The organism is Cupriavidus sp. YAF13, assembly GCF_052113425.1.
In the GTDB taxonomy this organism is placed as follows: Bacteria; Pseudomonadota; Gammaproteobacteria; order Burkholderiales; family Burkholderiaceae; genus Cupriavidus.
Window position 1 is genome coordinate 55740 of sequence record NZ_JBFRDD010000022.1, and the last position, 55543, is coordinate 111282.

Annotated in this window: 56 protein-coding genes (2 of these 56 only partly in view); 34 read left to right on the top strand and 22 right to left on the bottom strand. The window is 66.0% G+C overall.

Annotated elements, in window-relative coordinates:
- Positions 1–863, top strand: partial view of an MFS transporter gene (locus AB4061_RS18755; protein ID WP_441636362.1) — the 3' portion only. Its footprint begins 481 nt before the window's first position; 863 of the gene's 1344 nt are visible here — the last part of the coding sequence; its start codon lies off the left edge, out of view; it ends in the stop codon at positions 861–863.
- Here AB4061_RS18755 and AB4061_RS18760 read toward each other — a convergent pair.
- On the bottom strand, positions 860–1312 hold the full coding sequence (locus tag AB4061_RS18760; RefSeq protein ID WP_441636364.1) for a DoxX family protein: 453 nt from the start codon (positions 1310–1312) through the stop codon (positions 860–862). The genes AB4061_RS18755 and AB4061_RS18760 overlap by 4 nt on opposite strands.
- 177 nt (positions 1313–1489) lie before the next feature.
- Between AB4061_RS18760 and AB4061_RS18765 the strand changes: the two genes are divergently transcribed.
- The gene (locus tag AB4061_RS18765; protein WP_441636365.1) at positions 1490–2389 is read left to right on the top strand and encodes a LysR family transcriptional regulator; all 900 of its coding nucleotides are present in this window, start codon (positions 1490–1492) and stop codon (positions 2387–2389) included.
- A gap of 12 nt (positions 2390–2401) precedes the next feature.
- Here AB4061_RS18765 and AB4061_RS18770 read toward each other — a convergent pair whose 3' ends face one another.
- Positions 2402–3919, bottom strand: coding sequence for a HAMP domain-containing sensor histidine kinase (locus AB4061_RS18770; protein ID WP_441636367.1), 1518 nt, complete (start codon positions 3917–3919; stop codon positions 2402–2404).
- Positions 3916–4638 (bottom strand): response regulator transcription factor, encoded by a 723-nt coding sequence (locus AB4061_RS18775; protein ID WP_441636369.1) that lies wholly within the window; start codon positions 4636–4638, stop codon positions 3916–3918. Before AB4061_RS18775 ends, AB4061_RS18770 begins: the two co-directional genes overlap by 4 nt.
- A 226-nt stretch (positions 4639–4864) precedes the next feature.
- Here AB4061_RS18775 and msrB point away from each other — a divergent pair, with 226 nt between their 5' ends.
- The 4 genes from msrB (at position 4865) to AB4061_RS18795 (ending at position 8629) form a co-directional block, all read left to right on the top strand.
- Positions 4865–5386, top strand: coding sequence for a peptide-methionine (R)-S-oxide reductase MsrB (gene msrB, locus AB4061_RS18780; RefSeq protein WP_441636371.1), 522 nt, complete (start codon positions 4865–4867; stop codon positions 5384–5386).
- A gap of 69 nt (positions 5387–5455) precedes the next feature.
- Positions 5456–7240: a cytochrome c biogenesis protein DipZ gene (locus AB4061_RS18785; protein ID WP_441636373.1), complete on the top strand. Its 1785-nt coding sequence runs from the start codon at positions 5456–5458 to the stop codon at positions 7238–7240.
- A 66-nt stretch (positions 7241–7306) separates the two neighbouring features.
- Entirely contained in the window at positions 7307–8047 is a 741-nt protein-coding gene (gene msrA / locus AB4061_RS18790) for a peptide-methionine (S)-S-oxide reductase MsrA (protein WP_441636374.1), read from the top strand.
- Positions 8048–8128: 81 nt separating this feature from the next.
- The gene (locus AB4061_RS18795) at positions 8129–8629 is read left to right on the top strand and encodes a GAF domain-containing protein (RefSeq protein ID WP_441636376.1); all 501 of its coding nucleotides are present in this window, start codon (positions 8129–8131) and stop codon (positions 8627–8629) included.
- 14 nt (positions 8630–8643) lie between these two features.
- Here AB4061_RS18795 and AB4061_RS18800 read toward each other — a convergent pair whose 3' ends face one another.
- Positions 8644–9111 carry a cupin domain-containing protein gene (locus AB4061_RS18800; RefSeq protein ID WP_441636378.1) on the bottom strand — a complete coding sequence of 156 codons (468 nt, stop codon included), beginning with the start codon at positions 9109–9111 and terminating at the stop codon, positions 8644–8646.
- A gap of 207 nt (positions 9112–9318) precedes the next feature.
- Here AB4061_RS18800 and AB4061_RS18805 point away from each other — a divergent pair, with 207 nt between their 5' ends.
- On the top strand, positions 9319–10497 hold the full coding sequence (locus tag AB4061_RS18805; protein WP_441636380.1) for an MFS transporter: 1179 nt from the start codon (positions 9319–9321) through the stop codon (positions 10495–10497).
- 57 nt (positions 10498–10554) lie between these two features.
- Here AB4061_RS18805 and AB4061_RS18810 read toward each other — a convergent pair whose 3' ends face one another.
- Positions 10555–11109, bottom strand: a complete 555-nt coding sequence (locus AB4061_RS18810; RefSeq protein ID WP_441636382.1) for a MarR family winged helix-turn-helix transcriptional regulator — start codon at positions 11107–11109, stop codon at positions 10555–10557.
- A gap of 96 nt (positions 11110–11205) precedes the next feature.
- Complete coding sequence (locus tag AB4061_RS18815) at positions 11206–11685, bottom strand: VOC family protein (protein WP_441636384.1); 480 nt, start codon at positions 11683–11685, stop codon at positions 11206–11208.
- A 257-nt stretch (positions 11686–11942) separates the two neighbouring features.
- On the opposite strand from AB4061_RS18815, the gene AB4061_RS18820 reads away from it, so the two are divergent.
- Positions 11943–12194 (top strand): hypothetical protein, encoded by a 252-nt coding sequence (locus AB4061_RS18820; protein ID WP_441636386.1) that lies wholly within the window; start codon positions 11943–11945, stop codon positions 12192–12194.
- A gap of 45 nt (positions 12195–12239) precedes the next feature.
- Here the strand turns inward: AB4061_RS18820 and AB4061_RS18825 are convergent, their stop codons facing one another.
- The 3 genes from AB4061_RS18825 to AB4061_RS18835 all read right to left on the bottom strand — a co-directional run bounded on the left by AB4061_RS18825 (position 12240) and on the right by AB4061_RS18835 (position 14666).
- Entirely contained in the window at positions 12240–13232 is a 993-nt protein-coding gene (locus AB4061_RS18825) for a Bug family tripartite tricarboxylate transporter substrate binding protein (protein ID WP_441636388.1), read from the bottom strand.
- Positions 13233–13396: 164 nt separating this feature from the next.
- Positions 13397–13714, bottom strand: a complete 318-nt coding sequence (locus tag AB4061_RS18830) for a chaperone modulator CbpM (RefSeq protein ID WP_441636390.1) — start codon at positions 13712–13714, stop codon at positions 13397–13399.
- A 4-nt stretch (positions 13715–13718) separates the two neighbouring features.
- Positions 13719–14666 carry a DnaJ C-terminal domain-containing protein gene (locus AB4061_RS18835; protein ID WP_441636392.1) on the bottom strand — a complete coding sequence of 316 codons (948 nt, stop codon included), beginning with the start codon at positions 14664–14666 and terminating at the stop codon, positions 13719–13721.
- A gap of 174 nt (positions 14667–14840) precedes the next feature.
- Between AB4061_RS18835 and AB4061_RS18840 the strand changes: the two genes are divergently transcribed.
- From AB4061_RS18840 to AB4061_RS18855, 4 genes are all read left to right on the top strand, one after another.
- Positions 14841–16157, top strand: coding sequence for an NRAMP family divalent metal transporter (locus tag AB4061_RS18840; RefSeq protein WP_441636394.1), 1317 nt, complete (start codon positions 14841–14843; stop codon positions 16155–16157).
- Between the two features lie 262 nt (positions 16158–16419).
- Positions 16420–16803 carry a BON domain-containing protein gene (locus AB4061_RS18845; RefSeq protein ID WP_441636396.1) on the top strand — a complete coding sequence of 128 codons (384 nt, stop codon included), beginning with the start codon at positions 16420–16422 and terminating at the stop codon, positions 16801–16803.
- A 107-nt stretch (positions 16804–16910) separates the two neighbouring features.
- Positions 16911–17372, top strand: a complete 462-nt coding sequence (locus AB4061_RS18850; protein ID WP_441636398.1) for a PRC-barrel domain-containing protein — start codon at positions 16911–16913, stop codon at positions 17370–17372.
- 406 nt (positions 17373–17778) lie between these two features.
- Entirely contained in the window at positions 17779–18096 is a 318-nt protein-coding gene (locus tag AB4061_RS18855) for a collagen-like protein (protein WP_441636400.1), read from the top strand.
- 101 nt (positions 18097–18197) lie between these two features.
- Here AB4061_RS18855 and AB4061_RS18860 read toward each other — a convergent pair whose 3' ends face one another.
- The gene (locus tag AB4061_RS18860) at positions 18198–18578 is read right to left on the bottom strand and encodes a hypothetical protein (RefSeq protein WP_441636402.1); all 381 of its coding nucleotides are present in this window, start codon (positions 18576–18578) and stop codon (positions 18198–18200) included.
- A 509-nt stretch (positions 18579–19087) separates the two neighbouring features.
- On the opposite strand from AB4061_RS18860, the gene AB4061_RS18865 reads away from it, so the two are divergent.
- From AB4061_RS18865 to AB4061_RS18880, 4 genes are all read left to right on the top strand, one after another.
- A complete protein-coding gene (locus AB4061_RS18865; RefSeq protein WP_441636404.1) occupies positions 19088–20776 on the top strand; it encodes an ABC transporter ATP-binding protein/permease in 1689 nt (562 codons plus the stop codon).
- 159 nt (positions 20777–20935) lie between these two features.
- The gene (locus AB4061_RS18870; RefSeq protein WP_441636406.1) at positions 20936–21418 is read left to right on the top strand and encodes a Spy/CpxP family protein refolding chaperone; all 483 of its coding nucleotides are present in this window, start codon (positions 20936–20938) and stop codon (positions 21416–21418) included.
- A 79-nt stretch (positions 21419–21497) separates the two neighbouring features.
- Entirely contained in the window at positions 21498–21899 is a 402-nt protein-coding gene (locus tag AB4061_RS18875) for a hypothetical protein (protein WP_441636408.1), read from the top strand.
- Between the two features lie 238 nt (positions 21900–22137).
- Positions 22138–22857 carry a Crp/Fnr family transcriptional regulator gene (locus AB4061_RS18880; RefSeq protein ID WP_441636477.1) on the top strand — a complete coding sequence of 240 codons (720 nt, stop codon included), beginning with the start codon at positions 22138–22140 and terminating at the stop codon, positions 22855–22857.
- A gap of 28 nt (positions 22858–22885) precedes the next feature.
- Here AB4061_RS18880 and AB4061_RS18885 read toward each other — a convergent pair whose 3' ends face one another.
- Positions 22886–24187 carry a UDP-N-acetylglucosamine 1-carboxyvinyltransferase gene (locus AB4061_RS18885; RefSeq protein ID WP_441636410.1) on the bottom strand — a complete coding sequence of 434 codons (1302 nt, stop codon included), beginning with the start codon at positions 24185–24187 and terminating at the stop codon, positions 22886–22888.
- A 184-nt stretch (positions 24188–24371) separates the two neighbouring features.
- Here AB4061_RS18885 and AB4061_RS18890 point away from each other — a divergent pair, with 184 nt between their 5' ends.
- The 6 genes from AB4061_RS18890 (at position 24372) to AB4061_RS18915 (ending at position 32717) form a co-directional block, all read left to right on the top strand.
- A complete protein-coding gene (locus tag AB4061_RS18890; RefSeq protein ID WP_441636412.1) occupies positions 24372–24872 on the top strand; it encodes a copper resistance protein in 501 nt (166 codons plus the stop codon).
- A gap of 71 nt (positions 24873–24943) precedes the next feature.
- Positions 24944–26245 (top strand): TolC family protein, encoded by a 1302-nt coding sequence (locus AB4061_RS18895; protein ID WP_441636413.1) that lies wholly within the window; start codon positions 24944–24946, stop codon positions 26243–26245.
- Complete coding sequence (locus AB4061_RS18900) at positions 26242–27810, top strand: efflux RND transporter periplasmic adaptor subunit (protein ID WP_441636415.1); 1569 nt, start codon at positions 26242–26244, stop codon at positions 27808–27810. Before AB4061_RS18895 ends, AB4061_RS18900 begins: the two co-directional genes overlap by 4 nt.
- Positions 27807–30950, top strand: a complete 3144-nt coding sequence (locus tag AB4061_RS18905; protein WP_441636417.1) for an efflux RND transporter permease subunit — start codon at positions 27807–27809, stop codon at positions 30948–30950. Before AB4061_RS18900 ends, AB4061_RS18905 begins: the two co-directional genes overlap by 4 nt.
- Before the next feature lie 28 nt (positions 30951–30978).
- Entirely contained in the window at positions 30979–31332 is a 354-nt protein-coding gene (locus AB4061_RS18910; protein ID WP_441636419.1) for a copper-binding protein, read from the top strand.
- 173 nt (positions 31333–31505) lie between these two features.
- Entirely contained in the window at positions 31506–32717 is a 1212-nt protein-coding gene (locus tag AB4061_RS18915; RefSeq protein ID WP_441636421.1) for a dipeptidase, read from the top strand.
- Positions 32718–32737: 20 nt separating this feature from the next.
- Here the strand turns inward: AB4061_RS18915 and AB4061_RS18920 are convergent, their stop codons facing one another.
- From AB4061_RS18920 to cyoA, 5 genes are all read right to left on the bottom strand, one after another.
- Positions 32738–33601: an SURF1 family protein gene (locus AB4061_RS18920; RefSeq protein ID WP_441636423.1), complete on the bottom strand. Its 864-nt coding sequence runs from the start codon at positions 33599–33601 to the stop codon at positions 32738–32740.
- Positions 33598–34005: a cytochrome o ubiquinol oxidase subunit IV gene (gene cyoD / locus AB4061_RS18925; protein WP_441636425.1), complete on the bottom strand. Its 408-nt coding sequence runs from the start codon at positions 34003–34005 to the stop codon at positions 33598–33600. Before cyoD ends, AB4061_RS18920 begins: the two co-directional genes overlap by 4 nt.
- Positions 34002–34658: a cytochrome o ubiquinol oxidase subunit III gene (gene cyoC, locus AB4061_RS18930; RefSeq protein WP_441636427.1), complete on the bottom strand. Its 657-nt coding sequence runs from the start codon at positions 34656–34658 to the stop codon at positions 34002–34004. The genes cyoD and cyoC overlap by 4 nt, the downstream gene beginning before the upstream one ends.
- Positions 34651–36654: a cytochrome o ubiquinol oxidase subunit I gene (gene cyoB, locus AB4061_RS18935; RefSeq protein WP_441636429.1), complete on the bottom strand. Its 2004-nt coding sequence runs from the start codon at positions 36652–36654 to the stop codon at positions 34651–34653. Before cyoB ends, cyoC begins: the two co-directional genes overlap by 8 nt.
- Positions 36655–36745: 91 nt before the next feature.
- Positions 36746–37825 carry a ubiquinol oxidase subunit II gene (gene cyoA, locus AB4061_RS18940; protein ID WP_441636431.1) on the bottom strand — a complete coding sequence of 360 codons (1080 nt, stop codon included), beginning with the start codon at positions 37823–37825 and terminating at the stop codon, positions 36746–36748.
- 177 nt (positions 37826–38002) lie between these two features.
- Here cyoA and AB4061_RS18945 point away from each other — a divergent pair, with 177 nt between their 5' ends.
- Entirely contained in the window at positions 38003–39322 is a 1320-nt protein-coding gene (locus AB4061_RS18945) for an MFS transporter (RefSeq protein ID WP_441636479.1), read from the top strand.
- Positions 39323–39391: 69 nt separating this feature from the next.
- On the opposite strand, the gene AB4061_RS18950 is transcribed toward AB4061_RS18945, so the two are convergent.
- The 3 genes from AB4061_RS18950 to AB4061_RS18960 all read right to left on the bottom strand — a co-directional run bounded on the left by AB4061_RS18950 (position 39392) and on the right by AB4061_RS18960 (position 43333).
- Positions 39392–41011 carry an alpha/beta hydrolase family protein gene (locus tag AB4061_RS18950; RefSeq protein ID WP_441636433.1) on the bottom strand — a complete coding sequence of 540 codons (1620 nt, stop codon included), beginning with the start codon at positions 41009–41011 and terminating at the stop codon, positions 39392–39394.
- Between the two features lie 197 nt (positions 41012–41208).
- The gene (locus AB4061_RS18955) at positions 41209–42321 is read right to left on the bottom strand and encodes a CaiB/BaiF CoA transferase family protein (protein ID WP_441636435.1); all 1113 of its coding nucleotides are present in this window, start codon (positions 42319–42321) and stop codon (positions 41209–41211) included.
- A gap of 7 nt (positions 42322–42328) precedes the next feature.
- The gene (locus tag AB4061_RS18960) at positions 42329–43333 is read right to left on the bottom strand and encodes a Bug family tripartite tricarboxylate transporter substrate binding protein (protein ID WP_441636437.1); all 1005 of its coding nucleotides are present in this window, start codon (positions 43331–43333) and stop codon (positions 42329–42331) included.
- A gap of 91 nt (positions 43334–43424) precedes the next feature.
- Here AB4061_RS18960 and AB4061_RS18965 point away from each other — a divergent pair, with 91 nt between their 5' ends.
- The 4 genes from AB4061_RS18965 (at position 43425) to AB4061_RS18980 (ending at position 47494) form a co-directional block, all read left to right on the top strand.
- On the top strand, positions 43425–44390 hold the full coding sequence (locus tag AB4061_RS18965) for a LysR family transcriptional regulator (RefSeq protein ID WP_441636439.1): 966 nt from the start codon (positions 43425–43427) through the stop codon (positions 44388–44390).
- A gap of 166 nt (positions 44391–44556) precedes the next feature.
- Positions 44557–45255 carry a YceH family protein gene (locus tag AB4061_RS18970; protein WP_441636441.1) on the top strand — a complete coding sequence of 233 codons (699 nt, stop codon included), beginning with the start codon at positions 44557–44559 and terminating at the stop codon, positions 45253–45255.
- Between the two features lie 879 nt (positions 45256–46134).
- On the top strand, positions 46135–47001 hold the full coding sequence (locus AB4061_RS18975) for an isocitrate lyase/PEP mutase family protein (RefSeq protein ID WP_441636443.1): 867 nt from the start codon (positions 46135–46137) through the stop codon (positions 46999–47001).
- 130 nt (positions 47002–47131) lie between these two features.
- Positions 47132–47494, top strand: a complete 363-nt coding sequence (locus AB4061_RS18980; RefSeq protein WP_441636445.1) for a translation initiation factor Sui1 — start codon at positions 47132–47134, stop codon at positions 47492–47494.
- Between the two features lie 72 nt (positions 47495–47566).
- On the opposite strand, the gene AB4061_RS18985 is transcribed toward AB4061_RS18980, so the two are convergent.
- On the bottom strand, positions 47567–47743 hold the full coding sequence (locus tag AB4061_RS18985; RefSeq protein ID WP_170301757.1) for a hypothetical protein: 177 nt from the start codon (positions 47741–47743) through the stop codon (positions 47567–47569).
- Between the two features lie 538 nt (positions 47744–48281).
- On the opposite strand from AB4061_RS18985, the gene AB4061_RS18990 reads away from it, so the two are divergent.
- The 7 genes from AB4061_RS18990 (at position 48282) to AB4061_RS19020 (ending at position 53873) form a co-directional block, all read left to right on the top strand.
- Complete coding sequence (locus tag AB4061_RS18990) at positions 48282–49436, top strand: amine dehydrogenase large subunit (protein WP_441636447.1); 1155 nt, start codon at positions 48282–48284, stop codon at positions 49434–49436.
- The gene (locus tag AB4061_RS18995; protein ID WP_441636449.1) at positions 49433–50056 is read left to right on the top strand and encodes a MauE/DoxX family redox-associated membrane protein; all 624 of its coding nucleotides are present in this window, start codon (positions 49433–49435) and stop codon (positions 50054–50056) included. The genes AB4061_RS18990 and AB4061_RS18995 overlap by 4 nt, the downstream gene beginning before the upstream one ends.
- Positions 50057–50063: 7 nt before the next feature.
- Positions 50064–50651, top strand: a complete 588-nt coding sequence (mauD, locus tag AB4061_RS19000) for a methylamine dehydrogenase accessory protein MauD (protein WP_150984382.1) — start codon at positions 50064–50066, stop codon at positions 50649–50651.
- Between the two features lie 19 nt (positions 50652–50670).
- Positions 50671–51192 carry a methylamine dehydrogenase light chain gene (locus AB4061_RS19005; protein WP_441636451.1) on the top strand — a complete coding sequence of 174 codons (522 nt, stop codon included), beginning with the start codon at positions 50671–50673 and terminating at the stop codon, positions 51190–51192.
- Positions 51189–51644 (top strand): c-type cytochrome, encoded by a 456-nt coding sequence (locus AB4061_RS19010; RefSeq protein WP_441636453.1) that lies wholly within the window; start codon positions 51189–51191, stop codon positions 51642–51644. The genes AB4061_RS19005 and AB4061_RS19010 overlap by 4 nt, the downstream gene beginning before the upstream one ends.
- Position 51645: 1 nt before the next feature.
- Positions 51646–52131, top strand: coding sequence for a cytochrome C (locus AB4061_RS19015; protein WP_441636455.1), 486 nt, complete (start codon positions 51646–51648; stop codon positions 52129–52131).
- A gap of 299 nt (positions 52132–52430) precedes the next feature.
- On the top strand, positions 52431–53873 hold the full coding sequence (locus tag AB4061_RS19020) for an amidase (RefSeq protein ID WP_441636481.1): 1443 nt from the start codon (positions 52431–52433) through the stop codon (positions 53871–53873).
- A 78-nt stretch (positions 53874–53951) separates the two neighbouring features.
- On the opposite strand, the gene AB4061_RS19025 is transcribed toward AB4061_RS19020, so the two are convergent.
- Positions 53952–55274, bottom strand: a complete 1323-nt coding sequence (locus tag AB4061_RS19025) for an XAC2610-related protein (protein WP_441636457.1) — start codon at positions 55272–55274, stop codon at positions 53952–53954.
- Positions 55275–55400: 126 nt separating this feature from the next.
- Positions 55401–55543, bottom strand: the 3' portion of a protein-coding gene (gene tssJ / locus AB4061_RS19030) for a type VI secretion system lipoprotein TssJ (protein WP_441636459.1). It continues 463 nt past the right edge of the window; the window shows 143 of its 606 coding nt (coding positions 464–606); its start codon lies beyond the right edge, outside the window; the stop codon is at positions 55401–55403.

Sequence of the window (55543 nt, forward strand, 5' to 3'; positions counted from 1 at the left end):
TGGCCTATGGCGCCGCGCCAATCGTGGCCGGGCCGCTGGCGGGGCTGGTGATGACGTTCCTCGATGGCGCGTGGTCCTTGCAGGGGTGGCAGTGGCTGTTCCTGCTTGAGGGGATACCGAGCGTGATGCTGGGCGTCCTGGCCTTCTTCATCCTGTCGGACGGCCCTGCGCAGGCACGGTGGCTCAGCGCCCCCGAGCGGCAACGCGTCGTCCGGCTGCTGGAGGAGGACCAGGCCGCCAACGGCGTGCGCGCGGCCCACGGCTTTGGCGCCGCGATGCGCGACCGGCGCGTGTGGATGCTCGGCCTGATCTCGTTTCTCGCCATCCTGGGCATCTATGCCTTGTCGTTCTGGCAGCCCACGCTGTTGAAGATGATGGGGCTGAGCGTGCTGCAGGTGGGGTTTTACGCGGTGGTGCCGGCGGTCGCCGGGATTGCGGCCTCCATCGTTGTGGGCCGCCATTCTGACCGCACGGGCGAGCGGCGCTGGCATTTTGCCGTGGCGGCGCTGGTTGGCGCGCTGGGCTTGTCGCTCACAACGCTGTTCATGCACGACCCGCTAGCGGCGGTGCTGTGCCTGGCGCTGTCGTCGGCGGGCATCTCCAGCGCCTTCACGATTCTCTGGTCCGTGCCGGGCAGCATCCTGGCGGACCGGGGCGCGGCTGCCGGCATCGCCATGATCAGCACGATCGGCAGCAGCGCGGGCCTGGTGGCGCCGGTCATGGTGGGCGCCATCAAGGCGGCCACCGGCGGCTTCATCTATAGCCTGTACATCCTCAGCGCGGCCCTGATGCTGGCCGCGCTGCTCTTCGTGCTGGCGTTTCCCATGCGCATGGCTGCGCTTGAAACACGCGCCGCGCGTTAAGCGTTGCCGCGGCGTGCATCCAGGCTGAAGCGGCCTGCACCGTAGACCACGATCTGCAGCAGGCCGCCGGCCATCGCGATGTTCTTGAAGAAGTGGATGAACTGGTTCTGGTCCGCCAGGTTGGCATGGAAGGCCAGCGCGGTCGCCACGCTAAAGACGGCCAGGATGGCAGCCACCAGGCGGGTGCGGTATCCCAGCACCAGGGCGATGCCGCCCGCCACCTCCACGGCGATGGCAATGGCCAGCGCCACCTGCGGCAGCGGCAGGCCGACCGACTGGATGTAGCCGATCATGGCGGCCGGCGCGGCCAGCTTGGACGCGCCGGAGAGCAGGAAGATGGCGCTGATCAGGACACGGCCCAGCACTGCCACGCCGGCTGCGGCGGGTGTATCGGCACGGGCGTTGGCCTGGGTGTTGGTCTGGGTATTGAGTTGGGCGGCTTGGGACATGGTGGTTCTCCATTCGATGCGGCCGCACGGTCATGGCAGGCCGGTTGAGTCAGGGGATCAGGGTTCGGGTTCAGGGTCTGAATCGGGTAATGCATCCGATGGGCCTAAATGTAGGCGGGTTTTTACGTCCGCGAAACTGGGATAATATGGATCGAAACGTTCGACAAAATCGATAAGATGCCAAATCCCGGTACGCCCACGCTGGATCAACTGAAGGTGTTCCTGACCGTGGTGGACGTCGGCAGCTTTGCCGGCGCGGCCCGCAAGCTCAGCCGGGCGACCTCGGTCATCAGCTACACGATCGCCAACCTGGAGAATCAGCTCGGCGTGGCGCTGTTCGACCGCAAGACCACCAAAAAGCCGCAACTGACCGAGGCGGGCCGCACCGTGCTGGCCGAGGCGCGCACGGTCACCATGGGCATCGACGGGCTGCGCGCGAAGGTAAAGGGCCTGCTGCAAGGCCTGGAGGCGGAGGTCCACCTGGCGCTGGACGTGATGCTGCCGGCAGCCCGGGTGGTGGACGCGCTGAAGGCCTTTCGCGAGGCATTTCCCACGGTAGCGCTGCACCTGCACATGGAGGCACTTGGCGCCGTGACGCAGATGGTGTTGGACGGCTCCGCCGCCATCGGCGTCAGCGGGCCGCTCGGCGCGGGTGTGGCGGGGATCGAGCGCATCTGGATCGGCGATGTGATGCTGCGGCCGGTTGCGGCGCCAGGTCATCCGTTGGCCAGCGGCAGCCGGAACCTGCCGGGCGCCGGACGGCATCATGTGCAACTGGTGCTGTCGGACCGCTCCGCGCTGACGCACGGCAAGGATTTCGCGGTGATCAGCACGCATACCTGGCGTCTGGGTGATCTTGGCGCCAAGCACATGCTGCTGCGCGAAGGCATCGGCTGGGGCAATATGCCGGTGCCCATGGTGCAGGAAGATCTCGACTCGGGCCGCCTGGTGCTGCTCGACCTGCCCGAAAATCACAGCAACTTCTACCCCTTCGATGCGATCTACCGCACCGACACGCCACCCGGCCCGGCCGCCTCGTGGCTGATCGAACGCTTCGCCGGCCAGGCAGCAGACTGAACCTGCCCGCCGCTAGCGGGCATTGCCGGCGCCGCCGCCCGACACCGGCAGCTCGAAGCGGAACGTGGTACCGCTGCCGGCGCGCTCCACCAGCCGGATCTGGCTGTGATGCAGCTGCAGCATGCGCTGCACGATCAGCAACCCCAGCCCGCCGCCGCGGTGCGCGCCGCCGGCGCTGAAGGGCCGCTGGAACAGGCTCTCGCGCAGTTCCGCGGGAATGCCGGGGCCGGTATCGCTGACGGTGACCGCCACCTTGCCGTCGCGCAGGGCGAGATCGACTTCGATGGCGCCTTCGGCCGGCGTGTGGCGGATCGCGTTATCCAGCAGGTTGGTCAGCACGCGCTCGATCATGCCGAGATCGGCCGTGACGGCGGGCAGGCGCTGCGGGATACCGGCACGCAGCCGCACGTGGCGCGCCTCGGCCGGTAGCTCGAACTTCTGGAACACGTCCTGCACCAGGTCCACCAGCGAAAAATCCTCCAGCGCCGGCTGCACGATGCCGTGCTCCAGCCGCGCCAGCTCAAAGAGCGATTGCGCCAGCCGCCCCACCTTGACGCTTTGCGCCAGCGCGATGGCCAGGTAGCGCTGGCGCTCGGCCTCGCTGAGCGTATCGGCCTTGAGCGACAGCGTTTCCAGGTAGCCGTGCAGCGAGGTCAGCGGCGTGCGCAGGTCATGGGAAATATTGGCAACCAGCTCGCGCCGCTCCTGGTCCTGCTTGGTCAGCGCGCGCCATTGCTCGGCGATGCGGTCCGCCATTTGCGCGAAGGCCGCTTCCAGCGCGACGATTTCATCGCGCGCATTGCCGCACGGCGTGCGCGGCACGCGCGGCTGCGTCTCGGGCGCACCGTCGGCATCAAACCGCCGCATCGCCTCGGTCAGGCGGCGCAGYGGCCGCGTGATGAGGCCGAACGCCATCAGGCCCGCCAGCAACCCCAGCAGCGCCACCAGCCCCATCGACCACAGCGTGGTGCGCAACACCGAGTTGGCGGAGGCGCGCGCCGCCAGCTCGTCATGCGCCTCGCCCAGCAGCACCACGTAGATGTAGCCGGCGGGCTCGGCACCGCCCACGCGTAGTGGCGCGGCGCTAAACACCTTGCGCCCGCCCGCGCTGCGCGGATCGTCCCCAAGGATAGGCAACGGCTCGCCGGCCAGCAGGCGCTGCACCGGCTTCAGGTCGACCTGCTGGCGCTGCAGGTGCCCGGCCGGCGCGTCGTGCCCCTGGATCCGGCCCTGGCTGTCCAGCAGGTACACCTCCACGCTCGGGTTCACCACCATCAGCTGGCCGAACAGGCGGCGCAGCGCATCCGGCTTGAGCCCGTTGGCGTCCATCAGCGACGCATTGCGCGCGATATGGCCGGCCAGCCCGCGCGACAGGTCCTGGATGACTTCCTTCTCGCGCATGTCGTTGGAGCGGACCTGCAGCCACGCGGAGGCGCCGCAGCAGGCCAGCAGCAGCACGGAGAACACCAGGGACAGCCGCTGCGTCAGGGTCAGGCGGCGGCTCAGGTTCAGTCCGAGATCAAGGCTCACGGCGCGCCTCCTTGGGTTCCCGCCGCGAGCTTGTAGCCATGCCCCCACACGGTCAGGATGCGGCTGGGCTGTGCCGGGTCGGCCTCGATCTTGGTGCGCAGCCGGTTGATATGGGTGTTGACGGTATGTTCGTAGCCCTCGTGCTGATAGCCCCAGACAGCGTTGAGCAGGTCCATGCGGGAGAACACCTTGCCGGGATGCCTGGCGAAGAAATACAGCAGGTCGAACTCACGCGGGGTGAGCTCGATGCGCCGGCCGTCCACGCTGGCCTCGCGCGTGAGCGGATCGATCGACAGGCCGCCCAGCTCCAGGCTGCCCGCGTCGATCCGCAGGTCCTTGGCCATGGCATCCACGCGCCGCAGCAGCGCCTTCACGCGGGCCACCAGTTCGAGCACCGAGAATGGCTTGGCCAGGTAGTCGTCGGCGCCAAGTTCCAGGCCAAGGATGCGGTGGACTTCGCTGGAGCGCGCGCTGGTGATGATGATCGGCGTATAGCGCGTCATGGCGCGGGCGCGCCGGCAGATCTCCAGCCCGTCCACGCCGGGCAGCATCAGGTCGAGGATGAGCGCGTCCCAGTTGCCCTGCGCCAGCAGCCGCAGGCCTTCGTTGCCGTCGGCGCTGTGCACGACTTCATAGCGCTCGTCGCGCAGGTGCAGGCTCAGTACGTTGGCGATGTCGACGTCGTCTTCGACGATCAGGATGCGCTTGGGGTGATCCATGTTCAGCCTAGAGGCGCGAGCCGGCTCGCGCGTGACAGGGGAGGCGCAGGAAATGCGCCGGCCTGGCTATTGTGCAAAATTTTGAGGCGGCGAGTTATCACATTTAATTTAACCTTTGGTGAGGACTCCGGGATGGTGCCAGCCATACGATGCGGCCAACGATCCATGGCAGCGATCGACGGCAAGTCGGTCGCCGCGATCGATACATTGAGGCAAGGAGCACATCATGGGAAGCAGAAGGCGCTTTTTGGTATCGGGCAGTGCCGCCGTGGCGGCGCTTGCGGCCGTTAGCGGCTGGCGCGCGCTGGCCGCCGGCACGGCAAACGCAGCGAACGCGGGCAAGGCCGCCGAAACCTTCGAGGTAGTGCACTCCGACGCCCAATGGCGCCAGATGCTCAGCGCAAACCAGTACAACGTGCTGCGCCAGGAAGGCACGGAGCGGCCCTACAGCAGCCCGCTGAACGATGAGCATCGCGCCGGCATCTTCGCCTGCGCGGGATGCCAGCTTGACCTGTTCTCGTCGCGCACCAAGTTCGACAGCCGCACCGGCTGGCCCAGCTTCTGGGCGCCGCTGGAGAACGCCGTGCGCACGAACGAGGACCGCTCCTTCGGCATATCGCGCACGGAGGTGCATTGCCGGCGCTGCGGCGGCCACCTGGGCCATGTGTTCGACGACGGCCCCAAGCCGACCGGGCTGCGCTACTGCATGAACGGCGTGGCGATGACGTTCAAGCCGCAAGCCGCCTGAGCCCGCGCGGGCCTCCAACGCCGGCAATACGCCAACAACACGCCAACAACAACCAGACTGAAGCATTCCATGTTCCTTCTTATCCTCGCCTACCTTGGTGGCGCACTCACCATCCTCAGCCCGTGCATCCTGCCCGTGCTGCCCTTCGTGTTCTCGCGGGCCGACCAGCCCTTTGTGCGCAGCGGCCTGCCGCTGCTGGCCGGCATGGCGCTGACCTTCGCGGCAGTGGCAACGCTGGCGGCGGTTGGCGGCGGCTGGGTGACCCAGGCCAACCAGTACGGACGCTGGCTGGCCATTGCCTTGCTGGCCGTGTTCGGCCTGACGCTGCTGCTGCCGCGCCTGGCCGAGCGGCTGATGCATCCGCTGGTCAGCGCGGGCAGCCGGCTCTCCGCGTTTGCGCAGGCCGATGGCGGGCAGGTCCGGCCCGGCTCGTCGTTCCTGCTCGGCATTGCCACCGGCCTGCTGTGGGCGCCTTGCGCTGGCCCGATCCTCGGCCTTGTGCTGACCGGTGCGGCGCTGCGTGGCGCCAGCGTCGGCACCACGCTGCTGCTGGTCGCCTATGCGGCCGGCGCGGCCACGTCGCTGGCGGTGGCCTTGCTGATCGGTGGCCGGGTCTTTACCGCGATGAAGCGCTCGCTGGGCGCGGGGGAATGGGTCCGGCGCGGCATCGGCGCGGCCATGTTGCTCGGCGTGGCTGCCATCGGGCTGGGGCTGGACACCGGTGTGCTGGCCCGCGTATCGACCGTGGCCACGGGCGGCATCGAGCAACAGCTGGTCGACAAGCTCTCCGCTAAACAGGCGGAAACCGGCAACGGCGCGATGATGCGCGCAACCAGCCTCAAGACCAGCGAAAGCGCCGCCGCGGCGCTGCCCGTGGAAGGCCAGTTGCCCGGGCTGGGCGGCGCCGTGGAGTGGCTGAACTCGCCGCCGCTCACGGCCGAGGCGCTGCGCGGCAAGGTGGTGCTGGTCGATTTCTGGACCTACTCGTGCATCAACTGCCTGCGCACCCTGCCCTATGTGAAGGCCTGGGCGCAGAAGTACCGCGACCAGGGGCTGGTGGTGATCGGCGTGCATGCGCCGGAATTTGCCTTCGAGCGCAACCTCGACAACGTGAAGAAGGCCACGCGCGACCTCGGCATCGACTATCCCGTAGCGGTCGACAACAACTATGCGATCTGGCGCGCCTTCAACAACCAGTACTGGCCGGCGCACTATTTCATCGACGCGCGGGGGCAGATCCGCTTTCACCACTTCGGCGAGGGCGAGTACGCGAAATCCGAGCAGGTGATCCAGCAACTGCTGGCGGAGGCGGGCCATGCCGATGCGGCGAAGGTGGCGCTCGGCATCAGCCATGCCGATGCACAAAGCGTGCAAGGCGTGCAGATGGCTGCCGACAAGGCGGAGATCCAGTCCGGCGAGACTTATCTTGGCTATGAGCGGGCAGAGAACTTCGCCTCTCCCGGCGGCGAGGTGCAAGACAAGGCGCACACTTATACCGCGCCCGTCAGCCCCGCGCTCAACGACTGGGGCCTGGCCGGCACCTGGCAGGTGGGTGCGGAGCACGCCACGCTGGCCGGCCCCTCCGGGCGGATCGTCTACCGCTTTCACGCGCGCGACCTGCATCTGGTGCTGGGGCCGGGCAAGGATGGCAAGCCGGTGCGGTTCCGGGTAAGCGTGGACGGCGCCGCGCCAGGCGGCGCGCGCGGTACCGATGTGGCGGCGGATGGCAGCGGCACGGTGACCGGGCAGCGGCTGTACCAGCTGGTGCGGCAGACGGGCAAGGTGACCGACCGCACGTTTGCGATCGAATTCCTGGACCCCGGCGTGGAGGCCTATGCCTTTACCTTCGGCTGATGCGCACGCAAGCCGCCATATTCCACGCATTGATCACGACACAGCAACGTTCAAGGACAGGCAATCATGACCACGCAAACTTCAACCGGTTTCTCCTGGTGGACGCGCTCGTCCGCCGCGAAAGTCGCGGGCCTCGTCATGCTGGCGGCGGGCCTGCTGGCCTGGCAGCGCGTGGCCAACTCGGCAGAAGACGCCGTCAAGATCCCGCCGCCCGCGCTCGATGAAAAAGCCAGCGCGGCGCCAACGGAAACGGCCGTGTTCGCCGGCGGCTGCTTCTGGGGCGTGCAAGGCGTGTTCCAGCACGTGCGCGGCGTGAAGCAGGTCACGTCCGGCTATGCCGGCGGCGCGGCCAGCACTGCCCGGTACGAGACCGTCAGCGGCGGCGGCACCGGACACGCGGAATCGGTGCAGGTCACGTTCGACCCGGCGCAGATCAGCTACGGCCGCCTGCTGCAGATCTTCTTCTCGGTCGCGCACAACCCAACCCAGCTCAACTTCCAGGGCCCGGACCACGGCACGCAGTACCGCTCGGCGGTATTCCCGCTCAACGCGGAGCAACGCAGCGTGGCGCAGGCCTATATCGCGCAACTGGGCAAGGCCAACGCGTTCAAGGCGCCCATCGTTACCCGCATCGAGGACTACAAGGCCTTCTACCCGGCGGAGAGCTATCACCAGAATTTCCTGACCCTCCATCCTTCGCACCCATACATCGTCATCAACGACATGCCCAAGATCGGCTACCTGAAGCAGATGTTCCCCGACCTGTATCGCAACGACCCGGTGCTGCTGAAGGTGGCGGGCTCGTGATCGCCGCGCGCGCACAGGTTTCGGTTTGGGATTAGGATCTCGGCTTCGAACCCGCAATGACAAGCCCACCGGACCCGCACCATGTTTCAGCTATCCAGCGACACCGCCCCGCTCTCCAAGGCCGCGCAATATGAAGAGCTGGCCGCCCAGGCGCGCTCCCTGCTGGCGGACGAGACCGACCGCATCGCCAACGCCGCCAACTTCTCGGCGCTGGTTTACCACGCGCTGAAGGATCTCAACTGGGCGGGCTTCTACTTCTACGACGGCACCGAACTGGTGGTGGGGCCATTCCAGGGCAAGCCCGCCTGCGTGCGGATCGGCCTGGGCAAGGGCGTCTGCGGCACTGCGGCGCAAACCCGCAGCACGCAGGTCGTGCGGGACGTGCATGCGTTTCCCGGCCATATCGCCTGCGACGCGGCCTCCGAGTCGGAAATCGTCGTGCCGCTGATCGCCGCTGACGACACGCTTATTGGCGTGTGGGACGTGGACAGCCCCGTGATTGCCCGCTTCGATGACGAAGACGCGGCGGGCATGGAAGCGCTGTGCCGGGTGTTTGTGGAGATGGGCTGGACGCAGCCCTAGGCAATGGATTGCGCTTAACCCGGTGCGGCCGGTGGTGCTGCCGGTGGTGCGGCCGGTACGAGCCCATAGCGGGACATGACCGCAAGCAGCGCCGCGCGGTCGGGTGGCGCGCCGGCATTGACGACATCAGCGACGTCGCGGAAGTACTGGGCCCCGATGTCCGGCGTGAGAACAACCAGTGCGCGAGCCGCGTCGCCGTGCGGGTTGCTGAACTGATGCACCGATCCGCGCGGGGTATGCATCCACTCTCCCGGCGCCAGGTCCCGGGCCACCCCGTCGACAGCGTACCGAAGCCTGCCCGCCAGCACATAGACGCACTCTTCGTTGTGCGTGTGGCTGTGCGCTGGCGGCACCTGCGAGCCGGGCGGCACCGTCAATTCGAATACGCCCATCCCACCTGTCGCGGCGCCATCGATCAGGTACTGGATGTGCAATTGGCCCACCTGGATCGATTCGCCCGGAGTCCCGCCGTCAAGCGCCATTTTCAGTCTCCCGCCAATTCAAAGAACCGCTCGCCCGTACCGCTATTGCGATTCTAGGTCAGCGGGGATGCTTGCGACAGGACCATCGGCGCACGGGAGGCGGGCGGCGGAATGGCTTGCCCTGCGCCCGCTCTGGCGCGATGATGCATGCTGCGCATTCCCCCGGCCTATCGCAGAGCTATCTTTCCAAGCCATCCGCCTTTACCCGTGACCGCCCCCGCCCGAGCCTCCCGGAACGCCATCGCGTCGTTCTATCTCTACTACGTCGCGCTGTACGCCCCGGTTGCGATCACCATCAGCTTCTTCCCCCTCTGGATCCGCGCCCAGGGCCTGAGCGAGCAGCAGACCGGGATGGTGCTGGCGCTGGGCGCCGCGCTGGCGGTGCTGGTCAATCCGGCCGTGGGCGCCATGGCGGACCAGTACCGCAGCCGCAAGGTGATCCTGCTCGCGCTGGTGGCCGGCTCCGCGCTGAGCGCCGGGCTGTTGCTCAGCGCCCAGGGCTTCATCGGCGTGCTGCTGGTCTTCCTGGCCATCAAGGCCTGCTCGGCGGGCCTGATACCGCTGAGCGAATCCATGGCGCTGGCCGGCATGCCGCGCTATGGCTTTGACTTTGGCCGCTTGCGCAGCGCGGGGTCGATGTCGGTGGTGGCCATGTCGATCGTGCTTGGCTGGCTGGTGGATCGCGCGGGAACCGAGGTGATCGCGATCGTGTTCGTGGTGGCGTACCTGGCGCAGGGCCTGCTGGCGCTGGCGCTGCCCAACGACACGGCGGCGGCGCGCCATGCGGTGAAGGCGCCGTTGCTGCAGGTGCTGCAGTTGCCCGGCTTCTCGCTGTTTTTGGCCAGCGCCGCGATGTCGCAGGCGTGCCATGGCTTCTTCTACAGCTACAGCGCGCTGTACTGGAAGAGCGTGGGGTTCCCGGCATCAACCATCGGCTACCTGTGGGCGCTGGGCGTGATCGCGGAGATCACGGCGTTCACCTTCGGCTCGCGGCTGCTGGCGCGGGTGTCGGCACCGGCGCTGATCGCGCTGGCCTGCGCGGCGGGCATCCTGCGCTGGTCGATGATCGGCCTGGCCGAGAGCACCGGGGTGGCCATGCTGGCGCAACTGCTGCAGGGCGCCACGCTAGGCTTCACACAACTGGGCGCGGCGCAGTACATCCGCACCCGGGTGCCGGCGCAGGTCATCTCCAGCGGCACGGGCCTCTACTCGGCCTGTGCCGGCTTGCTGACCGCGGCCTGCGTGTTCCTGGGCAGCTATCTGTTTGCCAGCGTGGGCGGCCGCGCCTTCTTGCTCACGGCCGCGCTTTGCGGCGCGGGCCTTGCGGCCGCGCTTGCCCTGCAGGCGCATGAGGCGCGCCAGGCGCGCATGCTGGGCGCGGGTTAAGACGGTTTGTTAAGGCGGTTGGTTAAGGCGGTTGGTTAAGGCGGTTGGTTACCGGCCCTATTTGATGCCGCGCCAGACCTTGGCCAGGATCGTCTGCAGCGTCTGGCAATCCTCGTCGCTCAACTCGCGGGTGAGTTGGGCGCAGGAGCGCCAGAAGGACGGCAGCGCCTGGTCGAGCATCTCGCGGCCCTTGTCGGTCAGCACCAGCTCCAGGCTGCGCCGGTCGTCCTTGCGATGCTCCCGCGCGAGCAGCTCGCGCGTCTCCAGCCAGTCCAGCAGCCCGGTTGCCGAGGAGCGGGTCACGCCGCAGTAATCGGCAATGACCGACGGCGTCAGCGGGCCAAGGTCCAGCATGCCACGCTCGTCCAGTGAGAACAGGATCAGCACGTGCAGCTTGTTCTCGGTGATGCCGTGCTCGCGCAGCCCGGCGTTGACCCCACTCATGACGTCATCGCTGAGCCACAGCAGCATCAGCCCGGCCGCAGCCTTCTTGCGGCTGGTGCCACGCTCCGCGGTGGCGGCGAGCAGCTTCAGGTGCGGCGCGATGGCTTGCTGTGCGCTGGCGGACCCGGCAGGTTCAGTGGGTTCGGTGGGTTCGGTCTTGCTGGTCATCGGGTTGGGTGCTGGCTTCGGCCACCTGCTAGGGCTACCTGCTACGGCTGGCATATAGTGCGCTTATCGTATCAGACTTGCCGTGCCGCATGAGCCTCAGCTTTGCGTCGCCGGTGTGGCGCCAGCGGCGGCGCGTTGATCGGCAAACAGCCGGTCGCTGCGCTTGCAGCGGCAGCGGCCGATCTGGTGCAGCTCGATCATGTTGCCGGCCGGGTCGTGCATGAATAGCTGCTTCAGCTCGGGCGCCGCGACGTTTTCCTGCTTCCAGAAATCCACGCCCAGGCGCAGCAGCTCCGCCTCCGTGGCAAGGATATCGCGCACGGCCAGCGCCACGTGATTGCCGACCGGATCGCGGCCGGGGCCTTGCGCATAGGGCGAGACGCCATCGCTGCCCAGCAGGTGGATCTGGCAATCGTTGCCCATGTCGAGGAAATAGCCGGGCACGCCCGGAATGTTCCAGCGACCGGTGTCGGTATCGAGGCCCAGTACGTCGCCGTAAAAGGCGCCCATGGCTTCGACCTTGTCGAGAGGCATGCGCACTGCGTGATGGTGAAGTTCGAGAATTTCGATAGCCATGTCTGGCTCCTATCCTTTGGATGTGAGGTGGCGTGACGCGGCGCTGCCAGGCTGGATGCGATCAGTCCGGTGCGTCGCCACCCACATATAATACGTCATGCGTACTATCTGTCAAGCAAACCAAATTGAGGACATGGCATGGTATGGCTGCACGCGTCGGTGCGCTCGCCGTTGGCGGCGGCGCTGATGGAGGTGAGCCTGCCAGCGCCGGCTTAGGCGAAGCGCGCGGATACGCCGCTCGGCCATGCCGATCCCGCTTGCCCGGATACGCGAGCCAGATGCGCCTGCCCAAGCTGCGCGGCGAGCGCATTGGCCAAGCGACAGACCGCTTCAACATCCGCTGGGCCGTGCTGAGCGCCGAACTGGCTGACTTGCTGCGGGACCGCAGCGCGGGCGCCGACGTCCTCGACGCCGACATCGCGCTGCGCTGGGTGGCACGGGACGATGCGCGCAACTATGTGGTGCTGGGGGACCCGGCGGTGCGCCTGAGGGTGCGGGACATGACGTAATAGCGGGCGTAGCGGCGGGCGGAATGGCGCGATGCGCGCCGGCGCCTACTCGGGCCGGATGTCCGCCGCCTTGGCGACCTTCCGCCAGCGCTCTACCTCGGACGCGATGAAGGCGGCGAACTCAGCCGGCTTCATCACTGCCGGCTCCGCGCCTTCCTTGAGGAAGAACGCCTTCATTTCCTGCGACTGGACGATCTTGCCAATCTCACCGTTGAGCTTGTCCACCAGGGCTTGCGGCGTGCCGGCGGGCGCCAGTACGCCCCACCACAATTCCAACGCACTGCCCTTGTAGCCGGCCTGCTCCAGCGGCACCAGATCCGGCGCCACGGGCGAGCGCTCGGCCGTGGTGACGGCCAGCGCCCGGACCCGCCCGCTCTTGACCTGCGAGAGGATGGACGGCGCGCTGGCCACCATCATCTGGATCTGGCCGCCCACCATGTCGGTCACCGCCGGCGACATGCCTTTGTAGGGGACATGGGTCAGCTTGATATCGGCCGCGTCCGCGAACAGCTCGCTGGCGAACTGGTTGATGCTGCCCGCACCCGAGGTCCCGTAATTGAGCTTGCCCGGATTGGCCTTTGCGTTGGCCACCAGATCGGCCACCGTCTTGAACGGCGAATTGGCGGACACCGTGACCAGCAAGGGCCCTTTGGCGAGCATGCCCACGGGCTTGAAGCTCTTCACCGCGTCATAAGGCAGGTTTGTCCGGATGGCCGCCCCGGTCGTGAAGGTCGACGTCACCATCAGCAAGGCGTAGCCGTCCGCCGGCGCCCTTGCGACATAGGTACCCGCAATGACCCCGCCACCCGCTGGCTTGTTCTCGACCAGCACGGGTTGCCCCAATGCGTCCTGCAGATGCTTGCCGATGGCACGCGCGAAGAGATCGACCGAGCCGCCCGGGGCACTGCCGACGACGAGGCTGATCGGCTTGGCGGGATACGGGGCGGCTTGCGCGAAGCCCGGCGCGGGAAGGCAAAGGGTTGCCAGCGCCGCCAGGACGAACCTGCTGCGCGTGGCCGCGCGTGAAGTGAATGACATCCGTGTCTCCTCGGTTGATGCCTGTTGGTATGGCCGCGGGAACCTGAACGCCACGTGCCGCGTGGGCGGATTCTTCTCTGCCGGACCGATTGCGTCCAGCTTATTTTTTCTATCCTTTCAGAAGAAAAAGTAATCAATTGACCGGGAGTGCGAAGCGCTCTTCTTCAAGCCAGGTTTGCCCGCCGCAGCTTCGCCCTTAACGTCTCGATCTCGTCCAGCAGGTCAAGCACCACGGCCACGCCCGCCACCCCAAGCTCCAGGTCGCGCGCGAGCCGCAGCGCCGCGCGGGCGCGCTTGAACGTGGCGCCGTCGAAACGCCAGCGCGGCGCGTCCTCGCCGTGCGGTGTCAGCACGCCCTCCTCCACCAGCGCCACCACCTGTTCAATGTCGGCATGGCAGGCCACGCTCAGTTCCACCAGCGTGAACTGCACCTCTTCTTCGACAAGGACGCCATGCAGCATCGATATGCCTTGATCGCTCATCGCATCAAGCCTCCAGTGAACGGCGCGGAGCAAAGCCGCTAAAGGTCTTGGCCATTTCCCGGTACGCGTCATTGGCCTTTTCCGTGTCCGCCGGCGGCAAGACGATCGACAGCACCGCGTACAGGTCGCCGGGCGGCGTGCTGGGAAGGCCCTTGCCCTTGAGCCGCAGCTTGCGGCCTGCCGACGAGCCCGGCGGCACGCTGAGTTGCACGCTGCCGTCCGGCGTGGGTATGCCGACGCTGGCGCCCAAAGCGGCTTCCCATGGGGCCACGGGCAGGTCGAGGTAGACATCGCGATCGACTACGCGGAACAGGGGGTGCGGCGCGATCTCGATTTCGAGATAGAGGTCGCCGGCCGGAGCGTCTCCAAGTCCGGGGCCGCCCTGGCCTGCAAGCCGAAGATGCTGTCCACTGCGAATGCCCTTGGGAATATTGACTTCCAGTTGCCGCTCCTGCAGTCGCACGTGCCCGCTGGCGTCTGCCTGGGGCGTGCGCAGCGTGATGGTGCGGCGCCCGCCCCGGTAGACGTCCTGCAGATCGATCTGCACCTTGGCATGGTGATCGCCCCCTGCCATGCGGGCAGCGCCTCGCGCGCCGCGAGACTGCGCATGCCTGGCGCCGAAGAGCGACTCGAAGAAATCGCTGCGATCCAGGTCTTGCTCGAAATCCGCCTCGCCGCCGCTGTACTCGAAGCCGCTATCCCATCCCGGCGGCGGGGTGAACTCGCGGCCGCTCCTGTACCGCGCCCCCACGTCATCGTAAGCGGCGCGTTTCTCTTCGTCTTTCAGCGCCACGTACGCCTCGGCCACATCCTTGAAGCGGGCTTCCGCATCCGGCTCCTTGCTGACGTCCGGGTGATACTTGCGTGCCAGCTTGCGGTAGGCACGCTTGATGTCATCTTGCGTGGCCGTGGGTTCCACCCCGAGCATCGCGTAGTAGTCCTTGTACTCCATGAATGCCCCCGGCAACTGGCGTGCGGAACGCGCACGGCGCTTGGCGAATGATGCGCTTGACCTGCGGCTCTAAGTATAGGCAAAGGCACGGGCATGCGGTTCGATGCGGTCGGCCCTGCGCGCGCTGTCCGCGCACATAGCCATAACGTGGCGTGCACACCTGCGCAACCTGCTATGTTAGCGGCAAGCCTGCTACTGGAGGCAACGGTGAAAGATGTGGCATCCGCCCCGCAAGACGCTGAACAATCATGGCTCGGCAAGCTCGGGCCGGGCTTGATCACCGGCGCGGCGGACGACGATCCCAGCGGCATCGCCACCTATTCGCAGGCGGGCGCGCAGTTCGGCTTCAACATGTTGTGGACGGTGCTGCTCACCTACCCGTTGATGGTTGGCATCCAGGTGGTGAGCGCCAGGATCGGGCGGGTGAGCGGCCATGGGCTGGCCACCAATATCCGCAGGCATTACCCGGCGTGGCTCCTGTATGCCGTGATCAGCCTTTTGCTGGTTGCCAATACGATCAATATCGCGGCTGACGTCTCGGCCATGGGCGAGGCGCTGCGGCTGATCGTGGGCGGCCCGGCCCAGCTCTATGCCGTGGTGTTCGGCGTGGTCTCATTGCTGCTGCAGGTGTTCGTGCCCTACCGGCGCTATGTCCGCATGCTGAAATGGCTCACGCTGGCCTTGCTGGCTTACGTGGCCACGGCGTTTGTCGTGCATATCCCGTGGTCGCAAGTGCTGTCGAAGGCGCTGCTGCCGCATATGTCCTGGAAGCCCGAGTACGTCACGACCGTGGTGGCGGTCTTCGGCACCACCATCAGCCCCTACCTGTTCTTCTGGCAGGCATCGCAGGAAGTCGAGGATCAGCTCGCCAACCCCCAGGCCCGGCCCCTGATCAATGCGCCCTGGCAGGCGCAAGCCAATTTGCGGCGCATCAAGATCGATACCTATGTCGGCATGGGCTTCTCGAACCTGGTGGCGTTCTTCATCATCCTGACGACAGCCGTGACGCTCAACCTGCATGGCGTTACCGATATCCAGACCTCGGCACAGGCAGCCACCGCGCTGCGCCCCATTGCCGGCGATTTCGCCTTCATGCTGTTCAGTGCCGGCATCATCGGCACCGGCTTGCTGGCGATTCCCGTGCTGGGCGGATCCTCCGCCTATGCCATGGCGGGCGCCTTCAAGTGGAAGAACAGCCTGGAGCGCACGCCGATGACGGCAAAGGCCTTCTACGGCATCATCGCCGTCTCCACCCTGATCGGCATCGCGCTGGGCTTCACCGCGATCGACCCGATCAAGGCGTTGTACTGGAGCGCCGTCATCAACGGCGTGATCTCCGTGCCGATCATGGCGGTGACGATGCTGATGGCGGCGCGCGCCGACATCATGGGCGAGTTCGTCATCAGCACAAGGCTAAAGGTGCTGGGCTGGCTCGCCACGCTGATGATGGCCCTGGCTGTCTGCGCGATGCTGGTGACCATGCGCGCCTGAGCAGCGCCTGAGCAGCGCCCGAGCGGCCACTGGCCGGCAAGTGCTTGCGCAAAGCGAAGTGCCATGAAAGACGTCTCCGTGTCCGCCATCGTACCGACTGCATGGCCGATCCATGTCAGTCTCGATCCATCGGATGCCGCTTGCAGGGAGATACGATCCCTCGCGAGGCCATGCCGCGCGGTTGCATTTGCCTGGGGCTGGCTCGCCCAACGAGCCGCTCCGGCCTGTGACAACCGATTGGATCTGAATCGAGGTAACTGACGTGAAAACCATCCATCCCCTGAAATACGCCATCGGCACCGCGTGCATCACCCTCGCGGCCAGCCTGTACGTTCCGCTGAGCCTTGGCGCCACGAACGACGCCGGGCCGTCGCCCATGTCCTCGCCCATGTCGTCGATCAATCCGACCCATGAGCCAATTGGCGCCGCCATGAGCGACACCGCGATCACGACCAAGGTCAAGGCCAGTTTGCTTGAACAGAAGAAGCTGAGCTCGACGCACGTGCATGTCCGCACCCGCGAAGGCGTGGTGCGCCTGACCGGCAGCGTCCCGAGCGCGACGCAAAGACAGACTGCAGTCGATGTGACCCACGCCGTCAACGGCGTGAAGTCGGTCGAGAATCATTTGTCCGTCCGCCAGCTGTAACAAACAGCCCGCGTGCGCAGCGCCGCAAGCCACCGGCCGCGGCGCTGCGCGCGCAGGCTGCCGCTTGTTGCATTCGCCTATTGCATTCCCCTACCTGGAGTCACCCCATGAATCCCTATGAACTCGACCAAAACAGCGGTGGCCCGCGCGCCACCATCGTCGGCAAGATCGAAGAGAACAGCCCGGGACCCGGGCCGTTCCTGATGGCAGCCGATACGCTGGAAGGCAACCCGGTGATCGGCCCCGGCGGCGACAAGCTGGGCAAAGTCGACCACATCATGCTGGACGTGCCGGGCGGGCGCATCGCCTATGCGGTGCTGTCCTTTGGCGGATTCCTCGGCATGGGCGGAAAGCTCTTCGCCGTGCCCTGGTCCGCGCTCACGCTCGACATCCAGCGCAAGAGCTTTGTGCTGGGCATCGAGAAGGAAGTGCTGGAGGCCGCGCCCGGCTTCGACAAGGATCACTGGCCAAGCATGGCGGACGAGCAATGGGCCACCAGCATCCATGAGTACTATGGCCAGCCCCCGTACTGGGCGCAGGACCGGTACCAGCGGGAGACACGGCTCTGAGGCCGCCTGCCTGCCTCGGCCGCGGCGCTACACTGCGTGCGGCGCCGCTTCCGGGACGCGTTGCGGCGGGCGGCCCCGTGCTGCCCCGACCAGGAGCACGGCCCGCTGATACACCACATTGATGATGTCGGCCGCCGATAGGTGGAACGCCAGTGCCGCCATCGGGAGCCCGATGTATCCGCCGGCGATATCGATGCCCGCTAGCGTACCGACGGCAGCGCGAAGTTCGCGTAGTGTCACCAACGATGGCTGTGCGCGGAGACGGGTGTCTGGTGTCTTCGCAATGTGGAGTCCGCAGAGGCATGGGGGCGTTGTCCCGGCGTGTTCCCGCTCTCACCAGATAAGCAGCCCGTCAGACAGCCCACGACTTCATGGGCTGTTCAAGTCAGCAAAAAAAGGAATCATCATGAAATACTCGAACCTGATAGTCGCGGCACTGATGGCGCTCGCTGCGACGGCATGCACGGGCCCGGCCGGGCCGCAAGGCGCAACGGGTGGCACCGGAGCACAAGGCAACACCGGCAATACCGGCTACATGGGCGCGACCGGCCGTACGGGCGCAACCGGAGACACCGGGGCGACCGGGGGCGCTGGGGCAATGGGCTCCACCGGCGCGACCGGCGATACGGGTGCAACCGGCGGCACGGGCGCCAGGGGTAGTACCGGCAGTACCGGGGCAAGAGGCAGCAACGCCGACGGCACTGTCGTCATCGTCCCTCGCTGAGGGTCGCTGAGCCGGCCATGGAGTGAACGCAGAATGCGCATCGCTGCGCGCGGGTAGTTCCAGCACGCGGCGATGCGCGGTGCGAGGCGACGTTCAGGCTTTCAACGAGAGACCGCGCCTCCCGCCGTCCAGCCTTGGATCCAGCCTTGAATACGGCGGCTGATCAAGACGCGCCAGGAAGCGCCAGCGGAGCAGGCCGACTGCATTTGCGCCGGCTCGGTCAGGCATGGGCTGGGCAGCGGCGGACAGGCGACGCCCTGCGCGGTGCGCAACAAGGTGTCATCGTCGCAATCCGTCATGGCGGTCAGGGTTTCACGTGGTATGCCGGCAGGGTAGATGACGAGGAGGATATCGTTGACGATCTTTTCGCTCTCGAACGGGCCGAAGCGATAGGTGCAGCCGCCATCCACCTCCGCGAAGAACCAGTGCTGCGGATGGCTTCGATAGATGACGACCACGGTTCGGTGAGCTTCCTTTGACATTCCACTACCCCCAAACTATCCGCAATCCGGGACAGTGCGCTTTGTTATTCATGTTCGTAGATTCCAGCAAACAACGCTCACCCGCGACCCGAATCTGAAACTGGTGGGGCCCCACACCGGACACGCTCCAGAAAATCCCGGCGCCGGCTCTGGTATGTAGCGGCATGTGCGCCCCTACGTATACATATAGCTACCTCCCGGCAGAAGTGCTGTCCGCAAGCGTACGGTTTGGCGAACTTATTTCGGCGCAGCCGATACCCTGCCCACAGGTTCGCGATTCCCCGCAAAAAGCCGCCAGCGTCGATGGACTGGCCTATATTTCAGTAACTGACCTGCCAATGACCCCGGCAGACATCAAAGGGAGCATGAGGCGGGACATGCCATGGGGGACACCGGGTCTGACGCCGCGTAGAGACGGACCGTGACCATGCCGATGACGCAATCAGGTCTGTGGCGCCGGCACGAGAAGCAAGAGAGGGATGATGGGAAAATCTCGCAGCAACTTGTGGATGCGATTCTGGGAAATTGCAAAGCCTTACTGGTTCTCTCAGGAGAAATGGAAGGCCAGGATGCTCCTTTTTCTATTGGTCTTGTTACTGCTCGGGCAAACAGGGACGAACGTACTGTTCAATGAGCAATCGGGGGAGTTCACATCGGCGCTGGCCGCGAGGGATGCCGGCAGATTCTGGCACTCCATTCTGATATGCGTCTATGTGCTGATCGCCGCCGTGCCGGTCTACGCCTTTTACTACTACGTCAGGAACACGCTTGGTATTCTTTGGCGCCGCTGGCTGACCCGTCACTACCTGGATAAGTACTTCAGCAATCATGCGTTCTACAAGCTGAACACCAGCGCCTCGATCGACAATCCGGACCAGCGGATCTCGGAAGACATCAACACGTTCGCAAACCAATCGCTGTATTTTCTCTTGCTCACTCTGGGGGCGCTTCTGCAGCTGATTGCGTTCAGCGGCGTGCTGTGGTCGATCTCCAGGCAGCTGGTGCTTTTTCTTGTTGTCTATGCGATCGTCGGCACGTCGATCTCGATCTTCGTGTTCGGCCGGATCCTGATCGGGCTGAATTTCTATCAGTTGAAACGAGAAGCCGATTTTCGCTTCAGCTTGATCCGGGTGCGCGAGAACGCCGAGTCGATTACCTTTCATCGCGGCGAGGCCCATGAATCCCTGCATGTGCGAGGCCGTTTCGACCATCTCTTCGCCAATTTCAACAAACTGATCCGATGGCAGCTGAACCTCAATCTTTTCCAGTATGGCTATGCGTTTCTCACCATCATGCTGCCGAGTGCCATTGTGGCCTCACGCGTCCTCTCGGGCGAACTCGAGGTTGGCCGGGCCATCCAGGCAGCCGGCGCATTTGCCGCGATCCTGGCCTCGCTCACCGTGATCGTCGACAACTTTGAAAGTCTGAGCCGGTTCGTCGCCGGACTCGACCGGCTTAGCACATTCTCTGGCGCCCTGACGCAGACGCCTGTCACGCTGGCCGCGCCGCATGGCGGTGGGAACAAGATCGAAGCGGCGCGAGACGCTCGCCTGGCGCTCGAGCATGTCACCTTGCAAACGCCAAACTACGAACGTACCCTGGTCAGGGATCTCACGGTATCGATCGACCCGGGAGAGGGATTGCTGATCGTGGGCGCGAGCGGAGGCGGCAAGAGTTCGTTGATGCGCGCGATAGCGGGACTCTGGAACTGCGGGACCGGCCGCATTGTCAGGCCGGAACTGGAACATATGCTGTTTCTGCCGCAGCATCCCTACATGGTGCTGGGCAGCCTGCGCAGCCAGTTGCTCTATCCGGATCGCGATGGCCGCAAGGTATCCGATAAGGAACTCCGGCTGCTGCTTGAGATGGTCAACCTGCCGGACGTCGTGGACAGATTTGGCGGCCTGGACGTGGATCTGGACTGGGGGAAGGTGCTGTCCGTGGGAGAGCAGCAGCGCCTCACCTTTGCCCGCGTGCTGCTCGCCAAACCGCGCTATGCCATGCTGGATGAGGCCACCAGCGCCCTCGACATCGGCAACGAGGAACGCCTCTACTTCCAGCTTTCGACGGGTTCGACAACGCTGGTCAGCGTCAGCCACCGTCCCACTCTGCTGAAGTACCACCAACAGGTGCTGGAGTTGAGGGGCAATGGGGAATGGGCGCTTCACCCCTCCGGGAGCTACCGCTTTAGCTGGTGAGCTCCCGCGCCGCAACGCTTGCAATGGCCCCCACGGTGCTCATCCTTGTCCGGTGCCGGACAGACACAAGCCGGAATCTGGTCCACAAGTAAGCATGCGATCGCGCCGCCAACGATGGCGAGCTGCCGGCGGGATCATGGAATTCCATGGAGACCGATCATGAAACTCACCGCCCAGTCATTCCTGCCGAAGACGGCATACGTACTGCCGTCCGTCGCGCTTTTCTCCATGCTGGCGCTGGCCGTTCCCGCCGGGGCCATCACCGCCACCGACGCGCAGGGTTCCCCGCATGTCTTGAAGATCGCGAAGCAGGATCGCATCGATACGCACATCAGCGACCTCCACACGAAGCTCCAGATTACGCGCGCGCAGGAACAACTCTGGCAGAAGGTCGCGCAGGTCATGCGCGACAACGCGAGCAAGATGGATTCGCTGCGGCAGGAGCGCACTGAGGATGCCAAGGGCATGACCGCCGTCGGCGACCTCAAGTCCTACGGGGATATCGCCGATGCGCATGCCGACGGCATCAGGAAGCTCACGCCCGTGTTCCGGGATCTGTATGACAGCATGTCAGACGTGCAGAAGAAGAATGCCGACCTGATCTTCCGGAACCGGCAACAGCATGCGTCGACAAAAAACTGAAGCCCCGGGCCCGGACGGCCGCCGCAGGCGCAAGCCACCTCGCGCGGTTCGGGCTTTCGCTCAAGCACAGGAGAGCATGATGAACACCTCAACAATGCGATCGCGCTGGGTGCGCCCGGCGACCGTGAAGGCCGCCGCGGCATTCAGCCTGGTGCTGGCACTGGGCGTCGTGTCGACGGCACCGGCCTTTGGCGACGACCGCGACCACCATCCCCGCCAGAACCATGGCAACCAGTATGCTTCGTCCCGTCAAGGACACAACGGCAATTGGCAGGGCAACCAGCGCTACGATCACGCTCGTGATCACCGCGACTATCGCGACAATCGCGGCTATCGCGGCTATCGCGGCTATCGCGGCTATCGCGACGATCGCGGCAACTACTATGACAACCAGCGCTATGTCTACGCGCCGCCGCCGGTAGCTTACGTACCCCAGCCGGCGCCCGGCATCAGCCTGTTCTTCCCCCTGCAGATCCGCTAGCAAGGCACGGGCAAGCAGGCAAACCTCCCGGGCAACGAGTACGTTGCCCGGCCGGCCGCCGCCCACTCCAGTTACCCGCCCGTCAATGTGCAGTGCTCGCTGCCTGCCGCGCCTTTGATCTCCCACATTGCTGACCTATATTTTTATGGGTGGCTCCGGGATTGTCCCGGGGTTTTCACTTGCGCGACTGGCGCAAATTGCCTGGCACGTAACCCAATTCAGCATTGGGAGGCAAAAAATGGCATCCACCCACGATCCGAGGGCCAATCATCTCCTTGCCGTACTGCCCGAAGGGGAGTGGCTGCGCCTTGCCCCACACCTGATCCTGACCGAGCTGCCCCTGGGCCATGTGGTGTATGAGTCAGGTGATCAGCTCGGGTATGTGTATTTCCCGACCACGGCGATCGTCTCCCTGCTCTACGTGATGGAGGACGGGGCCTCCGCCGAGATCGCCATCGTCGGCAATGAGGGCATTGTCGGCATTGCCTTGTTCATGGGCGGCGAGACAACGCCCAGCCGGGCCATCGTGCAAAGTGGCGGCCATGGCTATCGCCTGAGTGCCAAGGTGTTGAAGCAGGAATTCACCCGCGGCGGCCCCATCCAGCATTTGCTGCTGCGATACACCCAGGCACTGATCACCCAGATGGCCCAGACCGCGGTTTGCAACCGGCATCACTCAATCGAGCAGCAACTCTGCCGCTGGCTGCTGCTGAGCATCGACCGGCTGCCGTCCAATGAACTGACGATGACGCAGGAGCTGATCTCGAACATGCTTGGCGTGCGCCGCTCCGGCGTGACCGAAGCGGCCTTGAAACTCCAGAGCGCCGGCTTGATCCAATACAGCCATGGCCATATCGCGGTGCTCGACCGGCCGGCGCTGGAAAAGCATGCTTGCGAATGCTACGCGGTGGTCAAGCGTGAGTTCGACCGGCTGTTGCCTGCCACGCTGGCGACCTGAGCCTCGCCACACCGGCCGTTGGCGGCCGTTACTCCTCGCTGGTCCACTCCACCTCGACACCGAGGCTGCGCAGGTTCTCGACGAAGCGCGGATGGGCCCGGCGGATGGGCGCGGCGTTGCGGATCTCCGAGCGGCCATCGATGCTCGCGGCTACCATGAGCAAAGCGATGGCCACGCGGATGATGTACGGGCTTTCCACCACCGCCGGCGTCAGCGGATTGCCACCAAAGGTGATGAGCCGGTGCGGGTCGGACGAGAACACATGGGCGCCAAACTTCGACAGCTCGCCGGTCCAGCCCAGCGCGCCGTCGTACACCTTGTTCCAGAACATGGCGTTGCCCTGCGCGCGCACGCCCAGCGCGATGAAGATGGGGAGCAGGTCAACCGGGAAGTAAGGCCAGGGCGCGGCCTCGACTTTGGTCAGCACGTTGCTCGTAAACGGCGTCTGCACCTTCAGGGGGCCAGCGCTGGTGGCGCGGGACCAGCCATCTTCGTGCGTGATCTGCACGCCGAACTTGGCGAAGGTGCGGTCGATCAGCGGGAAATTCCCCGGCGCGCTATTGCGCACCACGACATCGCCGCCGGTGATGGCGCCCAGCGCCAGGAAGGTGGTGATCTCGTGAAAATCCTCGTCGAAGGTAAAGTCGCCCCCCTTGAGCTTGTTGCCGCCATGCACCGTCAGGCGCGAGGTGCCCATGCCTTCGATGCGCGCGCCCATCATCGCCATGAAGCGGCAGAATTCCTGCACATGGGGCTCCGATGCGGCATTGGTGAGCGTGGAGGTGCCACCCGCGGCCGCAGCGCACAGCACGAAGTTCTCCGTGGTGGTGACCGATGCGTAGTCGAGCCAGTGGTCAGTGGGTGTCAGCTGGCCGGCGCTGCGCACCAGCAGCGATCCGTCGGCGCGCTCCACCTCGCCACCGAAGCGGCGGAAGACATCGACGTGCGGATCGATCTCGCGCACGCCAAGCGTGCAACCCTTGACGTTGTCCTCCAGCCGGGCCACACCGAAGCGGGCAAGCAGCGGCGGCACCAGCATGATGGACGAGCGCATCTCTTCCGGCAGGCGATGGCGGGCGGCGTCGAACACGGTCTCCTGATGGTGGAGTGACAGCGTGCCGCTTGCGTCATCCATATGCACCTTGCTGCCCAAAGCGCGGAAGATGTCGAGAATCTTGCGCACATCGGTGATGTCGGGCACGCCATGCAGGCGCAAGGGCTCATCGGTCAGAAGCGTGGCGCAGAGCACAGGAAGCACTGCATTCTTGTTGGCGGAAGGGGTAATACGCCCCCGGAGCGGCTTGCCGCCGTGCACGATGAGATTGGACATGGGATGGGAGATTGCGAGACGAGCCCGGACAGGATGGAACAACGCCCAGTATTGTACTTGCACTGCGAACGGTGCGAACGGCACCCGCCCCGGTACTGCCCGGGCATCCGGGTCAAACCGCATGGAGGACGCTGCTGTGACCGATACCGCATCCGTGCGACAACGTGCCACGGTAAAGGCGCGTATGACATCGCTGAAGGCTGATAATATTGCTGCCAGATCACCGACCTTTCGCGTGCGCGCCTCTCCCCGCCGGTTCTGGATTACCGGACTCCTCCTTACCGCCTTCCTGACAGTGCAACTGGCAGCGGCCGCTTACGCCTGCATGGGAAGCCGCTACTCGTCTGGTTCGCCCGGTTCGTCCGGCTCGCCCGGTTCACCTGAATCGGCGGGCCAGATGGTGGACATGGCGGGCATGATGGCGTCGTGCCCCGAAATGGCCGAGCAGTCCGCGCAGACGACGCTCGGCAGCCATGACGGGCTTTGCCTCGAACATTGCCAGCTAGGCGCCAAGTCGGTCGACCACGCCGCCCCGCAGATCCCCGGCTTCCTACCGGTCCTTGTCAGCCTTGTTGAACCCGCTCCCGTCGCCGAACTCACCCGGCACACGGTTCTGCTAGGCGAAGCCATCGCGCGCGCGCCACCGCCGCCCTTCCCGATCCTGCACTGCTGTTTCCGAACCTAGCCTCCGAAGCCACGCTTGTTTCGTGCCCTGCCGCCTGAGCGGCCGGGTCGTCGTTGCTTCCCGGAGGCTTTATGCATTTCCTTCGTCGTTTCCTGCAGGCGCTCCTGTGCGCGCCTGCATTTGGCCTGGGCGTGCCACTTGCCGCGCGCGCCCAGCCAGCACCCACCTTGTCCGTCGAGGAAGCCGTTGCGCTGGCCACCACGCGCGCCGGCAATGGCGAGACTTCCCACGGCAGCGTTGAGGCTGCGGCTCAAATGGCCGTGGCCGCCGGCCAGTTGCCTGACCCCGTGCTCAAGCTCGGGCTCAACAATGTGCCGGTCAACGGACCCGACCAGTTCTCCCTGACGCGCGACTTCATGACCATGCGCTCCATCAGCGTCATGCAAGAGTTCACGCGCTCGGACAAGCGCCGCGCCCGCGCGGAGCGCTTCGAGGCAGAAGCCGCGGCAGCGCAGGCGCGGCGCACGGTCAGCCTGGCCAATGTGCAGCGCAGCGTGGTCACGGCCTGGCTCGATCGCTGGTATGCCGAACAGGCCGGCATGCTGCTCGGGCACCACGGCCATCCGCTGGAACTGGAGCTGCAGGCCGCCAAGGCCGCCTATCGCAGCGGTCGCGGCACGCGGACGGACGTACTGGCCGCGGAGATGGAAATCCAGAAACTGCAGGACCGGCTCGACGAGAACCAGGCCGCCATCGACGCCGCCCAGGTGGCGCTCGCCCGCTGGGTCGGGCAGGCAGCCAGCCGCCCCCTGTCGGAAAGGCCAACCCTTGCCATTCCCCCGCGCGTGCAAGAGCTGGCCGGGTCAGAACTGGACGCGGTGCCGGAAATGGTGGCCTCGCAGCGCGAAATCGCGTTGGCCGAAGCCGATGTCCGGGCGGCAACCGAGGCCAGGAAGCCGGACGTGACCGTCGAACTGATGTACAGCCAACGGGGTTCCGCCTATTCCAATATGGGTTCGCTGAACGTCAGCTTCCCGGTGCCATGGGACAGGGGCAACCGGCAGGACCGTGAAGTGTCGGCCAAGCTGGCGCAGGCGCAGGAAGCCCGTGCCAGGTCCGAGATCGTTGCGCGCAATACCAAGGCCGCGCTTGGGGCGAAGCTCGCTGAGTTGCGGCGCAACCTTGAACGGCTCAAGCGCTACGACGAATCCATCCTGCCGCTGGCAAACGCCCAGGCAGACGCGGCATTGACGGCTTACCGGGCCAATACCGGATCGCTGCTGGCGGTTGCCGAAGCCAACCACCGGGTCATCGACACGGCGCTCGACCGGCTGACCCTTGAAGCGAAGACAGCCAGGGGCTGGGCCGAGCTGGCCTTCCTCGTCCCGCTGCCCACCGCGCAGACCGAACCCGCCGCGAGGGATTCCAAATGAAGAAACAAGTCATCTTCTCCCTGGTGGCACTCGCTGCCGCCGGCGGCGTCCTTTATGGCACCTATCAACTGGGTGTCAGCCGGGGCGAAGCACGCAAGCCACCCTCGACGGCGGCGCGAAACCCGTCCGCGGCCAGCGACGCGGATTCCCAGGCCGGCAGGAAGATCCTGTACTGGCATGACCCGATGGTGCCCGGCCAGCGGTTCGACAAACCCGGCAAATCCCCCTTCATGGACATGCAGCTGGTGCCGGTGTTCGAGGATGCCGGCACCAGCGGCGCGGCGGTCACCATCGACAGCCGCGTCACGCAGAACCTGGGCGTCAGGACCGCGCAGGTCAAGCCCGGCCGGCTCGATGCCGTGCTGGAGGTGCCGGGCAACGTGGCCATCAACGAACGCGGCATCGCCGTCGTCCAGGCGCGCACCACGGGCTTTGTCGAGCACGCCTATGCCAGGACCACCCTTGACCCGGTCAGGCGCGGCCAGCCGTTGATCGTCCTCTATGCACCCGAGTGGGTCGCCGCGCAGGAGGAGTACCTTGCGGTCGCGCGCATGAGCGGCAGCCCGTACGGCGACTTGCGCGGCGCCGCCAGCGCGCGCATGCGTCAGGCTGGCATGGACGATAGCCAGATCCGGCTGGTGGAGACCACCGGCAAGCTGCAGCCCCGGCTCACCATCACGAGCCCCGTCGATGGGGTCATCACGGAAGTCGGTGCGCGCGATGGCATGACGGTCTCGCCCGGCATGACGTTGTTCCGCGTGGCCGACCTCTCCACCGTCTGGGTCCTGGCGGAACTGCCGGAGAGCCAGGCTGCAGCGGCCCGGCCCGGACAGCAGGTTTCGGCTACCGCGCCGGCACTGCCGGGGCAGACGCTAACCGGCAAGATAGACGCCATCCTGCCCGACGTGAATCCGGGCACGCGCACGCTCAAGGTGCGCATCGAGCTCGCCAACAAGAACCGGCAGTTGCTGCCCGGCATGTTTGTCAGTGCCAGGTTCGGCGCGAGGCCGGGTGCCGACCAGTTGCTGGTCCCGACCGAAGCGCTGATCCGTACCGGCTCGCGCACGGTGGCCATGGTCGCGACCGGCAACGGCGGCTTCAGTCCGGTGGAGGTGAGAACCGGCGCGGAAGCCGGTGGCCAGACCGAGGTGACCGAAGGCCTGAAGGCAGGCCAGACGGTGGTGGTCTCGGGCCAGTTCCTGCTCGACTCCGAGGCGAGCCTGCGCGGCACCACGACACGCATGGAGAGCGCGAGCGCACCATCGGCACCGTCCGCACCATCGACACCATCGACACCATCGGCACCATCGACAGCCGGCGCGGAGCATGAAGGCACCGGCCGTATCGAAGCCGTCACGCCGGAGGGCCTGACGCTGTCCCACGGGCCGATCCCCACGCTCCAGTGGGGCGCCATGACCATGGACTTCGCAGCGCCGGCAGCGGGCCTGCCAAAGAACCTGAAAGCGGGCCAGGAGGTGCGCTTCCGTTTCCGGATAAACAATGACGGCGTGCCGGTCCTGTCTTCCGTGCAACCAGCCACCGCTGGCGCGGGGGACAAGCCATGATCGCCAACCTCATCCGCTGGTCGATCCGGAACCGCTTCCTGGTACTGCTCGCCACGGTCATCCTGGCGGCCTGGGGCATCTGGGCGGCGCGCAACATGCCGCTGGACGCCTTGCCTGACCTCTCCGACGTACAGGTCATCATCCGCACGCCCTACCCCGGGCAAGCGCCGCAGATCGTCGAGAACCAGGTCACGTATCCGCTGACAACGACCATGCTGTCGGTACCGGGGGCAAAGACGGTGCGGGGATACTCGTTCTTCGGCGACTCGTTTGTCTATGTGTTGTTCGAGGACGGCACCGACCTGTACTGGGCCCGCTCGCGTGTGCTGGAATACCTGAATCAGGTCCAGTCGAAACTGCCTGCTGCCGCCAAGCCGGCGCTTGGGCCCGATGCGACCGGCGTGGGCTGGATCTACGAGTACGCCCTGATCGACAAGACCGGCCACCACGATCTGGCACAACTGCGGGCGCTGCAGGACTGGTTCCTGCGCTTCGAGCTGAAGTCGCTGCCCAATGTCTCCGAGGTGGCATCCATCGGCGGGATGGTCAAGCAGTATCAGGTCGTCCTGATGCCTGACAAGCTGCGCGCCTACAACATCCCGCAAGCCACGATCCTGGCCGCATTGAAAGGGGCCAACCAGGAGACAGGCGGCTCCGTGCTGGAACTCGGGGAAGCCGAGTACATGGTCCGCGCTTCCGGATACCTGAAAACGCTGGACGATTTCCGGCAGATACCGCTCAACGTCAACAGTGCCGGCATCCCCGTGCGCCTTGGCGACGTGGCCACCATCCAGCTCGGCCCGGAGATGCGGCGCGGCATTGCCGAGCTGAACGGCCAGGGCGAAGTCGCTGGCGGCGTCATCATCATGCGCTCCGGCAAGAACGCGCTGGAGACCATCGAAGCGGTCAAGGCGAAGCTTGCGGCGCTGAAGCCGAGCCTGCCGCCCGGTGTGGAGATCGTGCCGGTCTATGACCGGTCCAGCCTCATCAACCGGGCGGTGGAGAACCTCACGCACAAGCTCGTGGAAGAGTTCATCGTGGTGGCGGTGGTCTGCCTCGTGTTCCTGTTCCACCTGCGCTCCGCGCTGGTCGCGATCGTGTCGCTGCCGCTCGGCATCCTCGCCGCCTTCCTGGTGATGCGGTACCAGGGCGTCAACGCCAACATCATGTCGCTCGGTGGCATCGCCATTGCCATAGGGGCCATGGTCGACGCGGCCGTGGTGATGATCGAGAACGCGCACAAGCACATAGAGCACTGGCGGGCCGAACATCCCGGCCGGCATCTGGGCGGCGACGAGCAATGGCGCGTGATCGGCGACTCGGCGGCGGAAGTGGGCCCTGCCCTGTTCTTTTCGCTGCTGATCATCACGCTGTCGTTTATCCCCGTGTTTACGCTGGAAGCGCAGGAAGGCCGCCTGTTTGCGCCCCTGGCCTTCACCAAGACCTATTCCATGGCGGCGGCGGCGGGCCTGGCGGTGACGCTGATTCCAGTGCTGATGGGCTATCTGATCCGCGGACGGATTCCGCCGGAGCAGTCCAATCCGCTCAACCGGTTGCTCATCCGCATCTATCAGCCATTGCTCGCTCGGGTGCTGCGCTATCCCAAGGCCACGCTGGTAGTCGCCGCGGTGCTGCTCGCGGCAACCGCATGGCCGATCCTGCAGGTCGGGGGCGAGTTCATGCCACCGCTCGACGAAGGCGACCTGCTGTATATGCCGTCTGCCCTGCCCGGGCTGTCGGCAGGCAAAGCCGCGCAGTTGCTRCAGCAGACGGACCGCCTGATCAAGACCGTTCCGGAGGTCGCCACAGTCTTCGGCAAGGCCGGACGGGCGGACTCCGCCACCGACCCGGCGCCCATGGAGATGTTCGAGACCACCATCCAGTTCAAGCCACGCGACCAGTGGCGCACGGGCATGACGCCCGACAAGCTGGTGGAAGCACTCGATCGCGCCGTCACGGTGCCGGGCCTGTCCAATATCTGGGTGCCGCCGATACGCAACCGCATCGACATGCTGGCCACCGGCATCAAGAGCCCGGTCGGCATCAAGGTGGCCGGGACCGACCTGAAGGAAATCGACCGACTGGTCAGCCGCATCGAGCAGGCCGTGAAGTCCGTGCCGGGCGTCACCTCGGCACTGGCCGAACGCCTCACGGGCGGGCGCTATGTCGATGTCGATGTCGACCGGGCCGCGGCCGGGCGGTATGGCCTGAATATCGACGACGTCCAGGGCATCGTCGCATCGGCCGTGGGCGGAGACAACATCGGCGAAGTGGTCGATGGACTGGCGCGGTTCCCCATCAACGTGCGCTACCCGCGGGACTACCGCGACTCGGTCGAGCAATTGCGCAAGCTTCCCGTTGTGACCGGCAGCGGACAGCAGATCCTGTTGTCGGATGTGGCCCGCATCCAGGTGACGCAGGGCCCGCCCATGCTGCGCAGCGAGAATGCCAGGCTCTCCGGCTGGGTCTACGTGGACATCCGGGGGCGCGACCTGCGCTCTGCCGTGCAGGAGATGCAGGCAGTCGTCGGCAAGGCGGTCCCGCTGCCTGCGGGGTACTCCGTCAGCTGGTCGGGGCAGTTCGAGTACCTGGAGCGCGCCACGCAGAAGCTGAAGGTGGTCGTGCCGTTCACGTTGCTCATCATCTTCCTGCTGTTGTACGTCACGTTCGGGCGCTTCGATGAAGCGTTGCTGATCATGGCGACGCTGCCATTTGCGCTGGTGGGCGGGTTCTGGCTGCTATACCTGCTCGGCCACAACCTGTCGGTGGCCAGCGTCGTCGGCTTCATCGCCCTGGCCGGCGTGGCGGCGGAGTTCGGCGTGATCATGCTGCTCTACCTGAAGCAGTCCTGGCTAAGGACCATCGAGAGTGGCCAGGCCAACGTGCCCGCGCTGCTTGAGGCGATCCAGGAGGGCGCCGTCCTGCGGGTGCGCCCCAAAGCCATGACCGTGGCGGTCATCCTGGCGGGCCTGCTGCCCATCATGTGGTCCGGCGGCACCGGCTCCGAAGTCATGCAGCGCATTGCCGCGCCCATGGTCGGCGGCATGGTCACCGCGCCGCTGTTATCACTGTTCGTGATTCCCGCGGTTTTCTTTTTGCTTCGCCGTCCAAAGGCGGAGTCCGCATTCCCCAAGCCTTGAACCTTGAACATTAAAGAAGGAGTTCACCATGAAACGCAATCTGATTGGCCTTGCTACCGTATGCGCCACCTTCGCCTTCACGCTGCCCGCCCAGGCGGCTGACGACATGGCCGGCATGCAGATGAAGCCGGCAGCGTCGACGTCCGCCTCGACGTCCGCCCCAAAGCCCGTCGAAGCGGAAGTACGCAAGGTGGATACGGCTAACGGCAAGGTCACCCTCAAGCACGGCCCCATCGAAAATCTCGGCATGTCGGCCATGACGATGAGCTTTCCCGTGAAGGACAAGGCCAGCCTGGCCAGACTGAAGGAAGGAAGCAAGGTCCGTGCTACCTTCGACAAGGTCAACGGCGTGGCAACGGTGACGAACATCGAGCCGGAATAAGCGCCACCTACGGATTTGGCCGCATGCCGAGGCGGTGTCCACGGTGTTGACGATGTGCAGGGAGCGGGCCCAGCCGTCCCGCACGCCCTTCGGTATGGAATGCCGTCCTACAAGCGCGCCTGGCGCGCTTTGCGCGCGATATCATAGTAGGTGCACAAACGCGTGGAGCGACGATGCAGATTGACTGGACGACGATCCGTCGGGGCGATGCCGATGCGCCGCCTGGACCGGCACCGGGCAGCATCAGCCGCCGCGCGTTCCTGGCGTCAGGCGCTGCACTGGCGCTAGCCGCCTGTGCACAGGGACGCTTTACCGGCGACACCCAGCCGCAGGGCTCGGCCGGCACAACGGCCGCTAAAGACGTTAGCGACGTTAACAATGTCAAAGACGTCTCCGCCTGGAAGCCCTCCTCCACCACGCTGACCATCGACATGCACAGCCATGCCGGCCGCGTGATCGTGTCGCGCGATCCCGCCATCGGCGCGGACCGGCCCTTTCTTCCACTGGCCGCGCCGATGCGCGCGGGCGGCGTGAACGTGATCTGCCTGGCAATCGTGACGGATACCATCGTCACGCGCGTGTCCGCCGATCGCACGCGCTTCGAAGCCTGGCGAACCCCTTCCGAAGGCGAGCTCTACGCGCTTGGCGTGGCCGAATTCGCCCGCGCGCACAAGCTGGTGGAGCGTGAGCAGATGCAAGTGGTGACCGACGCGGCTACGCTGGCCACACGGGGGCCGGCCGGGCCGTGCGTGATCATCGCGTCGGAAGGCGCGGACTTTCTGGAGGGCAGGCTGGATCGCGTGGACGAAGCGTACGGCATGCACCAGTTGCGGCACCTGCAGCTCACGCACTACCGCGTCAACGAGCTGGGCGACATCCAGACGGAGGCGCCGGTACACGGGGGCCTGACGGATTTCGGCGCGGATGTGGTGCGGCGCTGCAATGCATTGGGCATCGTCGTCGATGTCGCGCACGGCACCTATGACCTGGTCAAGCGCGCCGCCGCCATCGCCACCAAGCCACTGGTGATTTCGCACTCCGCGCTGGCGACGCGCCCCAGCCTGCGCAGCCGCCTGATCACACCCGACCACGCGCGCGTGATCGCGGGTACCGGTGGCGTGATCGGGGTCTGGCCCAGCGCGGGCACCTTCCGCGACCTGCCTGCGATGGCGCTAGGCATCAAGCGCATGGCCGACGTGGTTGGCGTGGATCATGTGGGCGTGGGAACCGACATGCTCGGCTTCATCTCGCCGCCGGTGTTCCGGACCTACGATCAGTTGCCCTCGCTGGCCGCCGCGCTGCTGGCGGCGGGCTTCACGCAAGAGGAAACGGGCAAGGTCCTCGGCGGCAATTACCGCCGGGTGTTCGAGGCGTCCGTGGGGTAGCGCGAGGGACCGACCTGCGCCTACGGCGTGCGCCGTCCCGCCTTGCCCTCGCCCTGTGTATCCTGTTTGTCCTGCGTATCCTGCGTATCCTGTGTATCGCCGCCCCGTGACCGGCGGTACGCCTCCCGCCCGGCATAGACGGCGCCGGCGGCAAACATCAGCGCCAGCGCAAACCAGGTGATCGCATAAACGAGGTGGTTGTTGTTGAACGTGATGACGGTCAGCCCGCCCACCGGCCAGGTGCGCTTGCTGGCGTCCCCGAGCGGCACGGCCGCGTCTGCATCGATGAAGTAAGGCGCCACGTTCCGCAGGCCACGCGCGGCGGCAATGGCCGGCACATCGCGCGCATACCAGCGCCCGGCCGCCGGATCGTTGGTGCGCAGAAACCCGTTACCGGGCTCGCTGAAGCGCAACAGGCCAGTGACGGTGGTCTCGCCGGTGGCGTCGCCCCCGCCGCGCTTGGCGCGCTCGCTCAGCTCAGGCGGCACAAAGCCGCGGTTGACCAGCACCACATTGCCATCTGCCGTGCGCAACGGCGTCACCACCCAGAAGCCGCCACCAAGCTCCGTGACGGCCTGCACCAGGGTCTCGCTGTCGTTCAGGAAGGTGCCGGTAAGACGCACGCGGCGGTACTCGTCGGCGGCCTTGGTAAGCCGCGGCCACTGATCGGCGCTGGGCGCGGCCGTGGCGGGAGCATGCACGCGCGCGTTCACGCGTTCGATGAGGTCCAGCTTCCACGCGCGGCGTTCGACTTGCCAGACGCCAAGCGAGAGCAGCCCGGCCACCGCCACGATGGCGAGCACGGCAAACGCCACAAGCGCGCCGGTGGCGCGCTTGCGGGAAGACGGGTTGGATTGGGCTACGCCCTGCTGCCGGGCCGTCAAGGCAGGTTCTTCATGTCGTGCATTGGCATCATGTTCTGGTCGAGATGGAACATTACCCAAAGCGAGCCGCTCAGCGCGATGACCACCAGCACGATCGTGAAGATCAACGCCAGCATGGTCCATCCGCCCTCGGATCTCGCATTCATATGCAGGAAATATATCATGTGGACGACGATCTGCACCGCGGCGCAGCCCAGCAGGAACAGCGCGGTGGTGCTGGATTTATCGAAAACCTTGGCCATCACCAGCCAGAACGGGATCGCCGTGAGGACCACCGCGAGCACGAAGCCCGTCATGTAGCCCTTGAAGGTGCTATGACTGACCTCGCCGCCGTGGCCGTGATCGTCATGGCCATGCCCGTGGCCATGGGGATCGTCTGCAAGGGCATTGTCATGCGCGTTCATGGCAGCACTCCCATCAGGTAGACGAAGGTAAACACACCGATCCAGACCACATCCAGAAAGTGCCAGAACATGGACAGGCACATCAGGCGGCGCTTGTTCTCCGGGATCAGCCCGTGCTGCCCCACCTGCACCATCAGCGTGATAAGCCAGACGATGCCGACCGTCACGTGCAGCCCGTGGGTGCCCACCAGCGTGAAGAACGAGGATAGAAAGGCGCTGCGCTGCGGCCCCGCGCCGTCGTGGACAAAGTGTGCGAACTCGTAGAGCTCCAGGCTGATAAAGGCCGCGCCCAGCAAGCCGGTGATGCCGAGCCAGATCAGGGTGGTGCGCACCTGCGCCTTCTGCATCTCCAGCACGGCAAAGCCGTAGGTGATCGACGACAGCAGCAGCATGGTGGTGTTCAGCGCCACGAGCGGCAGCTCGAACAGCTCGGCGCCCGTGGGGCCGCCGGCGTAGCGCCGCCCCACCACGCCGTACACGGCAAACAGGCTGGCGAAGATGAGGCAGTCGCTCATCAGGTACAGCCAGAAGCCGAGCAACGTGCCGTTCTGCGCATGCACCTCGCTGGTCGCGTAGAAACGCAGCTCGCTCTGGCGCGTGATGTCCGGCATGCGCACGTCGCCGGGGCCGTAGGAGGCGGTGGTATCAACCATGGGTGGCAAGCAGGCGCGTGCGCTCTGCCTCGGTGCGGACGACGTCGTCGGCCGGGATGTAGTAATCGCGCTTGTAGTTGAAGGTGTGGCCGATCGCCACGACCAGGATGGCAGCGAAGGACACGATCACAAGCAGCCACATGTGCCAGATCAAGGCGAAGCCGAGCACGGTGCTTAAGCCCGCCAGGATGATGCCCGCGCTAGTGTTCTTCGGCATGTGGATCGGAATAAAGCCCTGCTGTGGCCGCTGGTATTGGTGCTCTTTCATCTGCCACCACGCGTCGTTGTCATGAATGATCGGGGTAAAGGCAAAGTTGTACTGCGGTGGTGGCGAGGAGGTCGACCACTCCAGCGTGCGGCCGTCCCACGGATCGCCCGTGGTGTCGCGCAGGGCTTCGCGCCGGCGGTAGCTGACCACCAGCTGTATCAGGAAGCAGCCGATGCCTAGCGCGATCAGGAACGCGCCGAATGCCGCCAGCTGGAACCAGATCTGCAGGGACGCATCCTCGAAGTGGCTCATGCGGCGGGTCACACCCATCAGCCCGAGCACATAAAGCGGCATGAAGGCAACGTAGAAGCCAACCAGCCAGAACCAGAACGAGCACTTGCCCCAGAACGGATCCAGCCGGTAGCCGAAAGCCTTGGGAAACCAGTAGGTGATGCCAGCCATCAACCCGAACAGCACGCCGCCGATGATCACGTTATGGAAGTGCGCGATCAGGAAGAGGCTGTTGTGCAAGGAGAAATCCGCCGGTGGCACGGCGAGCAGCACGCCGGTCATGCCGCCGATCACGAAGGTGACCATGAAGCCGATGGTCCAGAGCATCGGCACCTCGAAGCGGATGCGCCCGTGGTACATGGTGAACAGCCAGTTGAACATCTTGGCCCCGGTCGGGATCGAGATGATCATGGTGGTGATGCCGAAGAACGAATTGACGCTGGCGCCCGAGCCCATGGTGAAGAAATGGTGCAGCCAGACCAGGTAGGAGAGCACCGTGATCACCACCGTGGCGTACACCATCGACGCGTAGCCGAACAAGCGCTTGCGGCAGAACGTGGAAACCACTTCCGAGAAGATGCCGAACGCGGGCAGCACCAGGATGTACACCTCCGGGTGGCCCCAGATCCAGATCAGGTTCACGTACATCATGGCGTTGCCGCCAAGATCGTTGGTGAAGAAGTTGGTGCCTGTATAGCGGTCGAGCGCCAGCAGGGCCAGCACGGCGGTGAGCACCGGGAAGGCGGCGATGATCAGCACGTTGGTGCACAGCGCGGTCCAGGTGAACACCGGCATCTTCATCATGGTCATGCCGGGCGCGCGCAACTTGACGATGGTCACGAGCAGGTTGATGCCCGACAACAACGTGCCCAGCCCGGCAACCTGCAAGGACCAGATGTAATAGTCCACGCCCACGTCCGGACTCTGCAGCACGCCCGACAACGGTGGATACGCCAGCCAGCCGGTGCGCGCGAACTCGCCGACGAACAGCGACATCATCACCAGCACGGCACCCCCGACCGTCATCCAGAAGCTGAAGTTGTTGAGAAAGGGAAAGGCAACGTCGCGCGCGCCGATCTGCAACGGCACGACAAAGTTCATGAGCCCGGTGACCAGCGGCATGGCCACGAAGAAGATCATGATCACGCCGTGCGCGGTGAAGACCTGGTCATAGTGGTGCGGCGGCAGGTAGCCCAGCGAGTCGCCAAAGGAGACCGATTGCTGCAGCCGCATCATGACCGCATCGGCAAAGCCGCGCAGCAGCATGACGATGCCCAGCACGACATACATGATGCCGATCTTCTTGTGGTCGATGCTGGTGAACCACTCGCGCCAGAGGTAGCCCCACGCTCGCAGGTAGGTCAGTGCGCCAACCAGCGCCAGCCCCCCGATCGCGACGGCCGCGAAGGTCGCCAGCAGGATGGGCTCGTGAAAGGGGATTGCCTCCCAGGTGAGGCGGCCGAATACCAGTTGCGTCAGGTCGAGGTGCTCGGGCATTGTGTCACCAGGGCCGCAAGGGCGTTGTTACAGGAATCGGGGAGCAGCGGGTCATTGTTGCAACGTCATTGGGAAACRTCATCGGGCAATGTCATTGCGGCAACGGCCTGGCGGACGCCACGCGGGGGCCGTTGCCAATGCCTGCAGGGTCGCCTGCCGTGCAGATGGCGCCCAGGCTGGCGCGGGCGGCGCCGCGTTCGAGCGCCGCCACGTTGTAGGCCCGCGGCTTGTCCTTGCCCTGGCCCTGCCTCGCACTCATGGCCATGTCCTTGATGCAAGGCCGGTTGGCTTGCACGCAGCGGTTCAGGATCGCGTCGTACAAGCCCGACGCCACGCTGGCGTAGCGCCTCACCGGCTCAAGCTCGCTGGGTTGCTCCAGCTGCAGGTAAGCGTCGCGCGTCAGGGCCCCGCCGCCGGTCTTGGCTTGCTGGACCCATCGCGCGAATTCCTCCGCGCTCATGCCATGGAACTTGAAACGCATGCCGGAGAAGCCCGCGCCGCTGTAGTTGGCGGAGAAGCCCTCGTAGACACCGGGCTGGTTGATCACCGCGTGCAGCTTGGTCTCCATGCCCGGCATGGCATAGACTTGGCCCGCCAGCGCAGGGATGAAGAAGGAGTTCATCACGGTGGACGCCGTGATCTTGAAGCGGATCGGCTGATCCACCGGCGCCGCCAGCTCGTTGACCGTGGCGATGCCCTGCTCGGGGTAGAAGAAAAGCCATTTCCAGTCCAGCGCCACCACCTCCACGGTGAGTGGCTCCATGGCCATGGGCACCGGGCGCCCCGCATCGATGCGGCTCAAGGACTGGTAGGGATCGAGCTTGTGCGTGCTGACCCAGGTCAACGCGCCCAGGGCGATGATGATCAAGAGCGGCGCGGCCCAGATCACCAGCTCCAGCAAGGTGGAATGGTCCCAGTCGGGCTCGTAGATGGCCTCCCTGTTGGCCTCGCGGTAGCGCCAGGCGAAGAGCAGTGTCAGCGCGATCACCGGCACGATGATCAACAGCATCAGCCCGGTTGAAATGATGATTAGATCACGCTGCCGGATCGCGAGATCCCCGGCCGGGGCTAGCAAGACAGCATTGCAGCCCGTCAGCAGCAAGATGGCAGCAAGCAACAGACACCCGCGCGTCGCGTAGCGGGATGGCACTATCCGAATGCGAAATTGCATAGCCGTGGAAGTGATCGTTGGAACTACGCCGGTGGGCTGGCCGCGGAAACTCAACATTTCCTATGGCACTGTAGTCAAAGAAGTGCCATTCTTAAAGGAGTGACACAAAACGCCACCCCGAACAACGAGAGACGAGAGGGCCTGACGATGTCCAGCAGCAGCGGCAGCAGCAGCGGCATGGCGCACCAGCACCAGCCGTCACCGTCTTCCCCCACGCCCGCGCAAGACGCCGCGCACCGGGCGCAGGTGGCGCCAGCCGAGATCGCTGCCGGCGTCGTCATCGGGCGAGCGTCCGAGTATTTCGATTTCTTTGTCTACGGCATCGCCTCAGTGCTGGTCTTCCCCAGCGTGTTCTTCCCGTTCGTCAGGCAACTGGAAGGGCTGCTGCTCTCCTTCACGATCTTTTCCTTCGCCTTCATCGCCCGGCCGTTCGGGACCACCTTGTTCATGGCGATCCAGCACCGCTGGGGGCGCAGCATCAAGCTGACGGCCGCATTGTTCCTGCTGGGCACCGCCACGGCGGGCATGGCGTTCCTGCCGGGCTACGATGCGCTCGGCAGCCACGCCATCGTCATCCTGGCGGCGCTGCGCATCCTGCAGGGCATTGCGCTGGGCGGCTCATGGGACGGGCTGCCATCGCTGCTGGCACTGAACGCCCCGGCGCACCGCCGCGGCTGGTACTCGATGCTGGGGCAGCTCGGCGCGCCGATCGGCTTTCTCCTTGCCGGCTCGCTGTTCCTCTACCTGCGCGCCAACCTGGATTTCGATGAGTTCCTGGACTGGGGCTGGCGCTATCCGTTCTACGTGGCGTTCGCCATCAACGTGGTCGCGCTGTTCGCGCGCCTGCGCCTGGTGGTGACCCGGGAGTACACGCAGCTGCTGGAAGAAGGCGAGCTGGAGCCGATCAGCCCGGTGCAGATCATGCGCGCCCAAGGCTACAACCTGTTCATCGGCGCCTTCGCGGCACTGGCCAGCTACGCGCTTTTTCACCTGGTCACGGTGTTCCCGCTGTCGTGGGTCGCGCTGCACGCCACGCAGGACATCAATGACGTGCTGATCATCCAGATCATCGGCGCGGGGATCGCCATGGCGGCTACCATCACCTCCGGCTGGATCGCCGACCGCATCGGGCGGCGCACCACGCTGGCGTTGATGGCAGTCCTGATCGGCATCTTCGGCCTGTTCGCGCCGTACCTGATGAACGGCACCCCGGCGCGGCAAGACTTGTTCATCCTGATCGGCTTCGGCTTGCTGGGCTTGTCGTACGGCCAGGCCGCGGGCGCTGTCACGGCAAACTTCGGATCGCGCTTTCGCTATACCGGCGCGGCGCTGACTTCCGATTTTGCGTGGCTGTTCGGCGCCGCCTTTGCGCCGCTGGTGGCGTTGGGACTGTCGGCGGAGTTCGGCTTGTTTGCCGTCAGCGCCTACCTGCTGTCCGGCGTGGCGTGCACGTTGCTGGCGCTGTGGATCAATCGCAAGATGGAAGCCCGCGACTGACCTGGCTACGACAAAAAAACGGCCAGTCATGCGCAATGACTGGCCGCTGTCTTTTCCACTCCGCTTTGCTCAGAAATTCCCGAAGAACCCACGCGCGGCGACCATGCAAAACGGCGCCACCAGGCTCCCGTGGTAGGCCTCGATCACCGCCGACGCACCACCGTCGGTTGCGCCCGCCGCCACGGCCTGCGCGGCGAGCGTAGCCTTGGCCAGCGCAAATCCCTGCTTGATCGGGGCGTACGGATCGGCAGGCCCGGCCACCGGCGCATCCACATCCAGCACCGAAGTCAGCCCCGCCGGCACCTTGGCATTCTGCCAATACGCCTGCTGCACGGTCGCRTTGAAGAAGAACACCGTCGGGTCGAAGCGACCGCCGCAAAGCTGCACCGGGGCACGCGGGATCCAGTTGCGCAAGTCATTGCGCTTGAACGCCTGGCGCAGCGGCGCAACCGGGCTGGCCGCCGGCGCCATCGCCACCGTGGTGTACGGGAACGCGCCATCCGGATTCACCAGCGCGTCTTCCAGCAGGCCGAGGCGGAAGCTGTTGCGCACCAGGTTGCCTTTGCCAAACCCGAGGGCGAAGATCGGCGTCAGCTCAGGCGGCGCCAGCGGGGGCGAAGCCGGCGGCGTCAGCGAGGCAAACTGCGCAGCCGGCGGATAAGGGCTGAAGAGCGCCGTGGCAGGCAGCTTGCCGTTGCCAATCAGCGTGTCGATTGGCGTCACGCTCGGCAGGAGATCCTCGATGCCACGCGCGTAGCTGGCCTCAAACAGGTCGCCCGGCCTGCGGTAAATATTGCCGTAGGCGTTCTGGTAGCTGGTCGCCACCAAGGTCGTGAAGATGGTGGAACCCAGATCCACCTCACCCGCGATCAGCGCGTCGCCGGTGGCCGCCATGGCATAGGGCCCCGAACCCGTGGAAGCCGCCGTCACGTTGATGCCCGCCGCCTGCAGCGCGCGATGCGTGGCCATGGCAACGTGGCCGCCCTGCGAATATCCGGTGATAAAGAGCTTGCCATTCTCCCGGGCCGCCTTGCCCGAGTCCGCCCGGGCCAGTGCAACCCGTGCGGCCCGCAGCGAGTCGATCATGTCCGCCGATTGCTGCTGGGCATTCAGGTAGGGATGATAGGAAAGCTCGGAGCCGGCGTAACCCGCATAGTTGCTCGCCACCACGATATAGCCCTGCGCGGCATACATGGCCGCAACGCTGATGCCCTCCGAGGCGCCATCACCGTTGCCCGGGTCCTTCTGCGTCAGGTCCGCAAGGTTGAATTTGCGGTAGGTGGTGGTGCCATGCGCGTACATCAACGCCGGGCGTGGCCCACTGCATGCGCGCCCGCCGCTTGGAATCATCAGCGCGCCGCTCGCGGTGGTGGGCTCATTGGCGCCGCCGATGGTGCGGTAGCGGAAGTAGACGATCTCCAGGTCGCATGCAGGGGTGCCGGCGATCTGCAATAGCTGCCGGCCTGAATCGCTCGCGTTGAGAACGCCGGCCAGCGCGGCCGCGCTCAGGCGCAGCGTGGTCCTGTGATCGAGAAGCTGGCCGCGATTACTGTTGTAGTTGTAGTCGTTGTTGTTGTTGCCGTTGCAACTGATCCCGCCGCAAGAACTCGCCGATTGCGCGTAAGCCCCCGCGCTCAACGCCAGACACGTCAAGCCCGCAAAGCCCGCCTTCGCCATGGTCAATCGCATCTTCCATCCCCCCCGCCTGTGGTCTACGTCAGTTAGCCTGATCTACACAATTAGCGGAGTGTAGGTAAACGGATCAACTACCCGCCAGCCTGATGGCGCGCGATCTCGTATCGTGAAAAAGAGATGAACAGGTCGTGATGCCCATCCATCCTGAGGGTCAAGAACAGTAACGCAAGGTTGCAGCCAAGCGGCCTGGCCTAGCGTCCGGTGCGCACCCGGAAACCCAGCCCCGGCGACACCACGGTGGCATCGCCATCGCGCAGCTCGATGGTTTCCAGGCTGCCGTTGTCCCGTGATTCAGCGGCAAACTCCGCGATGTTGCGCAGGCGCGCGGCCGGAATGCCGCACGCGCTAAGCCGCGCTTCCAGCTCCGTGGCCAAGCCATCGGCCAGCGCGGCGGCGAGCGCCTCCTTGAGCGCGCCCGGATCGAGCGAGCGCACAAAGGCAGGCAGGCCGCTGCGTTCCAGCGGCGGATTGAACAAGGCGGGATCCCGCGCCAGATGACCAAGGCCCAGCGCTTCGAGCAATGCCAGCAACTGGCCTGGCGTGTTGGCGCCGATGGCCAGCCAGCCATCGCGCGTGCGGAAGAAATCGGCGGAGGGGCTGCCGGAGTAGCCCTGGTTGCCCTGCCGGGGTGGCGTGGCGCCGCGTGTGAGCGCGTCACAGGCCATGGGGTACATCAGCTGCATGCCGGCGCTGGCCATAGAGATATCGAGCAGCATGCCGCGCCCGGTGCGCTCGCTGTCGCGTACGCCGGCCAGGATGGCGAAGGCGGCGAGCAGCCCCGTGGCGGAATCGATGACCGGGAACCCCGTCTTGATGGGCGGGTCGCCCTCGTTGCCCGCCATGTAAGCCATGCCGGTGGCAGCCTGCACCACATGGTCGTAAGCGGGCCGGCCGCGCCATGCCGGCGCGCCGCGGCCAAAGCCGGAGATGCTGCAATAGACCACGCGCGGATTCAGCGCAAGCACCGCCTCGAAGCCGAGCCCGAAGCGCTCCAGCACGCCCGGGCGCAGGTTGTCGACGAAGACATCGCAGGTGGCGGCGAGCTCCAGCGCATGCTGGCGCCCTTGCTCGCTGCCAAGGTCGAGGGCCAGCGACGACTTGCCGGCGTTGAGCGCGACGAAGCCCTCGCGGCCCCGTCCGGCGCGGCGCATGACATCGCCGCCGTTGGCGTTTTCCACCTTGGTCACGTCGGCCCCGAGCTGCGCCAGCAGGAAGGTGGCGAAGGGACCGGCGATGACGTGCGAGAAATCGAGCACGCGGATGCCCGCGAGCGGGGTGAATGAATGGGTAACGGTGACAGGCATGGCAGGCTCACTCGATCGTGATGTGGTTTTTCTCGATCACCTGCCGCATCCTGGCGGTTTCCTCGGCGACAAGGCGGGTGAAGGATTCGGGCGTGGGGCTTGGTTCGATGAGCGCCCCTGTCTCGGCATAGAAACGGCGCAGCCCGGGATCCGCCAGTGCCCTCAGCATGGCGGCATGCAAGCGCGCCACCAAGGGCTTAGGCAGGTTTGCCGGGGCCCAGATGCCACTCCAGGAATCCAGCGTGAGATCGCTGCGCCCGAGCGCCTCGTTCAGGGTCGGCACGCCTGGCAGCGCGGGGATCCGCTGCATCGAGGTCACGGCAAGCGCGCGCACCTTGCCATTGCCGATCTGCGGCACCGCGGTGGTCGCTACCGGAAAACCGAATTGCGTATCGCCCTTGATCAGCGACGGCACGATCTCCACCGAGCCCTTGTAGGGGATATGGACCGCGTTGATGCCTGTCGCCGATGCGAAAGCCGCGCCGCAGATATGCGCGGCGGAGCCGATGCCGCCCGATGCATAGTTCAGCGAGCCGGGCGAGCGCCGCGCGGCGGCCACCAGTTCGCCCACGGTGCGGTACGGCGAATTCGCCCCCACCACCAGCACGGCGGGGCTGACGCCGATGCGGATCACGTGGGTGAACGCCGCCGGATCGAACTTGACGGATGGCTGCAAGAGCTTCTGCGCGACATGGGTGGAGGCGCCCAGCAGCACGGTGTAGCCATCGGCCGGCTGCTGCGCCACGGATTCGGCAGCAAGGATGCCTGCCGCGCCCACCTTGTTCTCCACCACGATGGGCTGGCCAAGCTCCCTGCCCAGCACTTCGGCCAGCTTGCGCGCCTGGATATCCGGGCCGCCGCCAGCGGCATACGGCACCACCAGGCGAATCGGGCGGCTGGGGTAGTCGTCCGCGGCAAACGCCGAAGCCGGCAGGCCGGATGCTGCCGCAACGGGCAGCGTCAGCAGGGTCCGCAGCATCAGGCGGCGCGTGCGGCGGGTGGATGCAGGCATCTCAGGTCTCCTTTCTGGTTTTGCCCGATTGTCACGCCGCGCCATCATTCGAGACAATGATCCAGTTCTTATGAATCCATCAGGATTGGTTATGGCAATGGTTTCCCCTTCGCGCGTGGCTGCGCCGAGCGCCGCCCATCCGAACCGGATCGACCGCCTGCGTATCCGCCATCTGCGGCTGCTGGACCTGGTGGCGCGAACCGGCTCCCTGACCGCTGCCGCCGAGGTCATGCACATCAGCCAGCCGGCGGTGACCAAGATGCTGCAGGAGCTGGAGCAAGCTTTCGGCTGCACGCTGATCGAGCGCACTACGCGAGGCGGCCGCCTGAGCCCGGCGGGCGAGCGCGCGCTGGAGCGCCTGCGCATTGCGCTGGGCGCGCTGGACGCGGCCAGCGAGGCCCTGGCGGCCCGCCCGGAGATCCCGCTGGTGCGCATGGGCGTGCTGCCGCTGGTCGGGGTCAACGTGCTGCCAAGGCTGATCGCCACGCTGAGCCGGCAGGGTGTGCTGCCGCGCTTGCAGGTAAGGGAGCACACCGTCAGCGGCCTGCTCGGGCTGCTCGCCGGTGGCGAGCTCGACTGTGTCATAGGCCGGCTGGAAACCAGTCATCCCGCGCAATCGCGGGAACGGCTGGCCATCACGCCGCTATGGGACGAACACCTGGCCATTGCCTGCGCGCGGGACCACCCCTTGGCCAGGCGCCGCGAGGTAAGCCTGCCGGCACTGCATGAAGGGCCTTGGATCCTGCCGCCGCGCGGCACCCACACGCGGGAGATCTTCGAGCAGCCGTTTCTCGATAGCGGTCAGTTGCCGCCCGTGCCGCATATCGAATCGATCTCATTTCACAGCAGCTTGTCGATGGTTGCCGCGAGTGGCTTCCTGACGATTGCGCCGGCCAGCGCCGTGCGCCACTACGCGCAGACGTCCATGGTGCACCAGGTGCGCCTGCGCACGCCGTTCGCCTCCGGGCGGATGGTGTTGATTACCCAGCGGGATGCGGCAGTTGCGCCGGCGGTCGCCTTGATCGCCGATGCCCTGCGGGAGGCCGGCAACCCTTAGGGGCGCGCCACACGGGCGCCAGGTTCACGCAAACTCACATTGCCCCGCCCCCTGAGCGGATATCATATGCCCACCAAACAAAGCGCCTCCGGCCGACCCACGATCAGCGGATCCGCGGATCCGCGGACCGGCCCGGGGCAAGCAGCTTCACCTAGCGATACCACTCATGAATCCCAATCCCGACACCCCCGCACGCCCGGCCATCCGTTCCCTGACGCAGCTTGAAGGGCGCGTGCTGGCCGTGCTGGTCGAAAAGCAGCACACGGTGCCGGACACCTATCCGCTGTCGCTCAACGCACTGGCATCCGGCTGCAACCAGAAGACCGCGCGCTCACCGGTGATGAATGCCTCCGAGGCCGAGATCCTCACCGCCATCGATGGCCTGAAACGCCTGAGCCTGGCCATGGAAGGCAGCAGCAGCCGCGTGCCGCGATTCGAGCAGAATATGAAACGCGTGCTGGGCGTGCCGAGCCAGTCGGTCGCGTTGCTCACCACGCTGCTGCTGCGCGGGCCCCAGACGGCCGCGGAACTGAGACTGAACTCCGCGCGCCTGCACGCATTTGCCGACATCTCGTCGGTCGAGGTGTTCCTGGAAGAGCTGGCCGCCGCCGGGCCACCCTTCGTCGTCAAGCTGCCGCGCGCTCCCGGCGGACGTGAGAACCGCTGGATGCACCTGCTGTGCGGCGAAGTCAGCATCGATGACATCGGCGAGCGCGGCGGCACTGACGACAGCATCTCGCCCTCCGAATTCGAGTCGCTCAAAGCCGAGCAAAAGGAACTGGCGGAAAAGGTGAACCGGCTTCAGGCGCTGGTGGAGCGCATGGCGGGCGAACTCGGCATTGCGATCGACAAAGCAGCGCTTTAGTCGCTGGCGCTGGGAGATTGCATTCTCCAGCCGGTAAAAATGTGCCGGGTAATCTATTTCTCGCTCGGATCGGCGACGAACCCGGCTAAAGCCTGAAACCGAATGGCCTCGGTGCGCGCCGCGGGCGGTTCCCAGCCTGTCGACGCGCCACAACAGATGTCGTTGGCCCGATTAGTGCTTGCGCGTATGATCGGGCATGGATGCTCCCTATTCACCGCGAGGCCGCAAACCCGATTGTCACGGCTTCGCCAAGCCCCCATGGCACAGCCTTCCAGGGCAGATCAGGACACTACGCTGTCACAATACTGTCCTTGAAAGGCAGCCATACTTTGCAGTCCAAACACGTTGAGGCCTTTGACGATGCGCGTGACGATTCGCACCATTACCATTCCAGGAAGCCAAGGCCGGGCCGCCCTTCACCAGGCCGTCGTGTATGCCACGACGGAGCAGGAGGCTGTACCACTCATGACGAGTGACTGGAGCCAGCGCGAGCCCGAAGTCTTCATGGCTGCCCAGACTTGGGCAAGACGCAATACCTACATCGTTTCGAATCCCCGCACTGGTGCATTTTACGGAAGCCCTGTCGGGCGCTAGGCAGCGCCGCCGACAGTGTGCAAGGGGGCGCCGCACAAGTGCCCCACCGTCAAGCACCCGGGCCCGATGCAGACATTGCGTGCCTGGTGAGCGCCTTCAACGAAGGCCCGGGCACCTTTCGCTCTGGCACTTTCGCCCCCTAATGTATGGACATGGCGCGCCTCGCGCCAGTGGCTGAGCGCTCGCTCGTTATTCGCTATCATGCCGCACCACATCCCCTCGAAGGGCAAGCGCCATGGCCGGCGTTTTCCACGCCGGCCATGGGCGGCCACACCGAAAACAACAATGACAACTCCATCCCTCGCCGACCGCCTGCGCCAACCGCGCGTGCTGCTGGTGCCCGGCGTCTACGACGCGTTCTCGGCGCTGGTCGCCGCGCAAGCGGGATTTGAAGCGCTCTACCTGTCTGGCGCCGCCGTGGCCTACACGCAGCTCGGGCGCTCGGACGTGGGCCTGACCACCGCCACCGAGACGGTGGATATCGTCGGCAGGATCACCGACCGCGTCGACTTGCCGCTGATCGTCGATGCCGATACCGGCTACGGCAATGCGCTCAACGTGATCCGGACCGTGCGCACGCTGGAACGCGCCGGCGCGGCCATGATCCAGCTCGAGGATCAGACCTTTCCCAAGCGCTGCGGCCACCTGGACAACAAGCGCGTTGTCGCGGCAGCCGAGATGTGCGGCAAGCTCAAGGCCGCACTGGACGCGCGCGCTTCGTCGCGCACGCTGATCCTGGCCCGCACCGATGCGGTGGCCATCGAGGGACTGGACGCGGCGATCGAACGCGCCGAGGCCTATGTGGCATGCGGCGTCGACGCGCTGTTTATCGAAGCCTTGCGCACCGAGCAAGACATGGCGCGCGTCTGCGCGCACTTTGCCGGGCGCGTTCCCTTGCTGGCCAATATGGTGGAAGGTGGCAAGACGCCAGTGCAGAGCGCCGCCGAACTTGCCGGCCGGGGCTTTCGCATCGTGATTTTCCCGGGTGGCGTGGTGCGCTTCATCGGCGCGCAGATGAAGCGCTACTACGGCAGCCTGCTCGAACATGGCACCACCGCGCCGATGCGCGATGCCATGCTGGATTTCGACGGGCTGAACGGCGTCATCGGTACGCCGGAGCTGATCGCGCAGGGGCAGCGCTACGGCGAGTGAGCCATGGCCGTTGGCGAGGGCAGCAAGCGGCACCTGAAATGCGCCATCGCCCTCTTGCAGGCGCCGAGCGCTTGTCGTACGCTGCCTGCCCCGGGCTGCGCCAGCCAGCCCGTCACCCGGAACGCCTGTCATGTCTCACCCGAAACCCGCCAGCTCGCTGGTCTACTCCACCGAACACGGCCGCATGTGCCCCGGCTGCGGCAATGCGCTGGCGGCCTGCACGTGCGGCAAGGCGCAGCCCGCCGCGCAAGGGGACGGCATCGTGCGGGTGTCGCGGGAGACCAAGGGCCGCAAGGGCAAGGGAGTGACGCTGGTGCGCGGCGTGGCGCTGGACGCGCTGTCGCTGGCGCAGTTGGGCAAGGAACTGAAGGCCGCCTGCGGCTCGGGCGGCACCGTCAAGGACGGCGTGATCGAAATCCAGGGCGACCACTGCGACACGGTAGTGGAAAAACTCAAGCAGCGCGGGATGACCGCCAAGCGGGCCGGCGGCTGAGCGCCCCTGGCCGGCGCGTCAACGGGCCATGAAAGGCCATGAAGGGCCTTGAGCAGCCCCCTGGCCAGCCCCTTAGCGGGTGCGCTGCTTGTAGACGATGGTGCCGTCGGACTTGCGCTGGGGCACGACCGGGTTGCGGGAGTTGCACACCGGGCAGCGAAACAGCGGTCCCTGGCCTTCGTCCTTGACCGTGACGTCCTTGGGGTCCCAACGCGTCTGGCACGACTGGTTCTGGCAGGTATAAAACATCTTCATTCTCCGTATTAGGCGCGGATCGTAGCATGGTGGCAGCCTCGGGCCGCTCCGGCGCCGCTCTGCAGCCGCTCTGCAGCCGCTCTTGCCGCCGCTTTTGCCGCCGCTACTGCCACCCCGGCTGCGGCGCCTTCGCCCTCCTCAGCCCCACTGCCCATTCTGCTCCGTTTCCGAAAACGGATAAGCCTGCGCCTGAGCATTACCCCCCCACATGGCCCTCCATGCACAGCAACCGTGCAGGTTCGCCGTGGCGCCGGATGGCGCGCACCGCGGGCAGGCGCGCCCGCCGCGCCGTGTGGGCGCCATGCACCGCATGGCCACCATGACGGCACACACCAGCGTGCCACGCAGCCGGGCCGGCATTGGTGAATATCCCCGTGCCGCCGTTGCCGATTTCGGATAACGCCCGCGCCGCCCCCGTTCGTAGACTGGCCCCATTGCAAAGCGCATCCCAAGGAGCCATCCAGTGAACGAGGTAAGCACCAGGGCCATCACCCGACGGCCTGGCGTGGTACGCAGATTAGCCGCAGCGACGATGTTGAGCGTGCTAGCCTTGCCAGCCGCCGCCGCCAATGCCGGCCACGCCAGCGATGCCACCAACACCGGCGAACTGCAGCCGGAAACCCTCTCCGTGCTGCCGCTCGCGCCCGCCGACGATGGCCGGCTCTACATCTCCGATGTGGCGTTCAAGCACATGGTGGACGGGCGCCTGCACGTGGTGGACGGCAAGCGCATGCGCTACCTTGGGCTGGTGCCCACCGCGTTCGGCGGCCAGAGCGTGTTGTCCCCGGACAAGCGCACGCTGTATGTGATCTCCACGTTCTACACGCGGCTCGCGCGCGGCGAGCGGGCCGATGTGGTGAGCCTGTACGACACCGCCACGCTGGCCTACCGCAGCGAGATCGTGATCCCGCCCAAGCACGCACAGTCACTGAACTACCGGGGCATCGCCGCGGTATCCGCCGACGGGCATTTTCTCTATGTGCAGAATGCCACGCCCGCCACCTCGGTCAGCATCGTCGACCTGCAGGCCGGCAAGTTCGTGGCGGAGGCGCAAACCCCAGGCTGCTGGGGCATATTTGCCACCGAGGCGTCCAGCCAGCGTTTTCGCACCCTGTGCAGCGACGGCACGATGCTGACGGTGACGCATGACGCCGCCGGCCAGCCCAGCGGGCAAAAGCGCAGCGCGCGCATGTTCGATCCCGATGCCGATCCGGTCTTCCTGCACAGCGAGCGCGTGGGCAACACGCTGACCTTCGTGTCCTTCAACGGCAACGTCTACAGCGCGGATCTCTCGGGCGAGACACCCGTCTTCGCGCAGCCCTGGCCCGTGGTGGACGCGGCGGACCGCAAGGCGGGCTGGAAGCCGGGCGGCTACCAGTTGTTCGCGCTGCACGCGGCCACGGGCCGCCTGTACCTGGGCATGCATCCGCGCAGCAAGGAGGGATCGCACAAGACCCCCGCCGCCGAGATCTGGACCATCGACCTGGCGCAGCACAAGCGCATCGCCCGCGCGCCGGGGCAGAATGCGCTGGCGCTCACCATCACGCAAGGGCCGCGGCCGACGCTGTATGTGCTGGACGCCGCCAAGGCCGGCGTGGTGTCGCTGGACCCGGCCCGGGGCCTCAAGCCGGTGGCGCGCCTGGACCAGGTGGCGGAGAACGCGGTGCAGCTGGAGCTGCATCAATGAGCGCCGCCGCCGTGGTCTCCGACGTGTTGCGCGATCCGGTCGTGGTGGCGGCATGTTCCGCCGCCGCCGCACTGGTACTGGCGCACTCCCTGTGGCCCAAGCTGCGCGACTTCTCCGGCTTCTGGGGCGCCGTCAGCGCCTACCGGCTGGTGCCCGACGCATGGTCGCGCCCGGTAGCGCTTGCCTACCTGGGCGCCGAGATGGCCAGCCTGGCGGCGCTGGTTGCCGCGCCGCTGCACCCGGGCGCGGCGCTGCTGGCCGCATGCGTGGTGGCGGTAGCCAGCGCAGCGGTGGGCATCAACCTGCTGCGCGGGCGGCGCGACATCCGCTGCGGCTGCGGCAGCGACGCCGACAACCTGCGGCTATCAACTGGCCTGCTGCTGCGCAACCTTGGCTTGCTCGCCGTGCTGGTACTGGCCACCATCGCCGCGGCCGGACTGGCGGCCGGCGCGGCACCCCGTGCGTTCACGCGGCTCGACACCCTGGCCGCCGGCTTCTGCGCGCTCGCGCTGTTGCTGCTCTGGCTCGGCGCCACGCAATTGCTGGTCAATGCCGACCGCGCTACCCGCCGCACCGGCCACCTGGCTTCCAGCCACCCTACGCATTCCACCCTCTCGTGAGACTCCCATGACTGCCCTTGTGATTGCCAATATCGTGCTGTGGATTGCCGTGCTGGCGCTGCTCTTCGGTTTCTATGCCCTGGCCCGCCAGGTCGGCATCCTGTTCGAGCGCGTCGCGCCGATGGGCGCGCTGGTGATCGACGCCGGCCCGCGCGTGGGCGAGGCGCTGCCGCCCTTTGCCTTGCAGGATGTGCGCGGCGGCCCGGTGGCGGTGGGCGGCGCGCAGCCCCGCAGCACGCTGCTGTTCTTTCTCTCGCCTACCTGCCCGGTCTGCAAGAAGCTGCTGCCGGTACTCAAGTCGATGCAGGCCAGCGAGGCCGGCTGGCTGCGCGTGGTGCTCGCCTCCGACGGCGAACAGCCCGAGCACCTGGCCTTCCTGCGCCAGGCAGGGCTGGAAGCCTTCCCCTATGTGCTGTCGCCCGAGCTCGGCATGCACCTGCAGATCGGCAAGCTGCCGTACGGCGTGCTGATGGACGAGCGTGGCACGCTGCGCGCCAAGGGCCTGGTGAATTCGCGCGAGCAGCTGGAGAGCCTGTTCACCGCGATGGACCTTAACGTGGGCTCGGTGCAGCAGTTCCTGGAAACGCGTGCCTGAAGGCAGGGAGAGAAAAACCATGTGGATGGACCGATTCTTCGAACGCCAGACCCGGCGCGCGGCGCAGCGCACGAGCCGGCGCAGCGTGCTGGCCACGCTTGGCAAGGTCATGGTGGGGACCATGGCCTTGCCAGTGCTGCCCTTCGACCGCAGCGCGCACGCGGCCAGAGCGCACGGCAGCAAGGCCGCCGGCCCGCAAGCGCAGGACGAAACCGCGTGCGACTACTGGAAGTACTGCGCGGTGGATGGCTTTCTGTGCGCATGCTGCGGCGGCACTTCCACCTCCTGCCCGCCCGGCACCGAGCCCTCGCGCGTGTCGTGGGTCGGCACCTGCCATAACCCGGCCGACGGCAGGGCCTACATGGTCAGCTACAACGATTGCTGCGGCAAGACCACCTGCGGGCGCTGCGAGTGCAACACCAACGAGCGCGAACGGCCGGGCTACCGGCTGGGCGTGCACAACGATGTGAACTGGTGCATGAGCAACGACAGCACCATGTTCCATTGCACCACCTCGATCATTCTCGGAGTCCAGGAATGAAGCGGTCTCTCACACATCTCGCGCTGTGCCTGGCATGCGTGGCGCCCGCCAGCATCGCCCTGGCCGAGTCGCTGGCCGACCAGGGCAAGGCCTTGTTCGGCACGCACTGCGCCGCTTGCCACAATGCCGATGCCTCCGGCATCGCCGGCGTGGCGCCGCCGCTGGCCGGCGCGCTGCGCGAGCGGCTCGCCACACCGGCAGGGCAGGCCTACCTGGCCAATGTGCTGACCCACGGCCTCGCTGGCCCGATCCAGTCGCAGGGCCAGTCGTTCAACGGCGTCATGCCCAGCTTCGCCACTCTGCCGGATGCCTCGCTGGCCGCCGTGCTGTCGTGGCTGGCGGTGAGCAACGGCGCGCCCGAGCCGGCCGTGAACACCGATACGCTGGCCCGCGCGCGCGCCGAGCGCAAGACCCCGGGCGCCGTGCGCAAGCTGCGCGAGGCGGGGCAATAGCATGGCATCGCGCAGAGCACGCACCTTGCGCGCGGCCGCGCGGCGCGGGCTGTGCCTGCTGGCGCTGGCTACGCTGGCCACGACCGCGAGCGCGCAGGCCGAGCTGCGCCACGCGCGCGACAACTACCTGCTGCACTGCTCCGGCTGCCACCAGCCCGATGCACGCGGCAAGCCCTCGGCCGGCATCCCCGACATGCGCGAGACCGTGCCCTTGCTGCTTGCCACGCCGGCCGGGCGCGCGTTCCTGATCCAGGTGCCGGGCACCTCGGCCTCGGCCCTGAGCGACGCGGAGATCGCCGGGCTGATGAACTGGCTGATGCCCGCGCTCACCGGCCACAACGACGTGCAGGCGTTCAGCACCGAGGAGGTAGGCCGCTATCGCCGCCAGCCGCTCGACGACGTGAGCGCGCACCGCGCGGCGATCCTGGGCAGTGGCCCGACGCCGGCGCCGGACAAGACCGCTCGCGCGAGCGCCGGGCCAATGTGACAAACTCACGCAAACAAAGACGCGGGACAAAAAAAACCGGAACGAGGAACGACACGATGACCCCCACAGGCAACACAGACCGTGATAGCGGCAATGCGCGCAACGCCGTCAATGGCCCCGCCCCCGGACAACCTTCGCGGCGCCATTTGCTGGGCCACCTGGCAGGCGCCACGCTAGCCGGCATCGCCGCTGGCGTCACTACCAGCAGCGCCAGCGCGGCGCCCCCCGCCGGCAAGCACGGCGCACCGGGCGCATCCGGCCCCGCCACCACGGCTAGCGGCCCGAATCCCATCGTCATGATGCCGGCCTGGCAACTCTCGCGCGAGATCCATGCCCGCAAGCTGTCGGCCCGCGAAGTCATGGCGGCCTACCTGGACCACATCGCACGGGTAAATCCCGGCGCCAACGCCATCGTCGCGCTGCGCGAGCCGGAAGTGCTGCTGCAGGAAGCCACCGCCTGCGACCAGGCCCTCGCCGCCGGCCGCTCAGCCGGCTGGATGCACGGCATGCCGCAAGCCCCCAAGGACCTGGCGCTCACGCGCGGCATCCGCACCACCTTCGGCTCACCCATCTTCCGGGACAACGTGCCCACGGCGGACGCCATCATCGTGGAGCGCGCACGCGCCGCCGGCGCCGTGCTGATCGGCAAGACCAACACGCCGGAGTTCGGCCTGGGCTCGCAAACCTTCAACCCCGTCTACGGCGCCACCCGCAATCCCTTTGATGCAAGCCGCACCGCCGGCGGCAGCAGCGGCGGCGCGGCCGCCGCGCTGGCGCTGCGCATGCTGCCGGTAGCGGACGGCAGCGACTTCGGCGGCTCGCTGCGCAACCCGGCCGGCTTTTGCAACGTCTACGGCATGCGCCCCAGCGCCGGCCGCGTGCCCTACGGCCCCGCCCCGGAAGTCTTTATCCAGCAACTCGGCTACGAAGGGCCCATGGCTCGCACCGTCGCCGACGTGGCCCTGCTGCTGGCCACACAGGCCGGCCCCGATGCGCGCACGCCGCAGGCGCTCGCGCAGGACCCGGTACTGGCCACGCTCACCCCGGCCAATGTGGCCGACGTGCTGAAGACCAACCTCAAGGGCAAGCGCGTGGCATGGCTGGGCGACTGGGACGGCTACCTGCCCATGGAAGCCGGCATCCTGCCGCTGTGCGAGGATGCCCTCAACGCCTTCCCGGCCTTTGGCGTGCAAGTGGAAGCCATCAAGCCCCCGTTCTCGCCGGAACGGCTCTGGAAGACCTGGCTGGTGCACCGTCATTTCCTGGTCGGCAACGGCATGCTGCCCTTCTACCAGGACCCGGCCAAGCGCGCGCTGCTCAAGGACTCCGCGATCTGGGAGATCGAAGGCATGCTCAAGCTCAACGCAAGCGACGTCTATGCCGCCAGCATGGAACGCAGCGCCTGGTATCAAGCGCTGCTTGGCGTGTTCAAGCAGTTCGACTACATCGCGGTGCCGACAGCGCAAGTCTTCCCATTCGATGTGAACCAGCCCTGGCCGAAGCAGATCGCCGGGCGCGAGATGGACACCTATCATCGCTGGATGGAAGTGGTGTTTCCCTGGACGCTGTCGGGATGTCCGGCGATTAGCGTGCCGGTGGGATTTGGGCCGCAGGGGTTGCCAATGGGGATGCAGTTGATTGGGCGGCCGCGGGACGATTTGTCGGTGTTGCGCCTGGCGCGGGCCTATGAAGAAGAGCGGGATTGGGTGGGGAAGCGGCTGCCGTCGGCGATGATGGGGTAAGGCACCGCTTGGGGATTGCGCATTCAACGGGCCATCCCGCAAGCGGCAGGCGGGGTGCGCCACGCCGTCCCTGGCGTATCACCGCTTCGGCTTTGTTCGTCGTGTCCGGTAATGCAGCTCCCCGTTGCGCGTGCGGCCTATGGTTGTCTCCAGCCATTTGCCGTCGGCCGTCAGGCTTTCGTCCCAGGTCGAAACCAGCGTCAGTGTTCTGCCGACGTAACGGTAAGTTTGCGCCGAGTGGCTGCAGCAGCTATTGCGCTGCGCCGAATGCACGGTGCGCGTGCGGGAGTCGATGGCGATCTGCGACAGTCCCGACAAGGTCTCATCAAAAACGAACCGCCGCCGGGCAGCGTCAAACAGGAAGAAGTTCTCAGTACTGTTCGGACCGGCGCCTCCCGACATGCCAAAAATCGCAATGTCAGGATAGCCGTCGAAATTGGCGTCCACCACGCGCAAGGCATCCGCGGGCGCCGCAAAGCCGGGATCGGAATCAAAGTCACGAATGACCTGAGTACGAACTCCGGATTTCCGATCGATGATCTCAATGGCGACCACATGCGGGGAGTCGGATGTGAGCTCGCCCTCGATAAATGCGACGCGAAACAGGAAATTGCTCGTTCTGGCACGTTGCGCAACCCAATTCACGGCGACCGCATCGTCGCGGTCGATCCAGCCGTGGGTGATCGAGCCGTCCCGCCCGACGCGCTCGATTTCGTACCATCGCGCATCCGCGGAGAGGACGGGAACATAAGTCCCCGCGCCGAGACGGGTCAGGATCGTGTCACGTTCGGCTCGGGCAAACAATGGCACCTCCTTGGTGAGATACAAGATTGTCTGGTAAGGCCGGACCCTGTCGAGTGCAAAGCTATCCGCGTAGTAAGCCATCTCATAATGGTTGACCCCCTTGCCATACGCCTCGGGGCTGCATACGCCAAGCGCGCAAGCGCCGACCTCGTCGGCCGTCGGCTTGCGTTGTGGCCGAATGGTCTCAGTGCTCAGGTACGTCTTCCTGGGCTGCCAGGTCACGGTGAACGCCGCCGCCGTCTGCCGTTTCAGCAGTGCCTCAGACTCGTTGCTAATGTTGGTTCGGCAGAACGGCTGGGATGCCGAGTAGTCGTTCCAGCCCGGAAAGGCGTAGGCCACGCATAGCTTGTTCGCGGAGTTCACGTCGGTCCTGTAGTCCTTGTCTACAAGAAAGTGCACCCTGTTGCCGCCCGAACCGGGTTCGTGCGACACCACGGCATAGGTGATATCCGCCGACTTGGGAAGGGCGTGCTCGAAACGCTCCTTGAAGCGGGTTGGCTCGACTTCCGGCACTCTGTTGGCCGGGCTCAGATGGGAGTCTGGCTCGACACGATAAATGCCTGGCACCAGGAAATCGTCCGCGAACGCCGGATTCAAGCACGCGATAGCGAGGGCCAGAGCGACGGAAGCAGCTGAAGTGGCAGAAGTGGCTCTAAGGCATTTGGGAAGTAGCACGGCGATATATCAGGAAATTGCGGGAATGCAGTCGTCATAAGCCGCAGCTTAACTTACATGTGGCGCAATGTACTCACTATCGCGGAGCGTGCTGGCGAAACGCACAATGACGCCGCCATCCACGGCGCCCGGACCGCCAAAGCTGGCTCCCGCCAGCTCCAGCGTGCTGCCGCGCACCTCGATCCTCACCG

Coding starts and splice junctions, on each gene's coding strand:
- AB4061_RS18880 (WP_441636477.1), top strand. CDS start 22,138: ATGGCATCCACCCACGATCCGAGGGCCAATCATCTCCTTGCCGTACTG.
- AB4061_RS18875 (WP_441636408.1), top strand. CDS start 21,498: ATGAACACCTCAACAATGCGATCGCGCTGGGTGCGCCCGGCGACCGTG.
- AB4061_RS18870 (WP_441636406.1), top strand. CDS start 20,936: ATGAAACTCACCGCCCAGTCATTCCTGCCGAAGACGGCATACGTACTG.
- AB4061_RS18855 (WP_441636400.1), top strand. CDS start 17,779: ATGAAATACTCGAACCTGATAGTCGCGGCACTGATGGCGCTCGCTGCG.
- AB4061_RS18830 (WP_441636390.1), bottom strand. CDS start 13,714: ATGAGCGATCAAGGCATATCGATGCTGCATGGCGTCCTTGTCGAAGAA.
- AB4061_RS18890 (WP_441636412.1), top strand. CDS start 24,372: ATGACATCGCTGAAGGCTGATAATATTGCTGCCAGATCACCGACCTTT.
- AB4061_RS18915 (WP_441636421.1), top strand. CDS start 31,506: ATGCAGATTGACTGGACGACGATCCGTCGGGGCGATGCCGATGCGCCG.
- AB4061_RS18985 (WP_170301757.1), bottom strand. CDS start 47,743: ATGTTTTATACCTGCCAGAACCAGTCGTGCCAGACGCGTTGGGACCCC.
- AB4061_RS18785 (WP_441636373.1), top strand. CDS start 5,456: ATGTTCCTTCTTATCCTCGCCTACCTTGGTGGCGCACTCACCATCCTC.
- AB4061_RS18965 (WP_441636439.1), top strand. CDS start 43,425: ATGGCAATGGTTTCCCCTTCGCGCGTGGCTGCGCCGAGCGCCGCCCAT.
- AB4061_RS18885 (WP_441636410.1), bottom strand. CDS start 24,187: ATGTCCAATCTCATCGTGCACGGCGGCAAGCCGCTCCGGGGGCGTATT.
- AB4061_RS18760 (WP_441636364.1), bottom strand. CDS start 1,312: ATGTCCCAAGCCGCCCAACTCAATACCCAGACCAACACCCAGGCCAAC.
- AB4061_RS18840 (WP_441636394.1), top strand. CDS start 14,841: ATGTTAGCGGCAAGCCTGCTACTGGAGGCAACGGTGAAAGATGTGGCA.
- AB4061_RS18865 (WP_441636404.1), top strand. CDS start 19,088: ATGCGATTCTGGGAAATTGCAAAGCCTTACTGGTTCTCTCAGGAGAAA.
- AB4061_RS19010 (WP_441636453.1), top strand. CDS start 51,189: ATGAAGCGGTCTCTCACACATCTCGCGCTGTGCCTGGCATGCGTGGCG.
- cyoB (WP_441636429.1), bottom strand. CDS start 36,654: ATGCCCGAGCACCTCGACCTGACGCAACTGGTATTCGGCCGCCTCACC.
- AB4061_RS18975 (WP_441636443.1), top strand. CDS start 46,135: ATGACAACTCCATCCCTCGCCGACCGCCTGCGCCAACCGCGCGTGCTG.
- AB4061_RS18960 (WP_441636437.1), bottom strand. CDS start 43,333: ATGCCTGCATCCACCCGCCGCACGCGCCGCCTGATGCTGCGGACCCTG.
- AB4061_RS18795 (WP_441636376.1), top strand. CDS start 8,129: ATGTTTCAGCTATCCAGCGACACCGCCCCGCTCTCCAAGGCCGCGCAA.
- AB4061_RS18955 (WP_441636435.1), bottom strand. CDS start 42,321: ATGCCTGTCACCGTTACCCATTCATTCACCCCGCTCGCGGGCATCCGC.
- msrB (WP_441636371.1), top strand. CDS start 4,865: ATGGGAAGCAGAAGGCGCTTTTTGGTATCGGGCAGTGCCGCCGTGGCG.
- AB4061_RS18800 (WP_441636378.1), bottom strand. CDS start 9,111: ATGGCGCTTGACGGCGGGACTCCGGGCGAATCGATCCAGGTGGGCCAA.
- mauD (WP_150984382.1), top strand. CDS start 50,064: ATGACTGCCCTTGTGATTGCCAATATCGTGCTGTGGATTGCCGTGCTG.
- cyoC (WP_441636427.1), bottom strand. CDS start 34,658: ATGGTTGATACCACCGCCTCCTACGGCCCCGGCGACGTGCGCATGCCG.
- cyoD (WP_441636425.1), bottom strand. CDS start 34,005: ATGAACGCGCATGACAATGCCCTTGCAGACGATCCCCATGGCCACGGG.
- AB4061_RS18850 (WP_441636398.1), top strand. CDS start 16,911: ATGAATCCCTATGAACTCGACCAAAACAGCGGTGGCCCGCGCGCCACC.
- AB4061_RS18775 (WP_441636369.1), bottom strand. CDS start 4,638: ATGGATCACCCCAAGCGCATCCTGATCGTCGAAGACGACGTCGACATC.
- AB4061_RS19005 (WP_441636451.1), top strand. CDS start 50,671: ATGTGGATGGACCGATTCTTCGAACGCCAGACCCGGCGCGCGGCGCAG.
- cyoA (WP_441636431.1), bottom strand. CDS start 37,825: ATGCAATTTCGCATTCGGATAGTGCCATCCCGCTACGCGACGCGCGGG.
- AB4061_RS18825 (WP_441636388.1), bottom strand. CDS start 13,232: ATGTCATTCACTTCACGCGCGGCCACGCGCAGCAGGTTCGTCCTGGCG.
- AB4061_RS18860 (WP_441636402.1), bottom strand. CDS start 18,578: ATGTCAAAGGAAGCTCACCGAACCGTGGTCGTCATCTATCGAAGCCAT.
- AB4061_RS18810 (WP_441636382.1), bottom strand. CDS start 11,109: ATGACCAGCAAGACCGAACCCACCGAACCCACTGAACCTGCCGGGTCC.
- AB4061_RS18980 (WP_441636445.1), top strand. CDS start 47,132: ATGTCTCACCCGAAACCCGCCAGCTCGCTGGTCTACTCCACCGAACAC.
- AB4061_RS18945 (WP_441636479.1), top strand. CDS start 38,003: ATGGCGCACCAGCACCAGCCGTCACCGTCTTCCCCCACGCCCGCGCAA.
- AB4061_RS18995 (WP_441636449.1), top strand. CDS start 49,433: ATGAGCGCCGCCGCCGTGGTCTCCGACGTGTTGCGCGATCCGGTCGTG.
- AB4061_RS18910 (WP_441636419.1), top strand. CDS start 30,979: ATGAAACGCAATCTGATTGGCCTTGCTACCGTATGCGCCACCTTCGCC.
- AB4061_RS18990 (WP_441636447.1), top strand. CDS start 48,282: ATGTTGAGCGTGCTAGCCTTGCCAGCCGCCGCCGCCAATGCCGGCCAC.
- AB4061_RS18895 (WP_441636413.1), top strand. CDS start 24,944: ATGCATTTCCTTCGTCGTTTCCTGCAGGCGCTCCTGTGCGCGCCTGCA.
- AB4061_RS18835 (WP_441636392.1), bottom strand. CDS start 14,666: ATGGAGTACAAGGACTACTACGCGATGCTCGGGGTGGAACCCACGGCC.
- AB4061_RS18765 (WP_441636365.1), top strand. CDS start 1,490: ATGCCAAATCCCGGTACGCCCACGCTGGATCAACTGAAGGTGTTCCTG.
- msrA (WP_441636374.1), top strand. CDS start 7,307: ATGACCACGCAAACTTCAACCGGTTTCTCCTGGTGGACGCGCTCGTCC.
- AB4061_RS19015 (WP_441636455.1), top strand. CDS start 51,646: ATGGCATCGCGCAGAGCACGCACCTTGCGCGCGGCCGCGCGGCGCGGG.
- AB4061_RS18970 (WP_441636441.1), top strand. CDS start 44,557: ATGAATCCCAATCCCGACACCCCCGCACGCCCGGCCATCCGTTCCCTG.
- AB4061_RS18900 (WP_441636415.1), top strand. CDS start 26,242: ATGAAGAAACAAGTCATCTTCTCCCTGGTGGCACTCGCTGCCGCCGGC.
- AB4061_RS18815 (WP_441636384.1), bottom strand. CDS start 11,685: ATGGCTATCGAAATTCTCGAACTTCACCATCACGCAGTGCGCATGCCT.
- AB4061_RS19020 (WP_441636481.1), top strand. CDS start 52,431: ATGCCGGCCTGGCAACTCTCGCGCGAGATCCATGCCCGCAAGCTGTCG.